This window comes from Bacillus sp. MUM 116 (assembly GCF_001866655.1).
GTDB lineage: Bacteria > Bacillota > Bacilli > Bacillales > Cytobacillaceae > Neobacillus.
Genome location: NZ_MLYR01000083.1, coordinates 57,672 through 114,786, shown reverse-complemented (window position 1 = coordinate 114,786; position 57,115 = coordinate 57,672). Strand labels below are relative to the sequence as shown.

Annotated in this window: 49 protein-coding genes and 1 riboswitch (1 of these 50 running past the window's edge); of the genes, 47 read left to right on the top strand and 2 right to left on the bottom strand. The window is 39.4% G+C overall.

Features of this window, described 5'->3' with window-relative positions; genetic code table 11:
- Positions 1-214: 214 nt before the first annotated feature.
- From BIV60_RS19280 to BIV60_RS19150, 27 genes are all read left to right on the top strand, one after another.
- Positions 215-1,882, top strand: a complete 1,668-nt coding sequence (locus BIV60_RS19280; RefSeq protein WP_071357337.1) for a ribonuclease J — start codon at positions 215-217, stop codon at positions 1,880-1,882.
- A 112-nt stretch (positions 1,883-1,994) separates the two neighbouring features.
- The gene (locus BIV60_RS19275; protein WP_071357326.1) at positions 1,995-2,753 is read left to right on the top strand and encodes a ClpP family protease; all 759 of its coding nucleotides are present in this window, start codon (positions 1,995-1,997) and stop codon (positions 2,751-2,753) included.
- A complete protein-coding gene (locus tag BIV60_RS19270) occupies positions 2,750-2,986 on the top strand; it encodes a YlzJ-like family protein (RefSeq protein ID WP_071357325.1) in 237 nt (78 codons plus the stop codon). Before BIV60_RS19275 ends, BIV60_RS19270 begins: the two co-directional genes overlap by 4 nt.
- 125 nt (positions 2,987-3,111) lie before the next feature.
- Positions 3,112-5,463: a DNA translocase FtsK gene (locus BIV60_RS19265; RefSeq protein WP_071357324.1), complete on the top strand. Its 2,352-nt coding sequence runs from the start codon at positions 3,112-3,114 to the stop codon at positions 5,461-5,463.
- Positions 5,464-5,820: 357 nt separating this feature from the next.
- A complete protein-coding gene (locus BIV60_RS19260) occupies positions 5,821-6,546 on the top strand; it encodes a GntR family transcriptional regulator (RefSeq protein ID WP_071357323.1) in 726 nt (241 codons plus the stop codon).
- An 89-nt stretch (positions 6,547-6,635) separates the two neighbouring features.
- Positions 6,636-7,721 (top strand): BMP family lipoprotein, encoded by a 1,086-nt coding sequence (locus BIV60_RS19255; RefSeq protein WP_071357322.1) that lies wholly within the window; start codon positions 6,636-6,638, stop codon positions 7,719-7,721.
- Positions 7,722-7,922: 201 nt separating this feature from the next.
- Positions 7,923-9,458: an ABC transporter ATP-binding protein gene (locus BIV60_RS19250; protein ID WP_071357336.1), complete on the top strand. Its 1,536-nt coding sequence runs from the start codon at positions 7,923-7,925 to the stop codon at positions 9,456-9,458.
- Complete coding sequence (locus BIV60_RS19245; protein WP_071357321.1) at positions 9,451-10,497, top strand: ABC transporter permease; 1,047 nt, start codon at positions 9,451-9,453, stop codon at positions 10,495-10,497. The genes BIV60_RS19250 and BIV60_RS19245 overlap by 8 nt, the downstream gene beginning before the upstream one ends.
- Complete coding sequence (locus BIV60_RS19240) at positions 10,498-11,457, top strand: ABC transporter permease (protein WP_071357320.1); 960 nt, start codon at positions 10,498-10,500, stop codon at positions 11,455-11,457.
- Between the two features lie 185 nt (positions 11,458-11,642).
- Complete coding sequence (yfmF, locus tag BIV60_RS19235) at positions 11,643-12,923, top strand: EF-P 5-aminopentanol modification-associated protein YfmF (RefSeq protein WP_071357319.1); 1,281 nt, start codon at positions 11,643-11,645, stop codon at positions 12,921-12,923.
- Entirely contained in the window at positions 12,923-14,215 is a 1,293-nt protein-coding gene (yfmH, locus tag BIV60_RS19230) for an EF-P 5-aminopentanol modification-associated protein YfmH (RefSeq protein ID WP_071357318.1), read from the top strand. The genes yfmF and yfmH overlap by 1 nt, the downstream gene beginning before the upstream one ends.
- A 59-nt stretch (positions 14,216-14,274) precedes the next feature.
- The gene (gene ymfI / locus BIV60_RS19225; protein ID WP_071357335.1) at positions 14,275-14,997 is read left to right on the top strand and encodes an elongation factor P 5-aminopentanone reductase; all 723 of its coding nucleotides are present in this window, start codon (positions 14,275-14,277) and stop codon (positions 14,995-14,997) included.
- Between the two features lie 78 nt (positions 14,998-15,075).
- A complete protein-coding gene (locus tag BIV60_RS19220; protein ID WP_071357317.1) occupies positions 15,076-15,333 on the top strand; it encodes a DUF3243 domain-containing protein in 258 nt (85 codons plus the stop codon).
- Positions 15,334-15,457: 124 nt separating this feature from the next.
- Positions 15,458-16,249 carry a DUF3388 domain-containing protein gene (locus tag BIV60_RS19215; protein WP_071357316.1) on the top strand — a complete coding sequence of 264 codons (792 nt, stop codon included), beginning with the start codon at positions 15,458-15,460 and terminating at the stop codon, positions 16,247-16,249.
- Positions 16,250-16,269: 20 nt separating this feature from the next.
- Positions 16,270-17,175, top strand: coding sequence for a helix-turn-helix domain-containing protein (locus BIV60_RS19210; protein ID WP_071357315.1), 906 nt, complete (start codon positions 16,270-16,272; stop codon positions 17,173-17,175).
- A gap of 100 nt (positions 17,176-17,275) precedes the next feature.
- Positions 17,276-17,854, top strand: a complete 579-nt coding sequence (gene pgsA / locus BIV60_RS19205; RefSeq protein WP_071357314.1) for a CDP-diacylglycerol--glycerol-3-phosphate 3-phosphatidyltransferase — start codon at positions 17,276-17,278, stop codon at positions 17,852-17,854.
- Between the two features lie 16 nt (positions 17,855-17,870).
- Positions 17,871-19,121 carry a competence/damage-inducible protein A gene (locus BIV60_RS19200; protein WP_071357313.1) on the top strand — a complete coding sequence of 417 codons (1,251 nt, stop codon included), beginning with the start codon at positions 17,871-17,873 and terminating at the stop codon, positions 19,119-19,121.
- A gap of 331 nt (positions 19,122-19,452) precedes the next feature.
- Positions 19,453-20,493: a recombinase RecA gene (gene recA, locus BIV60_RS19195; RefSeq protein WP_071357312.1), complete on the top strand. Its 1,041-nt coding sequence runs from the start codon at positions 19,453-19,455 to the stop codon at positions 20,491-20,493.
- A 314-nt stretch (positions 20,494-20,807) separates the two neighbouring features.
- Positions 20,808-22,367 carry a ribonuclease Y gene (rny, locus tag BIV60_RS19190; RefSeq protein ID WP_071357311.1) on the top strand — a complete coding sequence of 520 codons (1,560 nt, stop codon included), beginning with the start codon at positions 20,808-20,810 and terminating at the stop codon, positions 22,365-22,367.
- A gap of 104 nt (positions 22,368-22,471) precedes the next feature.
- Entirely contained in the window at positions 22,472-23,269 is a 798-nt protein-coding gene (locus tag BIV60_RS19185) for a TIGR00282 family metallophosphoesterase (RefSeq protein WP_071357310.1), read from the top strand.
- Between the two features lie 164 nt (positions 23,270-23,433).
- Positions 23,434-23,694: a stage V sporulation protein SpoVS gene (spoVS, locus tag BIV60_RS19180; RefSeq protein ID WP_003211281.1), complete on the top strand. Its 261-nt coding sequence runs from the start codon at positions 23,434-23,436 to the stop codon at positions 23,692-23,694.
- 482 nt (positions 23,695-24,176) lie between these two features.
- A complete protein-coding gene (locus BIV60_RS19175; RefSeq protein ID WP_071357309.1) occupies positions 24,177-25,913 on the top strand; it encodes a 2-oxoacid:acceptor oxidoreductase subunit alpha in 1,737 nt (578 codons plus the stop codon).
- Positions 25,914-26,780, top strand: a complete 867-nt coding sequence (locus BIV60_RS19170; RefSeq protein WP_071357308.1) for a 2-oxoacid:ferredoxin oxidoreductase subunit beta — start codon at positions 25,914-25,916, stop codon at positions 26,778-26,780.
- A gap of 391 nt (positions 26,781-27,171) precedes the next feature.
- Positions 27,172-28,716 (top strand): tRNA (N6-isopentenyl adenosine(37)-C2)-methylthiotransferase MiaB, encoded by a 1,545-nt coding sequence (gene miaB / locus BIV60_RS19165; protein ID WP_071357307.1) that lies wholly within the window; start codon positions 27,172-27,174, stop codon positions 28,714-28,716.
- 1 nt (position 28,717) lies between these two features.
- Positions 28,718-29,173: a YlbF/YmcA family competence regulator gene (locus BIV60_RS19160; RefSeq protein ID WP_071357306.1), complete on the top strand. Its 456-nt coding sequence runs from the start codon at positions 28,718-28,720 to the stop codon at positions 29,171-29,173.
- Between the two features lie 245 nt (positions 29,174-29,418).
- The gene (locus BIV60_RS19155; RefSeq protein ID WP_071357305.1) at positions 29,419-29,964 is read left to right on the top strand and encodes an outer spore coat protein CotE; all 546 of its coding nucleotides are present in this window, start codon (positions 29,419-29,421) and stop codon (positions 29,962-29,964) included.
- A gap of 120 nt (positions 29,965-30,084) precedes the next feature.
- Positions 30,085-30,276, top strand: coding sequence for a hypothetical protein (locus tag BIV60_RS19150; RefSeq protein WP_071357304.1), 192 nt, complete (start codon positions 30,085-30,087; stop codon positions 30,274-30,276).
- Positions 30,277-30,288: 12 nt separating this feature from the next.
- On the opposite strand, the gene BIV60_RS19145 is transcribed toward BIV60_RS19150, so the two are convergent.
- Positions 30,289-30,846: a GNAT family N-acetyltransferase gene (locus BIV60_RS19145; RefSeq protein ID WP_071357303.1), complete on the bottom strand. Its 558-nt coding sequence runs from the start codon at positions 30,844-30,846 to the stop codon at positions 30,289-30,291.
- 113 nt (positions 30,847-30,959) lie between these two features.
- Between BIV60_RS19145 and BIV60_RS19140 the strand changes: the two genes are divergently transcribed.
- The 4 genes from BIV60_RS19140 (at position 30,960) to BIV60_RS19125 (ending at position 35,131) form a co-directional block, all read left to right on the top strand.
- Positions 30,960-31,610: a protein kinase family protein gene (locus BIV60_RS19140; RefSeq protein ID WP_371261563.1), complete on the top strand. Its 651-nt coding sequence runs from the start codon at positions 30,960-30,962 to the stop codon at positions 31,608-31,610.
- A 281-nt stretch (positions 31,611-31,891) separates the two neighbouring features.
- Positions 31,892-33,562: a formate--tetrahydrofolate ligase gene (locus tag BIV60_RS19135; protein WP_071357301.1), complete on the top strand. Its 1,671-nt coding sequence runs from the start codon at positions 31,892-31,894 to the stop codon at positions 33,560-33,562.
- Positions 33,563-33,575: 13 nt separating this feature from the next.
- Positions 33,576-34,442: a bifunctional 5,10-methylenetetrahydrofolate dehydrogenase/5,10-methenyltetrahydrofolate cyclohydrolase gene (locus tag BIV60_RS19130; protein ID WP_071357300.1), complete on the top strand. Its 867-nt coding sequence runs from the start codon at positions 33,576-33,578 to the stop codon at positions 34,440-34,442.
- Between the two features lie 65 nt (positions 34,443-34,507).
- Positions 34,508-35,131 (top strand): cyclodeaminase/cyclohydrolase family protein, encoded by a 624-nt coding sequence (locus tag BIV60_RS19125; protein ID WP_071357299.1) that lies wholly within the window; start codon positions 34,508-34,510, stop codon positions 35,129-35,131.
- A gap of 224 nt (positions 35,132-35,355) precedes the next feature.
- On the opposite strand, the gene BIV60_RS19120 is transcribed toward BIV60_RS19125, so the two are convergent.
- Positions 35,356-37,071, bottom strand: a complete 1,716-nt coding sequence (locus BIV60_RS19120) for a sigma-54 interaction domain-containing protein (RefSeq protein ID WP_083402330.1) — start codon at positions 37,069-37,071, stop codon at positions 35,356-35,358.
- Between the two features lie 340 nt (positions 37,072-37,411).
- On the opposite strand from BIV60_RS19120, the gene BIV60_RS19115 reads away from it, so the two are divergent.
- The 16 genes from BIV60_RS19115 to mgtE all read left to right on the top strand — a co-directional run.
- Positions 37,412-38,563, top strand: a complete 1,152-nt coding sequence (locus BIV60_RS19115; protein ID WP_071357298.1) for an ABC transporter substrate-binding protein — start codon at positions 37,412-37,414, stop codon at positions 38,561-38,563.
- Between the two features lie 445 nt (positions 38,564-39,008).
- Positions 39,009-39,890 carry a branched-chain amino acid ABC transporter permease gene (locus BIV60_RS19110; RefSeq protein WP_071357297.1) on the top strand — a complete coding sequence of 294 codons (882 nt, stop codon included), beginning with the start codon at positions 39,009-39,011 and terminating at the stop codon, positions 39,888-39,890.
- A 9-nt stretch (positions 39,891-39,899) separates the two neighbouring features.
- Complete coding sequence (locus tag BIV60_RS19105; protein WP_083402333.1) at positions 39,900-40,847, top strand: branched-chain amino acid ABC transporter permease; 948 nt, start codon at positions 39,900-39,902, stop codon at positions 40,845-40,847.
- Positions 40,837-41,625, top strand: coding sequence for an ABC transporter ATP-binding protein (locus tag BIV60_RS19100; protein WP_071357295.1), 789 nt, complete (start codon positions 40,837-40,839; stop codon positions 41,623-41,625). The genes BIV60_RS19105 and BIV60_RS19100 overlap by 11 nt, the downstream gene beginning before the upstream one ends.
- Positions 41,612-42,313, top strand: coding sequence for an ABC transporter ATP-binding protein (locus BIV60_RS19095; RefSeq protein ID WP_071357294.1), 702 nt, complete (start codon positions 41,612-41,614; stop codon positions 42,311-42,313). Before BIV60_RS19100 ends, BIV60_RS19095 begins: the two co-directional genes overlap by 14 nt.
- Positions 42,314-42,595: 282 nt before the next feature.
- Positions 42,596-44,317 carry a urocanate hydratase gene (hutU, locus tag BIV60_RS19090; protein ID WP_071357293.1) on the top strand — a complete coding sequence of 574 codons (1,722 nt, stop codon included), beginning with the start codon at positions 42,596-42,598 and terminating at the stop codon, positions 44,315-44,317.
- Positions 44,318-44,445: 128 nt separating this feature from the next.
- Positions 44,446-45,696, top strand: coding sequence for an imidazolonepropionase (gene hutI / locus BIV60_RS19085; RefSeq protein WP_083402329.1), 1,251 nt, complete (start codon positions 44,446-44,448; stop codon positions 45,694-45,696).
- A gap of 12 nt (positions 45,697-45,708) precedes the next feature.
- Positions 45,709-46,878 (top strand): M20/M25/M40 family metallo-hydrolase, encoded by a 1,170-nt coding sequence (locus BIV60_RS19080; RefSeq protein WP_071357292.1) that lies wholly within the window; start codon positions 45,709-45,711, stop codon positions 46,876-46,878.
- A 105-nt stretch (positions 46,879-46,983) separates the two neighbouring features.
- Entirely contained in the window at positions 46,984-48,504 is a 1,521-nt protein-coding gene (gene hutH, locus BIV60_RS19075; RefSeq protein WP_071357291.1) for a histidine ammonia-lyase, read from the top strand.
- 224 nt (positions 48,505-48,728) lie between these two features.
- Positions 48,729-49,538, top strand: coding sequence for a basic amino acid ABC transporter substrate-binding protein (locus BIV60_RS19070; RefSeq protein WP_177177342.1), 810 nt, complete (start codon positions 48,729-48,731; stop codon positions 49,536-49,538).
- A 106-nt stretch (positions 49,539-49,644) separates the two neighbouring features.
- On the top strand, positions 49,645-50,301 hold the full coding sequence (locus BIV60_RS19065; protein ID WP_071357289.1) for an amino acid ABC transporter permease: 657 nt from the start codon (positions 49,645-49,647) through the stop codon (positions 50,299-50,301).
- The gene (locus BIV60_RS19060) at positions 50,298-51,020 is read left to right on the top strand and encodes an amino acid ABC transporter ATP-binding protein (protein WP_071357288.1); all 723 of its coding nucleotides are present in this window, start codon (positions 50,298-50,300) and stop codon (positions 51,018-51,020) included. Before BIV60_RS19065 ends, BIV60_RS19060 begins: the two co-directional genes overlap by 4 nt.
- A gap of 390 nt (positions 51,021-51,410) precedes the next feature.
- A complete protein-coding gene (hutU, locus tag BIV60_RS19050) occupies positions 51,411-53,132 on the top strand; it encodes a urocanate hydratase (protein ID WP_071357286.1) in 1,722 nt (573 codons plus the stop codon).
- 163 nt (positions 53,133-53,295) lie between these two features.
- Positions 53,296-54,783 (top strand): amino acid permease, encoded by a 1,488-nt coding sequence (locus tag BIV60_RS19045; RefSeq protein WP_071357285.1) that lies wholly within the window; start codon positions 53,296-53,298, stop codon positions 54,781-54,783.
- Between the two features lie 135 nt (positions 54,784-54,918).
- Positions 54,919-55,085, top strand: a riboswitch (M-box (ykoK) riboswitch).
- A gap of 163 nt (positions 55,086-55,248) precedes the next feature.
- On the top strand, positions 55,249-56,400 hold the full coding sequence (gene ftsW / locus BIV60_RS19035) for a putative lipid II flippase FtsW (RefSeq protein ID WP_083402328.1): 1,152 nt from the start codon (positions 55,249-55,251) through the stop codon (positions 56,398-56,400).
- Positions 56,401-56,414: 14 nt separating this feature from the next.
- Positions 56,415-57,115: the 5' portion of a magnesium transporter gene (mgtE, locus tag BIV60_RS19030; RefSeq protein ID WP_071357332.1), read on the top strand. The gene runs 631 nt beyond the window's last position; 701 of the gene's 1,332 nt are visible here — the first part of the coding sequence; the start codon lies at positions 56,415-56,417; its stop codon lies beyond the right edge, outside the window.

The window sequence follows — 57,115 nt, the reverse complement described above, 5'->3', positions numbered from 1 at the left end:
GGTCCTGTCAATGAAGTCAAAGAACGACTTCACCGCCAGGACCTAAAGCCTTGCCGGGCCTGACCAAGGCGCTTGCGCTTTTCTTATGCGATGCTTTATCAGGTGTTTTGGAGCTTTTTCTCAGAATTTGGTTGTAAAGATTTTCAGATTTCAAGTATAATAATCATAACTGATTTCGGTCGGCACATATCAACGTAGGAGGATTCAAACATTGATCACAAGCAAAAAAAATAATTCCATTAAGATTATTTCTCTTGGTGGTATCGGAGAAATTGGAAAAAATATGTACCTTGTCGAAGTGGACAAGGATATATTTGTCATAGATGCCGGCTTAATGTTCCCCGAGGAAGAGATGCTGGGCATTGATATCGTTATCCCGGATATGACCTATTTGACAGAAAATAAAGACAGAGTAAAAGCCGTTTTCCTTACTCACGGTCATGAAGATCATATCGGTGCACTTTCCTATTTACTAAGACAGGTAAATGTTCCGGTTTACGGGATGAAATTAACACTTGCTCTTGCTAGCGCAAAACTGAAGGAACAAGAATTTATCGGAACACCAACTTTTATTGAGGTGGATTCAGATACGATTGTAAATATGAATTCCGTAGACGTCAGCTTTTTTAGAACGAATCATAGCATCCCGGATTCTATTGGTGTTTGTATTCATACTTCTGAAGGTATTATCGTTTATACGGGAGATTTTAAATTTGATCAGGCGGCAACGAAACTATATAAGCCTGAAATTGGGAAGATGGCTGCAATTGGGGAAAAAGGAGTCCTCTGTCTTCTTTCAGATAGTACTGAAGCAGAAAAGCCGGGATACACTACTTCAGAAGCAATTGTAGAACGAGAAATGTCCAATGCTTTTTATAATGCACCGGGAAGGATTATTGCTGCTTGTTTTGCTTCAGATATTAGCAGAATGCAGCATATTTTTGATGCTGCAAGAGAGAATCAAAGAAAAGTGGCAGTTGTGGGAAGAAGCCTTGAGCGAATCTATCATATTGCACTTGATTTAGGATATTTAGAGGTTGATGAAGATTTAATCATCCCAATTAATGAATTAAAAAACTATAAAGACAATGAAATTGTTGTTTTAATGACAGGCAATCAAGGGGAACCAATTGAAGCCTTGCAAAAAATGGCAAAACAAACAGCCAAATTGGTCAACATACAACCAGGGGATACGGTCTTAATCGCTGCTTCACCGCTAAGGGGCAGTGAAGTATTTTTATCGAAAACGGTTGATATGCTTTTTAGAGCTGGAGCAAATGTCATCGCCGGTAAACGGGCCATACATGTATCCAGTCATGGCAGCCAAGAAGAATTGAAATTTATGATTAATTTGATGAAGCCTAAATATTTTATTCCGGTTCATGGTGAATACCGCTTGCTCCAAGCTCATCGAAAACTGGCTCTGGAAATTGGACTCGCAAACGAACAGATTTTTATCCCTGACCGTGGTGAGATCGTTGAAATAAAGGAAGGGAAAATCGGTATTAGCGGTAAGGTACCGTCAGGGAATGTCCTGATTGATGGAATAGGTGTCGGTGATGTAGGGAATATTGTTCTACGTGACAGAAAACTTTTATCACAGGACGGGATTTTGATTGTTGTAGTAACCTTAACAAGACAAGATAAAAAAATTGCCGCCGGACCTGAAATTATTTCACGTGGATTTGTATACGTCCGGGAATCAGAAAGATTAATGGACGATTCGACAAAATTGGTTCGAGAAATTGTGGAAAAAAATATTGCAAAGGAAACATTTGATTGGTCCAGCCTTAAACAGGACATTCGCGATGAATTAAACAAATATTTATTTGAAAAAACAAAACGTAGACCGATGATTCTTCCGATCATTATGGAGATATAGATATGAGTACTTAGGCACTGGAATTTCCAGTGCTTTTTATAATTTGAAAAATTAGCATGAATTTCAAAGGTAGGTCAATACTAAACTCATCATGTGTGAAGGGAGTCTATGGATGGATATATTTAAAAACTTTCGTAATGAAACTGAAAATCCGGATGGAGGAGAGCCTCAAAAAGAGGAAAAACCTTCTTCCAACTTAATAGAAAAAATTCAGCAACTTGGTCAAACCAATGTTCCTCAATTATCGTCAGATTCGAGAATTCATTGTTTAACGATTGTTGGACAAATAGAAGGGCATTTAGCATTGCCGCCGCAGAATAAAACAACCAAATATGAACATCTGATCCCGCAATTAGTGGCAATTGAGCAGAACCCAAAAATTGAAGGGGTACTCATTATTTTGAATACAGTCGGTGGAGATGTTGAAGCTGGTCTTGCCATTTCCGAAATGCTGGCAACCATATCAAAACCGACAGTTTCTGTTGTATTGGGCGGTGGGCATTCAATTGGTGTACCGATTGCGGTTTCCTGTGATTATTCTTTTATTGTTGAAACAGCAACAATGACGATTCATCCAATTCGTTTAACTGGCCTTGTCATTGGTGTTCCCGCAACCTTTGAATATTTAGATAAAATGCAGGAGAGAGTCGTCAACTTTGTGACGAAACACTCAAAAATTACGGAGGAAACCTTTAAAGATTTAATGTTTGCAAAGGGGAATTTGACACGGGATATCGGGACAAATGTAATCGGTGCAGATGCAGTAAAATATAGGCTTATTGATGAAGTTGGCGGAATTGGTGCTGCCATGAAAAAATTGAATGAATTGATTGATTTACAAAAAGAAGAAAAAGAAGGGCTGATTCAATGATTCTTTATACGATGATGCCGAACGAACTGATTTTTCCAAGTGACACAGAAGCTTTTTCGAAACAGCAAATGATCACGTACCAAGGTGTTCCGTTGTTGGTAGATGTTACAGATCAGCAAAACGTTCAGGTAGTCCGTGTCCTAAGTAGTGATCCGCAGCATTTTCTTGACGAGCGGTTTTGTCCAGGGGCAAAAATTTCTTTTGCGACCACCGAAGGTTTGTCTGCATTCTAGCAGGATTATGGTATAATAAGGGGAAAGAGACAAGAGCAGCCATACAGGCTGCTTTCTTCCTTTTTACCCTTTAAATACTATTTCAAAATATTTTAAAGATACTTATACATGATTTAGGTGATGAGATGGCGAAAAAAAAGAGAAGGCAACCCAAAAAACGAGATAGCCAGTTGAAAAAGACGGTCCAATATGAATTAACAGCGCTCGCGTTATTAGCGCTTGCCATTATTTCTATGGCAAAGCTCGGAGCGGTTGGGAAAGCAACGGTCTTGTTCTTTCGCTTTTGGATGGGCGAATGGTATATGCTCTGTTTAATAGGATTAGTTGTCATGAGTGTATATTTGATGTGGAAGAGAACCGTCCCCTTTTTATTTAATCTTAAATTAGTGGGTTCCTATTTTATTATTTCATCGATTCTTCTTTTAAGCCATGTGACATTGTTTCGTTTACTTTCAAACGGTGGAAGATTTAAAAACCCAAGTGTAATCAATAATACCTGGGAATTGTTTATGATGGAAGTAAGAGGAGAAACCAGTACCCATGATCTCGGCGGTGGAATGATCGGAGCCGTGTTATTCGCTTTATTTCATTTCTTATTTGCGGAAACGGGAACCAAAATTATTGCTTTTATTTTTGTAATCATTGGGTTTATTTTAATAACGGGAAAATCATTTGGAGACTTTATTGGAAAAGTCCTCATGACCATCTTTGCCTTTGCAAAAAGTCAATGGAATGCGTTCCTTGCAGACATGGCTGAGTGGAAGCAAAAGCAGGAGGAACGCAAAGCGGAGAGAAGAAACCAGCAGCGGGAAGAACGGGGGAATCGCCGTTCAAGAGTCCAGTCTGAGGATGCCTCCCAGCAAGTGCAGGAACTAGAGGAAATCAGAACGCCTGAACCGATTATTTCTAGTTTTGCTGATAGAGCCTATTCAGATGATGCAAATTCAGAAAACGAACAACAAGAGGGTGTTCAGGCAAATGCAACGAATGCGGGTGTAGAAGAGGATGATCAAAGTCCTCCGATTACATTTACAGAAGTTGAAAATACTGCTTACGAACTTCCACCGTTAAAGTTGCTTAGGCTGCCTCGGAAAACAGACCAGAGCGGGGAATATGAATTAATCCATGCAAATGCCGCAAAACTTGAGCGAACTTTTCAAAGCTTTGGTGTCAAGGCGCGCGTAACTCAAGTTCATTTAGGCCCTGCTGTAACAAAGTATGAGGTTCATCCTGATGTAGGGGTAAAAGTAAGCAAAATAGTGAGCCTTAGTGATGATTTGGCATTGGCACTTGCTGCAAAAGATATTCGGATTGAAGCCCCTATCCCGGGTAAATCAGCGATCGGTATCGAAGTACCGAATTCAGAAGTTGCAATGGTTTCATTGCGGGAGGTACTGGAAGCCACACAAAACGATAAGCCTGACTCCAAGTTATTGATCGGCTTAGGCAGGGATATAACTGGAGAAGCTGTTCTGGCCGAACTGAACAAAATGCCGCACTTACTTGTTGCTGGTGCAACAGGAAGCGGAAAAAGTGTTTGTATAAATGGAATTATTTCCAGTGTATTAATGCGGGCAAAACCGCACGAAGTAAAATTAATGATGATTGACCCCAAAATGGTTGAATTGAATGTTTATAATGGAATTCCTCATTTATTGGCGCCGGTAGTGACGGATGCCAAAAAAGCATCGCAGGCATTAAAGAAAGTTGTCAGCGAAATGGAAAGACGGTATGAACTGTTCTCCTATACCGGAACTAGAAATATAGAAGGTTATAATGAGCATATGAAACGCCACAATTTGGAAACAGGTGAGAAACAGCCATTACTTCCATACATTGTGGTGATTGTCGATGAGTTGGCCGACTTGATGATGGTCGCTTCTTCAGATGTGGAAGATTCCATCACAAGACTGGCGCAAATGGCTCGTGCCGCAGGGATTCACTTAATTATTGCAACACAGCGTCCATCTGTTGATGTTATTACAGGGGTTATTAAAGCAAATATCCCATCAAGAATTGCTTTTGCTGTTTCAAGCTCAACAGACTCAAGAACGATTCTTGATATGGGCGGAGCAGAAAAGCTCCTTGGCAGGGGGGATATGTTGTTCCTCCCAGTGGGAGAATCGAAGCCAATCAGGGTTCAGGGGGCCTTCCTCTCAGATGATGAGGTTGAAGACACAGTAAACTTTGTCATAGGACAGCAAAAAGCTCAATATCAAGAAGAAATGATTCCCGATGATATTCCTGAAACCACTGGCGCGGTAGACGATGAGTTATATGACGAAGCGGTAAACTTAATAATCGAAATGCAAACCGCTTCCGTATCGATGCTGCAACGGAGATTTAGAATCGGGTATACAAGGGCAGCCCGGCTGATTGATGAAATGGAAGCACGCGGTATCGTTGGACCATACGAAGGCAGCAAGCCCCGGGCAGTGCTATTAACAAGTAAACCGAATGATGAGATTAGTTCCTAGGGTAAAAACAAAGACTATGTTAATCGGAGTGTCTGAAGCGCAAATCAATAGGAAAGTTACAAAAAAGAGCCGGCATCCGGCTCTTTTTTCATATAATTTCATTAAATATACATATAATAATAGAGAAATATGCTGGGTCTAAAAGTCCTATATGATATAGTTGAAGGAAAAGTATAACACATTTGCAGGTTTGGAACATGAGAAAATTCGACAAATTTCCTCAATTATAGCTTTTTTACGACAAAATGAATAATTTCTATTTATTTATCCCCGAAAAAATGTTATATTATTTTCGATTAGTAGGAATGATTATACATCAGATGTCTGATGTCTTAGGAAAAGGCTGGAGGAACCTGCATGTCTATTAGGTCAGATAATCGGCACTTGTATTTACAAGTAATCGATCGGTTAAAGCAAGATATCGAAGAAGGGGTGTATAAAGAAAAAGAAAAGCTGCCTTCGGAATTTGATCTTGCAAAACATCTAGGTGTAAGCAGGGCTACTCTTCGGGAGGCACTTCGCATCTTAGAGGAGGAAAATGTAATTATAAGGCGCCACGGAGTGGGAACCTTTGTAAATTCAAAGCCATTGTTTACGTCTGGGATTGAACAACTTAATAGTGTCACTGACATGATTAAGCAAGTGGGGATGAAACCGGGGACAATATTCCTAAGTTCATCTACCCAAAGACCAACCGAAGAAGATATTCGCCGTTTTTCATGTTCTGCAAATGAGGAAATAGTTGTCATGGAACGGGTTAGGACTGCAAATGGGGAACCGGTTGTCTATTGTATTGACAAGGTACCTGAAAACATTTTGCCTGAAACTTTTTCCCACGGGAAAGAGTCTATCTTCAAGATTTTAGAAGAAGAGGCAAACCGCAAAATAACTTATGCAGTAGCCCGAATAGAACCAATTGGTTACCATGAGAAAATTTCCCCAATTCTGGAATGTGATCCCGAAACTGCATTGCTTGTCCTAAAGCAAATGCATTTTGATGAAATGGATGAACCTATTCTATTTTCGGTAAACTATTTTAAAGCAGATAAGTTTAGTTTTCGTGTGTTGCGGAAAAGATTCTAAATTTTTTTCTAACTTAATGAAAACGGAACCATTTCTGCTTTATTCCATTTCTACTAAATCAAAACAACAATCTTTAGGGGGTCAATATCTTGAAAAAGCGTAAAATTGGTATGGCGCTATCACTTGTTCTTGCTGCCGGAACACTTTTAGGTGCATGTGGAAAAAGCAATGACAACACAAGCGATACAGCTAAAAATGGCGGCAAGAATGAGAAAGCCTTTACTGTAGCAATGGTTACAGATGTCGGGGGTGTTGACGACAAATCATTTAACCAATCAGCTTGGAAAGGTCTCCAAGATTATGGTAATGAAAATGGATTGAAAAAAGGTAAAGCAGGATATGATTACCTTCAATCCACTTCAGATGCTGACTATTCAACAAACTTGAATACGCTTGCCCGTCAAGACTTTAATTTAGTATTCGGAATTGGCTTCCTTATGCACAATGCTGTGGATGAAATTGCAAAACAACAACCTAAAAACAATTTTGCCATCATTGATGATGAAGTAAAAGAACCAAATGTCGCTAGTGTTCTATTTAAAGAGCAAGAAGCTGCATTCCTTGCTGGTGTAGCAGCGGCTCTACAAACAAAAACAAACAAAATCGGCTTTATCGGTGGTATGAAAATCCCTGTAATCGAACGTTTTGAAGCTGGTTTCTTAGCTGGTGTTCAAGCTGCTAAACCTGATGCAAAAGTTGATGTTCAATATTCAGGTGCATTTGACAAAGCTGAACTAGGTCAAGCAATCGCTTCTAAAATGTATGCTTCAGGTGATGACGTAGTATTCCACGCTGCCGGTGCAACTGGTAACGGTTTATTTAAGGAAGCGTCTGACCTTAAAAAGAAAAATCCTAGCAAAGAAATCTGGGCAATTGGTGTAGACCAAGACCAAAGCTTCATGGGTCCTGATGTAGTTCTGACATCTGCTATGAAACGTGTTGACCTTGCAGTTAAAGATATTGCTACCAAAGCAAAAGATGGCAAGTTCCCTGGAGGCCAAACAACGGTTTACGGATTGCATGAAGATGGTGTTGGCTTAGCTCCAATTAACAGTAAAGCATCAAACAAAGCGGCAATTGAAAAAGCTGTTAAAGAATGGACAGACAAGATTAAATCAGGTGCTGTAAAAGTTCCTGGAACACTTAAAGAGTTAAAGACTTTTAAAGCTCAATAATTTGCAATTATAAAAAAGCGGGTTTATTTACCGGCCCGCTTATTTTTTTGAACCTTAAATGAAGCGTAGAATTACGTATTCTACTTTTCAGTTAGAGTTTGACTTAGGGAAGATTCCCTATTTTTTTAATAAAAATAAAGGTCTGACCTCTTACTACTAATGTATAAATTTCAAAAACCTGTTAAAAGGAAGTGAGAAATGATGGAATATGTTATTGAAATGCTCAATATTCGAAAGGAATTTGGCAGCTTTGTTGCAAATGATAACATTACCCTTCAATTGAAAAAGGGAGAAATCCATGCGTTGCTCGGAGAAAATGGTGCCGGGAAAACTACGTTAATGAACGTCCTTTTCGGTTTATACCAACCAGAGCAAGGTGAGATTCGGGTTCATGGTAAACCTGTAAAAATATCAAACCCGAACATTGCCAATGACCTTGGAATTGGAATGGTGCATCAGCATTTTATGCTTGTTGATAAATTTACGGTTACAGAAAATATTATCCTTGGAAAAGAAATCACAACTGCCGGAAGAATTGATTTGAAAAAAGCAGAAAAAGAAGTCCGTGATATTTCGGAACGATATGGTTTAGCTGTTGACCCACAGGCTAAAATTTCGGATATCAGTGTAGGTATGCAGCAAAGGGTTGAAATTTTAAAAACGCTCTATCGCGGTGCGGAAATCTTAATATTTGATGAGCCTACAGCAGTTTTAACTCCGCAGGAAATCCATGAGCTTATTCAAATCATGAAAACATTAATTAAAGAAGGAAAATCCATCATTATCATCACTCATAAATTAAAAGAAATTATGGAGGTTGCTGACCGCTGTACGGTTATTCGTAAAGGAAAAGGGATTGGCACAGTCAATATCAGCGAGACAAATCCGAACGAATTGGCAAATTTAATGGTTGGACGTGAAGTTGTTTTTAAAACGGAAAAGAAACCCCCAAATCCAAAACAAGAGGTCCTAGAAGTCAAAGACCTGTTGGTAAAGGATTCACGTGGTGTAACGGTTGTAAATGGTTTAGAATTGACTGTTCGCGCTGGTGAAATTGTCGGGATTGCCGGTGTAGATGGTAATGGTCAGTCCGAATTTATCGAGGCAATAACCGGTTTAAGAAAGGCTGAAAGCGGCAGTATAAAAGTTAATGGAAAAGAACTTTTTGGACTTTCACCAAGAAAAGTTACGGAATCAGGTGTCGGGCATATTCCACAAGACAGACATAAGCACGGACTGGTTCTGAACTATCCAATTGCAGAAAATATGGTCCTGCAAACTTACTACAAAAAACCGTTTTCAAAGAATGGCATTTTAAATTTTAAAGAGATCTATAACAAAGCAAGAAAATTAATCACTGAATTTGACGTTCGAACTCCTAGTGAATATGCATTAGCACGTGCATTATCCGGTGGTAATCAGCAGAAAGCGATTATCGGCCGCGAAGTTGACAGGAACCCGGATTTACTAATTGCAGCACAGCCTACAAGAGGTTTGGATGTTGGAGCAATTGAGTTTATTCATAAACGTTTAATTGAACAACGTGATGGTGGTAAGGCGGTTTTACTTGTATCATTTGAGCTGGATGAAATTATGAATGTCAGTGACCGGATTGCCGTTATTTATGAGGGGAAAATTGTTGCAGTTGTAAATCCAAAGGAAACATCCGAACAAGAACTAGGACTCTTGATGGCCGGATCGAATCGAAAGGAAGCGGGGGAAGGAACGCATGTCTAAACGCTTACGCAATATTTTAACGCCCATTATTGCGGTCATTTTAGGGGTTATTGTGGGGACCATTATCATGTTAGCCAGTGGTTATGATCCTGTTGCCGCCTATACAGCATTGTGGGATGGTGCTTTTGGAGATATTTATTATATTGGTGAGGTAATCAGACAGGTAACACCATATATATTAGCAGGACTTGCCGTTGCTTTTGCCTTTAGAGTTGGTTTATTTAATATCGGGGTTGAAGGTCAATTTATTGTTGGCTGGCTTGCTGCTGTTTGGGTAGGAGTAAGCTTTGATTTACCAAAAATTATTCATTTACCGCTAGCAATCATCGCAGCCATGGTTGCCGGCGGTCTCTGGGCATTTATCCCGGGGCTATTAAAAGCGCGCTTCCGTGTGCATGAAGTAATTGTAACCATCATGATGAACTATATTGCTTTGCATACCGTTAACTACATTATTAATAATATATTAAATCAAGGTTCCTCAAAAACAGGAATGATTCATGACACTGCATCATTACGTTCACCTTTTCTAGAAGAACTAACAACCCATTCAACCATGCACTGGGGAATTGTGATTGCCATTATTTGTTGTATTATTATGTGGTTCCTCTTAGAGAAAACAACACGCGGATACGAGTTGCGTGCTGTTGGTTTTAACCAGGATGCAGCCCATTATGCGGGAATGAGTGTAAATAAAAATATTATTCTTTCCATGGTGATTTCAGGATGTTTTGCTGGAATAGCTGGTGCTATGGAAGGACTGGGTACCTTCGGATATATGGCGGTTCAAGGCGGTTTTACCGGTGTTGGCTTTAACGGGATTGCCGTAGCTTTATTAGGCGGCAATACAGCACTTGGGGTATTTTTCGCAGCTCTATTATTCGGTATCTTAAAAATTGGCGCATTGTCCATGCCACTTGAAGCAGGAGTACCGAAGGAATTAGTTGATATCATTATTGCTTTGATTGTATTCTTTGTTGCTTCAAGCTATATCATAAGAGTAGTTCTAGACCGATTCAGTAAAAAGGGGGTGAAGTAAGTGAGCTTTATGGAAATTTTAATGATTGTTGTTCCTTCCACATTATTGTGGGCAGCGCCACTTGTCTTCACTGCATTAGGCGGTGTGTTCTCTGAACGTTCCGGTGTTGTTAATATTGGACTTGAAGGTTTAATGGTTATTGGTGCATTCGCAGCCGTTGTTTTTAACTTAACATTTGCAGGAACATTTGGTGCTGCAACCCCTTGGGTTTCCTTATTGGTTGCGATGGCAGCGGGAGCTATTTTTGCAACTTTGCATGCAGTAGCCGCAATCACCTTCCGTGCAGACCATACGGTTTCCGGTGTGGCGATTAACTTGCTTGCAACGGGATTAACTTTATTCCTTGTGAAGTTAATCTATAACAAAGGTGAAACAGATATTATTAAACAAAGCTTTAGTAAAATCGATGTCCCAATTTTAAAAGATATCCCAATCATCGGAAAAATCTTTTTCCAAAATACGTACTGGACTTCATTTGTTGCCATTTTGGTTGCAATCCTTGCCTGGTATATTATTTATAAAACTCCATTTGGACTGCGGCTTCGCTCTGTTGGTGAACATCCAATGGCAGCTGATACAATGGGGATTAATGTTACAAAAATGCGTTATTTAGGTGTTATTATTTCCGGAGCTCTAGGAGGAATCGGCGGCGGAGTTTATGCGGAATCGATTTCCTCAAACTTCAGCCATTCCACAATCAGTGGTCAAGGGTTTATGGCCCTTGCCGCGATGATTTTTGGTAAGTGGCATCCGCTTGGAGCGATGGGAGCAGCATTATTCTTTGGTTTTGCTCAAAGTATCAGTATTATCGGATCAAGCTTACCGTTCTTGAAAAATATTCCGGACGTTTACTTATTAATCGCTCCATATGTATTGACCATTTTGGCGCTAGCAGGCTTTATCGGCCGTGCTGAGGCTCCAAAAGCAGATGGAGTGCATTATATTAAAGGCAGCCGTTAAGATTTTTACTACCCTTGGATGAATAAATCCAAGGGTTTTCTATGTTTATAACTTGTGTTGACCTAGTGTGGCAAATTATAGTAAAAGTATACGTATGTTTAACTAAGGAAAAGATAAAATAACTGCATGATTTTTTACATATGGTTAGATAAGGGATCTTTTTTAAATTTGAAGGAGGTTAACTAATGGAGGCTGCTGCAGAAAAAATGACAGAAATGAGCGGGCTTAAGCTCCATGTCATTGAAACAGATAAATATAAAACGAATACCTTTATATGGAAAATGAAAGCGCCATTATCAAAAGAGGATATCACTATAAGGGCGTTGCTTCCACATGTTTTGCAGAGCAGTTCAGCGAAATATCCGTCTACTACAACCCTTCGTTCATACTTAGATGAATTATATGGAGCCACTTTGTTTGTAGATTTGTCCAAAAAGGGAGAATATCATGTCATAAGTTTCACGATTGAAATTGCCAATGAAAAATTTCTAAGTGACTCTAGTCCTTTATTAAAAAAGGGTTTTGAACTATTAGCTGAAATTTTAACGAAACCAAATGCAACCAATCAAGCATTTGATAAAGAGACGGTTGAAAAAGAAAAGCGAACATTAAAGCAACGAATCCAATCAGTCTATGATGATAAAATGCGTTATTCCAATGTTCGTTTAGTTGAAGAAATGTGCAAAGGGGAGCTGTATGCTCTTGATGTAAACGGAAATTTGGAGGATGTTGATAATATCACACCTGAAAAATTATATGAATTTTATAAAAAATCATTTACAGAAGATGAAATGGATTTGTATGTGATTGGTGATGTAAAAGAAGAGGAAGTAAAATCCTTTGCCGATGAATTGCTTAAATTTGAATCACGGACCCCGAAAAAGCTCGAAGAAGCAAATCAAAAGAAGATTGAACAAGTTAATGAAGTAAAGGAAAAGCAGGATGTTAAACAGGGGAAATTAAATATCGGTTATCGTACTAATATTCGCTATGGGGATTCTGATTATTTCGCGCTTCAAGTTTTCAATGGGATTTTTGGTGGTTTCTCTCATTCCAAACTATTTATCAATGTTCGGGAAAAGGCGAGTCTTGCTTACTATGCAGCAAGCCGATTAGAGAGCCATAAAGGTCTGATGATTGTTGTTTCAGGAATTGATTTAAAGAACTATGATCAAGCAGTGGGAATTATCCATGATCAAATGGAGGCCATGAAAAAGGGGGATTTTACGGAAGAGGCATTAACCCAGACAAAAGCAGTGATTCAAAACCAAATGCTGGAAACAATTGATACTTCTAGGGGGCTAATTGAAGTATTGTACCATAATATAGTAGCCGATACGGGTATTCAATTAAATACTTGGCTAGAAGAAATGCAGAAGACTACAAAGGAAGAAATTGTGGCTGTTGCCGAAAAAATTCACCTTGATACGATTTATTTCTTAACGGGAACGGAGGCGGGCCAATAATGGAGAAAATTGTGTTTGACCAACTCCAAGAAGAAATGTTCCATGAACAAATGGACAATGGGCTAGAGGTTTATATTTTGCCGAAAAAAGGATTCAATAAAACATATGCAACCTTTACCACTAAGTATGGTTCTGTTGATAACTGCTTTGTTCCGCTTGGCAAAGACGAATATGTAAAGGTTCCCGACGGAATTGCCCACTTTTTAGAGCATAAATTATTTGAAAAAGAAGACGGTGATGTATTCCAGCAATTTAGCCGTCAAGGTGCTTCTGCCAATGCCTTTACTTCGTTTACTCGGACTGCTTATTTATTTTCCAGCACATCCGATGTCGAAAAAAACTTGGAAACACTGATTGATTTTGTCCAGGAACCATACTTTTCGGAAAAAACAGTTGAAAAGGAAAAAGGAATCATTGGTCAGGAAATTACGATGTATGACGATAACCCTGACTGGCGCCTATATTTTGGCTTAATTGAAAATTTATATAAAAACCATCCAGTTAAAATCGATATTGCCGGCACGATTGAGTCGATTTCCCATATTACAAAGGATTGGCTTTATGAATGCTACAATACTTTTTATCATCCAAGCAATATGTTATTGTTCATTGTCGGTCCAGTTGACCCGAAAGCGATAATGGATCAAGTAAGAACCAACCAGGCGAAAAAACCGTTTAAAGATCAGCCTGAAATTAAACGTAAATTTGATGAGGAGCCGTCAGAGACAGCGGAAAAGAAGCAAGTGCTGGAAATGAATGTCCAAACTCCGAAGTGTTTAGTCGGCATCAAAGCACTTCATGTTGATCAAAAAGGTGATGTGTTGTTAATGAACGAATTAACAATGAATATCCTGCTTGAATTATTATTTGGCAAGAGTTCAGAAAACTTTGACCAGCTCTATAAAGAGGGGCTGATTGATGACTCGTTTTCTTTTGATTATACACAAGAGCAGGGGTTTGGGTTTGCGATGGTCGGTGGAGATACGAGAGATGCGGAGCAACTGGCAGAAAGGCTTGAAAAAATGCTGCTGGATGCAAAATATGGCAGTATTTTTACAGAAGAGCAGTTGGAGCGGACGAAAAAGAAAAAAATCGGTTCGTTTTTACGTGCAGTAAATTCTCCTGAATATATTGCTAATCAATTTACACGATATGCATTTAATGATATGAATTTATTTGATGTTGTTCCAACGCTTGAAAAAATCAGCTTAAAGGATGTCAAGCAATTGGCATCCGAAGTGATCTCAGAAGAACGATTTTCTGTATGCCAAGTGATTCCAAAGAAAAAGTAGTTAGGGAAAGCGTCGAGATTCGACGCTTTTTAAATTTATTATTAGAGAGAGTGAGACTTTTGAAAAAATATACACTCATTACAGGAGCAAGCGGAGGAATCGGGCAAGCAGTTGCTTTAACATTGGCAGCAAAAGGCCACAACTTATATTTACATTACAATCGAAATGAACAATCTATGAGGGAGTTAATGGAAAAATTGAAATCATACGGCGGGGAGTATTTCCCCATTCATGCCGACCTATCCGATCCACAGGGTTACAAACAGGTTTGTTCGCAAATTTTTTCGCTAGATGCAATAATTCATTGCAGTGGCAACAGCCATTATGGTCTGCTTGTTGATTTAGCGGAGGAAGAAGCTTCCGCACTTATGAACATACATGTTCTAAATCCATTAATGATGACAAAAGAATTACTGCCGAAATTATATCGAAAGGGTGCTGGTAGCATTGTGGTTATCGCATCGATTTGGGGTCAAACCGGTGCTGCATGTGAAGTTGCCTATTCCACGGCAAAAGGAGCTCAAATTGCTTTTGTTAAAGCACTTAGCAAGGAGGTCGCTTTAAATGGCATCCGGGTAAATGCGATTGCTCCCGGGGCGGTAGCAACTCCAATGATGGATGGTTTTACAAAGGAAGAATTGGTAACCATTCATGAAGAAATTCCAATGGGAAGGCTTGGATTACCAGAAGAAGTAGCAAAGGGTGTAGCTTTTTTAGTATCGGAAGAATCGTCGTATATAACTGGACAAATTCTTGCGATGAACGGTGGCTGGTACACGTAAATTATTACTTTAAGTATGAATAATATCATCTATAGAGTTGCACAATAACTTTGTACTATTCTAAAGGAGGGTTTTAATATGTCTGTTTTAGAAAACTGGAAACAGTGGGAAGACTTTTTAGCTGAACGACTTCATCATGCGCAAAATGAGGGAATGAGTGAGGGAGCTGTCAACAACCTTGCCTTTCAAATTGGTGATTACTTGGCTAATCAGGTAGAACCAAAAAATGAACAGCAAAGAGTTCTTTCAGATCTTTGGTCTGTAGCGGATAAACAAGAACAACAGGCTATTGCCAATTTGATGGTAAAACTTATTTCAAATAATGGTGCTCGTTAAGAGAGAGGCTGGTCCTCTCTTTTTTTGTTTTTTCTTTCATCTTCAATCAAAATCATTTATTATAAGGTTTAGATAATGAAATGTGAAAAATTGTCGAATACTCACGCCTGAGGAGGTTTTGATTGTGGAGAAAAAAGAATGGTATTTAGAATATGAGATTCAAAAAAACCGTCCCGGTTTGTTGGGCGACATTTCATCGCTATTAGGTATGCTTGCTATTAATATTGTAACGATTAATGGTGTAGATGAAGGCCGTCGGGGTCTCTTAATTAAAGCAAAAGATGATGATCAAATTAAACGATTAGAGTCAATTCTTAATACAATGGATACAATAAAATTAATCAAGCTTAGAGAGCCTAAACTGCGGGATCGTCTTGCTGTCAGACATGGGCGTTATATCCAGAGGGATGCGGATGATAAAAAAACTTTCCGCTTTGTAAGGGATGAACTTGGATTATTAGTTGATTTTATGGCAGAATTGTTTAAGCAGGAGGGTCATAAGTTAATAGGGATTCGCGGGATGCCTCGTGTTGGAAAAACAGAATCTCTTGTCGCAGCAAGTGTTTGTGCGAATAAACGATGGCTGTTTGTTTCTTCTACTCTTTTAAAACAAACCATCCGAAATCAGCTGATTCAAGATGAGTATAATGAAAATAATTTATATATTTTGGATGGAATTGTTTCAACGCGACGTGCAAGTGAACGTCATTGGCAGCTTGTTCGTGAGATTATGCGTATGCCTGCCGTTAAAGTAATTGAACATCCTGACGTTTTCGTTCAAAATTCAGAGTACACACTAGATGATTTTGATTACATTATCGAATTAAGAAATGATGCGGACGAAGAGATTACATACGAGGTAGTAGAACAGAATAACATACTCTCCGGCTCTGATTTTGGGGATTTTGATTTTTGAAAATTGGAAGGTGTTAAAAGTTGACTGAATTAGGTAATCGACTAAAAGAAGCCCGATTAGCCAAAAACTTGAGTTTGGACGATGTACAGTCCATGACGAAAATCCAAAAGCGTTACTTAATTGGTATTGAAGAAGGAAATTACTCTAGTATGCCAGGGAATTTTTATGTCCGAGCTTTTATTAAGCAGTATGCAGAGGCACTTCAGCTAAATCCAGATGAAATTTTTGAGACATATAAAAATGATATACCTATTACCCATAATGAAGAAATAACGGACCAATTATCCAGAGTAAAAAGCCGAAAAGCAATTTCAGAAGGAAATTCGAAGTTTTTTGATGTCCTCCCGAAAATACTTATTGGTGTATTTGTTATTGGGGTTGCAGGATTAGTCTATTATTTACTCTATAGTCACGCAAGCAGCAATTCGAATGATTCCATTAACAAGGTAAATAATCAGGCGAAAATTGAAAAGTCACAAAATCTTGAACAAGCCAAAGCAACCGAAGCAAAAAATTCAAAAACGACAAAAGCTAATAACAATTCGAATGATAGTATGAGTAGTGGGGCTCCTTCTGGTGATACAAAACCTAAGCAGGATTTGAAAATGGTTCAAACCAGCGGTTCAAATTCGACATATACATTAAGTAATACGGATAAGTTTGAAGTGAAATTGGTCTCTAATGGTCAAACATGGGTGAATATTAAGAATGGTAAAGGCTATTCTTTCTTTCAGGGAATGTTAACTACAAATGGTACGAAAAGTAAAACGGTAGATTTATCGAAAGAAAATCAGGCTGTTCTTATTGTGGGTAAAACCTTGGATACGGATATCTATGTAAATGACCAAAAGCTTGAGTATGCAGTAGCACCGAGTAAAATGGTTACACAAAGAATTACGATACAATATGTTCCGAAGAACAAATAGTCATCGTATTGATGGCTATTTTTCGGTTTTTATTTACAAAATAAATTGATATATCTGTTTTTTTGATTGCGTTCTTGTTTTTAATTAGGAGGAAATTTTAATGAATATACCAAATAGGATAACGGTATCGAGAATTTTACTAATTCCATTATTCTTGGTCATTATGCTTGTTCCCTTTAAATGGGGAAATTTACATTTGCTCGGAGTAGAATTGCCTGTAACCCACTTTGCTGGTGCACTTATCTTTATTATTGCTGCTGCTACTGACTGGGTGGACGGATATTACGCCCGCAAATATAATCTTGTGACAAATATGGGGAAATTCCTTGATCCTCTTGCCGATAAATTGCTCGTTTCTGCAGCCCTGATTGTATTAGTAGAACTGGGGTATGCTGCCTCATGGATTGTCATCATTATCATAAGCAGGGAGTTTGCCGTGACCGGTCTTCGCCTTCTGCTTGCAGGCGAAGGAGAAGTCGTTGCTGCCAATATGCTTGGAAAAATTAAAACCTGGACGCAGATTATTGCGATTTCCGCTCTACTTTTACATAATATTTTATTTGCCATGTTCTCTTTCCCGTTTGCTGATATTGCTTTATGGGTGGCATTGATTTTTACCATCTGGTCAGGCTGGGATTATTTTGCAAAAAACAGCCATGTGCTAAAGAATTCTAAATAATGGGAAGTGATAAAGAATGAACGCTGAGATTATTGCGGTTGGCTCGGAGCTGCTCCTTGGTCAAATTGTCAATACAAATGCCCGGTTTATCTCCCAGCATTTAGCAGATGCTGGCATTAATGTTTATTATCATACGGTTGTCGGCGACAATCCTTCCCGATTAAAAGCGGTGATTGAGGTTGCTGAAAGCCGATCTGATTTGATTATTTTTACTGGCGGTCTTGGACCGACGAAGGATGATTTGACGAAAGAAACGATTGCAAAGCATATTGGCAAGGAACTAATATTTGACGAAACGGCTCTTGAGTCAATTGAGGCTTATTTCAAAAAAACAAATCGGCAGATGACCGAAAATAACCGAAAACAGGCATTGGTGTTAGAAGGCTCACATGTTTTGACGAATGACCATGGGATGGCACCAGGGATGGTGGTTAAGACCAGCGGACATATTTACATGCTTTTACCTGGACCGCCAAAGGAAATGGAACCGATGTTTATTGAATACGGTCTTTCAGCGTTGTCACTACAAGTGAATAACAAGGAACAGATTGTTTCGCGAGTGTTGCGCTTTTTCGGAATTGGGGAAGCGGCATTGGAAACCGAGATAATCGATTTGATTGATTCGCAAAGCAACCCTACGATTGCCCCATTAGCAGGTGATGGTGAGGTAACCTTAAGGCTAACAGCAAAGCATCAGGACCATGATACAGCCATTAAAATGCTGGATGAGGTAGAACAAAAGATAAGTTCCAGGGTCGGACAATTTTTATATGGCTATGACAAAACATCGCTTTTGGAAGAGTTAAGTAAAATCTTAAAAGCAAAGAATTTAACGATAGGGGCTGCGGAAAGTTTGACGGGTGGAATGTTTCAGAAAGAGTTAACTTCCATCCCCGGTGCAAGCTCGATTTTAAAAGGCGGAGTTGTTTGCTACACGAATGAAGTGAAACACCAGGTGTTGAATGTTAAACAGGAAACGATTGATACATATGGGGTTGTTAGTGAGCAATGTGCCTTGGAATTGGCTGAAAATGTTGCAAGCCTTGTGGGGGCGGATGTTGGCATCAGCTTTACGGGCGTTGCGGGGCCGGATGAACAGGAAGGAAAGCCGGTTGGTACTGTTTTTATTGGGTTGGCTATTAAAGGAAGGCCGACTGCTGTAGAAGAGCTCATCCTAGCGGGTACAAGGGAAGCGAATCGAACCCGCACGGTGAAATTCGGGTGTTATTCCTTACTAAAACATTTAAAAGGGTCACAGAATGCTTAGCGGTGTTCTGTGATTTTTTTATTGTTGAGGCGTTTTGGGTGTGGCAAATAAAATGAAATTGGCGGAATGAAGAATCGATTTCAAAAATATAATAGGCGTAATTTTCAGCTAATAAGTGAAATCCTTTATTTAATCGGAATAAACCATTTGAAAAATTATATTTCTCCTGCGGATTTACCTGGTTTTACATGTAAAATCCTTTTAAAAGAGTCGAATGAATGTTCGATATTTTTCTCGACAAATAGCCTAAAAGAAGGTATATTATTAATAGGTTTTAAATGATAGATTTTGAATAAAATTTTATTTTTTATATATGAGGAGGAACTATTTAGTGAGCGATCGTAAAGCGGCTTTAGAGATGGCCCTAAAGCAAATAGAGAAGCAATTTGGTAAAGGCTCAATCATGAAAATGGGAGAGCAGACAGAAACAAAAATTTCAACAGTTCCAAGTGGATCACTAGCACTTGATACAGCTCTTGGAGTAGGGGGATACCCAAGAGGACGAATTATCGAAATATATGGACCAGAAAGCTCAGGTAAAACAACAGTAGCTTTACATGCAATCGCAGAGGTACAAGCAAAAGGCGGACAAGCAGCGTTTATTGATGCTGAGCATGCTCTGGATCCGGCTTACGCACAAAAACTAGGCGTTAACATTGATGAATTATTATTATCACAGCCAGATACAGGTGAACAAGCCCTTGAAATCGCTGAGGCACTTGTTCGAAGTGGTGCAGTTGATATGATCGTAATTGACTCCGTAGCAGCCTTAGTTCCAAAGGCAGAAATTGAAGGCGAAATGGGTGATACCCACGTAGGCTTACAAGCACGATTGATGTCACAAGCACTTCGTAAACTATCAGGTGCAATCAATAAATCAAAAACTATCGCAGTATTTATCAACCAAATTCGTGAAAAAGTCGGAGTTATGTTTGGAAACCCAGAAACAACACCAGGCGGTCGTGCCCTTAAATTCTATTCGACAATCCGCCTTGAAGTCCGCCGTGCAGAAACTTTAAAGCAAGGCAATGATATGGTCGGAAACAAAACAAAAATTAAAGTAGTTAAAAATAAAGTGGCACCTCCATTCCGTACAGCAGAAGTGGATATTATGTATGGTGAAGGGATTTCCAAAGAAGGCGAAATTATCGATATGGGCTCTGATTTGGATATCGTTCAAAAGAGCGGTTCTTGGTATTCATATAATGATGAAAGACTTGGCCAAGGACGTGAAAACGCGAAGCTCTTCTTAAAAGAAAACCCTGAAATTCGTCTTGATATCCAACAAAAAATCCGTGAGCATTACGGATTGGATGGAGATAAGGTTATCACAGAAACAGATGAACCAGATCAATTTGAATTAATTGATTAAAAGAAAAAGAGCAAAACCGGCACCGGCTTTGCTCTTTTTTTAAATGAATACAGATACATAAAGATGTATATTTATCCACTTTTAAATCTGATCTAACTTTGTTAATCATTGAACAAATTCAAAATATTGTAAACGAGTGACAGGACTTACTCTTGACAATAAATTTGCACACCTTTACAATTAAAATGTATATTTTACATTTTTGGAAATATTACATTGAAAAGCCATGGTGCTTGCTGTATGTTGAGTCTAAACAATGTACATGCCGACACTTAAAAATGTAACAAAAGTTCATAGCAAGAGGAGGTGTAACGATGGAACCAATTACACTCATCTCCATTTTGCTTGGCCTTATCGTCGGTGCCGTTGTTGGCTATTTTATTCGTAAATCCACTGCCGAAACCAAAATTGCAGGAGCAAAGAGTGCTGCAGAGCAAATCCTTGATGATGCAAAACGCGATGCGGAGGCATTGAAAAAGGAAGCTTTGCTAGAGGCAAAGGATGAAATTCACAAGCTTCGTACTGAAGCTGAACGTGAGGTTCGTGAACGAAGAAATGAACTGCAAAAACAAGAAAACCGTTTACTGCAAAGAGAAGAGAATTTAGATCGAAAAGATGAATCGTTAAATAAGCGTGAAACTCTTTTAGAAAAGAAGGATGATTCTCTAAACCAAAGACAACAGCATATTGAAGAGATGGAAAGCAAAGTGGACGAGTTGGTAAGAACACAACAAAGTGAACTCGAACGAATTTCGAGCTTGACGCGCGAGGAAGCAAAAGCGATTATATTAGATCGTGTTGAGCAGGAACTTTCTTTTGATACAGCCGTTATGATTAGAGAAAGTGAAAACCGTGCGAAAGAAGAAGCCGACAAGAAAGCGAAAGAAATTTTATCGCTGGCAATCCAGCGTTGCGCTGCTGACCATGTTGCGGAAACAACTGTTTCTGTCGTCAACCTGCCGAATGATGAAATGAAGGGTCGTATTATTGGACGTGAAGGACGGAATATCCGTACTCTTGAAACATTGACAGGAATTGATTTAATTATCGATGATACGCCAGAAGCAGTCATCCTATCCGGATTTGATCCAATTCGTCGTGAAACAGCACGACTTGCACTGGAAAAATTAGTTCAAGATGGACGAATACATCCTGCACGTATTGAGGAAATGGTGGAAAAATCCCGTCGAGAAGTAGATGAGTATATTCGTGAGGTTGGAGAACAAACGACATTTGAAGTTGGTGTTCACGGATTGCATCCGGATCTTATCAAAATTCTAGGCCGTTTGAAGTTCCGCACCAGCTACGGGCAAAATGTTCTTAAGCATTCAATGGAGGTTGCACAGCTTTCGGGGCTGCTTGCTGCTGAACTTGGAGAAGATGAAACATTAGCACGCAGAGCCGGTTTGCTACACGATATCGGAAAAGCGATTGACCATGAAGTGGAAGGAAGCCATGTTGAAATCGGGGTAGAGCTTGCAACGAAGTATAAAGAGCACCCTGTTGTGATTAACAGCATTGCCTCTCACCATGGTGATACAGAGCCAACTTCTATTATCGCTGTACTAGTAGCTGCAGCCGATGCATTATCTGCTGCCAGACCAGGTGCACGTAGTGAGACGCTTGAAAACTATATCCGCCGACTTGAAAAACTCGAAGAAATTTCAGAGTCATATGAAGGTGTTGAAAAGTCATATGCGATTCAAGCTGGTCGTGAGGTTCGTATCATTGTTAGACCAGATGCAATAGATGATTTGGCTGCACATCGCTTGGCGCGGGATATTCGTAAACAGATTGAAGAAGAACTTGATTACCCAGGACATATAAAAGTGACAGTCATCCGTGAAACACGGGCTGTAGAATACGCAAAATAAAGCGGTGCAAGTGCACCGCTTTATTTTTTGCTCAGATTAAAGGCTTGAATAATGTGTTACAATTTAATAATAGAAGTTATTTTTTAGATAGAAAGGGTAAAAAAATGAATATATTATTTATCGGCGATGTTGTCGGTTCGCCTGGCCGGGATATGGTCAAAGAATATTTACCTAAATTAAAAGAAAAGTACCGCCCTAATTTTACGATTATCAATGGGGAGAATGCTGCCTCAGGAAAAGGGATTACCGAGAAAATTTACCGTGAATTTTTAGGCAGTGGAGCACAAGCTATAACACTTGGAAATCATGCATGGGATAATAGAGAAATCTTTGAATTTATTGATAAAGCCAAAAATATGGTCCGTCCTGCAAATTTTCCGGAAGGGACTCCCGGCCAAGGAATCGCTTTTTTTAAAGTGAATGATGTTGAAATTGCCGTAATCAATTTACAGGGGCGCACGTTTATGGCCCCAATCGATTGCCCTTTTAGAAAAGCAGATGAATTGGTAGAAATCGCACGGGAACGAACCCCTTTTATCTTTGTTGATTTTCATGCAGAGGTTACAAGCGAAAAACAAGCGATGGGATGGTATCTGAACGGAAGGGTTTCAGCAGTGGTTGGAACGCATACACATGTTCAGACAGCTGATAACCGTATTCTCCCTGGAGGGACCGGCTATTTAACGGACGTTGGGATGACCGGTCCATATGATGGAATTCTTGGGGTAGAAAGAGACGCGGTTTTGAAAAAGTTTCTTACCAGCCTCCCAGTTCGTTTCGAGGTATCTAAATCGGGTCGAACACAGTTAAGTGCTGTAATAATGGAATTGGATCGGAAGACCGGTCAATGTAAAAAGATTGAACGGATTCTAATAAATGATGAGCATCCATGGTATTCGTAAACCTTCCTAAATGGAGGGTTTTTTCTTTTTTCAGTCACTTTTTTTTGTCCAAGCCGGAATATGTCATTTGCCGCCTGAATATAGTAGCAGTGGAGTATTATATATACCTGATTGGTTCATGAACTGCTCATGCGGGATCGGGATTAAACAAGGAGGAGCTAGGAATGGAAATATTAAAAGTTTCAGCAAAGTCTAATCCTAATTCTGTAGCTGGTGCGCTTGCCGGAGTTCTTCGTGAAAGAGGGGCAGCGGAGATACAGGCAATTGGTGCGGGTGCATTAAATCAAGCCGTTAAGGCAGTAGCGATCGCTCGAGGATTTGTAGCACCTAGCGGAGTTGATCTGATATGCATCCCTGCGTTTACCGATATTTTAATCGACGGGGAAGAACGCACAGCTATAAAGCTCATTGTGGAGCCGAGATAAACACAGGGGAATTTTCTAAAAAGGGAAAATAATAAGCCTTTACCTGCTGGTTTGATACCATGCAGGTATTTTTATGTTTTTGGATGTGTTAATCAATAACCAAGTTTATCAGAGCCGTGTTTTATAAAATATTATTTTAGTATAAAAGAGTTGAAGAATACTGGATAAAGATCTAGACCAACAAAGGGCCAATGAAAAACAGGTGGATTCAGCAGTTATCAATGAAACATTTTACTAGGTAAAACATTACTAAAACAGGTAAAATTTTAATAATAAAAAAATATTCATATTTTAGCCAATATTTTTATTTAAAGGGTTGCAATTTTCAATACATAGGTCTATTATTGTAAGCGTTTAGTACGTATCAAATTAACATACTTTGTGACTTTAAAGTGTAAAAGTCTAGTGGGTTACTTGGAAATGTGCTATAGTATTAGATGATTAGTTTACCTATTTTTTACATATCCAAAGGGGTGTAAGTCATGATCAATCAACTTTCATGGAAAGTTGGAGGACAACAAGGGGAAGGTATTGAAAGTACAGGAGAAATCTTTGCAATCGCATTGAATCGTCTGGGGTATTACTTGTATGGTTATCGTCACTTTTCTTCACGTATTAAAGGTGGTCATACAAACAACAAGATCAGAGTAAGTACTACAGATGTTCGTTCGATTTCTGATGATCTTGATATTCTTGTCGCATTTGACCAAGAAACTATTGATGTTAACTACAAGGAACTTCCTAGCAGCGGCGTAATTCTTGCAGATGCAAAGTTTAATCCAAAGAAACCGGAAGATACGCAAAGCTCGTTGTATGCGGTTCCATTTACGGAAATGGCTACTGAATTAGGTACTTCTTTAATGAAAAACATGGTGGCAATTGGTGCTACTTCTGCGGTATTAGATTTAGACATTCATGTTTTTGAAGAAGTAGTTCGTGAAATTTTCGGTAAAAAAGGTGAGCAAGTAGTTGCGAAGAACATGGATGCAATCAAAGCCGGCTTTGAGTATATGAAGGAAAAAATGGATGCTAACGTTCCAACTATGGAACTTGAAAAAGCTGATGGTAAAAAACGGATGTATATGATTGGAAACGATGCAATTGCTTTAGGAGCTATTGCTGGTGGATGTCGTTTTATGGCTGCCTATCCAATTACGCCTGCATCAGATATTATGGAGTATTTAATTAAAAAATTACCTGCACTTGGCGGATCTGTAATTCAAACTGAAGATGAAATTGCTGCCTGTACAATGACAATTGGTGCAAACTATGGCGGCGTTCGTGCTCTTACTGCATCATCTGGACCTGGATTATCATTGAAGATGGAAGCAATTGGTCTTGCAGGTATCACTGAAACTCCAATTGTAATTGTTGATACACAACGTGGAGGTCCATCAACAGGACTACCAACAAAGCAAGAACAATCAGACTTAATGGCGATGATTTATGGTACACACGGAGAAATTCCAAAAATCGTTATGGCTCCAAGTACTGTTGAAGAGGCTTTCTATGATACAGCAGAAGCTTTTAACCTTGCTGAAGAATATCAATGCCCGGTTATCGTTTTATCTGACCTTCAATTATCATTAGGTAAACAAACAGTTGAACCGCTTGATGCTTCTAAAGTTGAAATTAGACGCGGTAAGCTTGTAACAGAAGAACTTCCTGAAATTGAAAACAAAGGTTATTTCAAGCGTTATGAAGTAACGGAAGATGGTGTTTCACCGCGTACAATTCCGGGGATGAAAAATGGTATTCACCACGTTACAGGTGTTGAACACGCTGAAACTGGTAAACCATCTGAATCAGCTGCAAATCGTATTGCACAAATGGATAAACGTTTCCGTAAAGTTGAAAATATTCGTTTTGATACACCTGTTTATAAAAATGCACCACATGAAGATGCAGATCTTCTAGTTGTTGGTTTCAACTCAACTCGCGGTGCGATAGAAGAAGCAATGGGTCGCTTGGATAAGGACGGCATGAAAGTGAACCACGCACAAGTTCGTTTAATTCATCCGTTCCCATCGGACGAAATTCTTCCGCTTATTCGTTCTGCGAAAAAAGTGTTGGTTGTTGAAAATAATGCAACTGGTCAGCTTGCAAATATTATGAAAATGAATGTTGGTCATGCTGAAAAAATCACAAAATTTGTTAAATATGATGGAAATCCGTTTTTACCACATGAAGTTTATTCAAAATGTAAGGAGTTGTTCTAAGTGGCCACTTTTAAGGACTTTAGAAATGATGTAAAACCTAACTGGTGCCCTGGCTGTGGCGACTTCTCTGTACAAGCTGCAATGCAACGTGCAGCAGCAAATGTTGGATTAGAACCTCAAAATCTTGCAGTTATTTCAGGGATTGGCTGTTCAGGTCGTATCTCTGGTTATATTAATGCTTATGGATTCCATGGTATTCATGGTCGTTCACTTCCAATTGCACAAGGTGTTAAAATGGCAAACCGTGATTTAACAGTTATCGCATCCGGCGGTGACGGTGATGGTTATGCAATTGGTATGGCACACACTATTCATGCGATTCGCCGTAATTTAGACGTTACTTATATCGTTATGGATAACCAAATTTATGGTTTAACAAAAGGTCAAACATCACCACGTTCTGCAGAAGGCTTTAAAACCAAGTCTACTCCAGGCGGATCCATTGAGCAGGCAATTTCTCCAATGGAAATGGCTTTAACAGTCGGTGGTACTTTTGTAGCACAAAGCTTCTCAACTGATTTGAAAGACTTAACTGCTTTAATTGAAGCAGGAATTAAACATAAAGGTTTCTCTTTAATTAACGTTTTCAGTCCTTGTGTTACCTATAATAAAGTAAACACATATGACTGGTTTAAAGAAAACCTAACGAAGTTAAGTGACATTGAAGGATATGATCCTTCAAGCCGTGAAATGGCAATGCAAACATTAATGAAGCATAACGGTCTTGTAACTGGTCTTATTTACCAAAATAATAATCGTCCTTCATATCAAGAATTAATTCAAGGCTACTCTGAGAAACCATTAGTGGATGCTGATCTTAATCTTGATCAAGCACACTTTGATAAATTAGCAGCTGAGTTTATGTAATATAATATTATGAAAATACCCGTGGTCACCATGCCATGGGTTTTTTTGATACTCTATGTATTTCCAAATGATGCCTTTCAAAGGTTTAATCCCAAACTGCTTTGTCTACAATTTATGTATATCGTGATGATTTTCACATTTTTTTGAAAAAACAAGTTACAATTAGTCACTGTCCGGTGATTTTTAAATTTACATATATTTTGATTGCCTTTTTCGTCAAGGAGTTGACAGGGATTTTCTATTGTTTTCATTCGTAAAAACCTTTATACTATAATAATGTGCAGATTAGCCGGCACTCTTTCCAAACTGCAAGGGAATGGTAAGAAATAGCTTTTTTTATTTTCATAGAGGAATTTTTTATGACTAAAATTAAGAAAGGAGATTTTTCCTGATGAATGAACAACAACGTATAGAAAGTAAACAAGTAAAGAATGCTAATTCTTCGGACAAAAAATCCGCCAAGGATTACAGCAAGTATTTTGAACAAGTGATCACGGCCCCTTCATTAAAGGATGCGAAAAAACGCGGAAAAGAAGAAGTTAAGTATCATAATGATTTTTCTATTCCAGAACAATTCCGTGGAATGGGCGAAGGTCGCAAATTCTATATTCGCACTTATGGATGCCAAATGAATGAACACGATACAGAGGTAATGGCTGGAATCTTCTTAGCCTTGGGCTATGAGCCGACAGATAATACCGAAGATGCAAATGTGATTCTCTTAAACACATGTGCCATCCGTGAGAATGCGGAGAACAAAGTATTTGGTGAATTAGGTCACTTAAAAGCATTGAAAATGGAAAAGCCGGACCTGCTTCTAGGGGTTTGCGGCTGTATGTCTCAAGAAGAATCAGTTGTCAATAAAATCCTAAAAACATATCAGCAAGTGGATATGATTTTTGGTACACATAATATTCACCGTCTCCCAAATATTTTGCATGAAGCCTATATGTCAAAAGAAATGGTTGTTGAAGTATGGTCTAAAGAAGGGGACGTAATTGAGAACCTTCCAAAAGTCCGCCGTGGAAAAATTAAGGCATGGGTAAACATTATGTATGGCTGTGATAAATTCTGTACGTATTGTATTGTCCCATATACAAGAGGAAAAGAACGGAGCCGCCGACCGGAAGAAATTATCCAGGAAGTCCGCCATTTAGCAGCCCAAGGGTACCAAGAAATTACGCTCCTTGGTCAAAACGTAAATGCTTACGGGAAAGACATAGAAGACATGAAATACGGTCTTGGTGACTTAATGGATGAGTTACGTAAAATTGATATTCCAAGAATCCGCTTTACAACAAGTCATCCTCGTGATTTCGATGATCACTTAATTGAAATACTGGCTAAACGAGGCAATTTAATGGATCATATCCATTTGCCAGTACAATCCGGTTCTACAGAAGTATTAAAAATTATGGCTCGTAAATATACAAGAGAACAATATTTAGAACTTGTACGTAAAATTAAAGCTGCTATTCCAGATGTTGCATTATCTACCGATATCATTGTCGGCTATCCTAATGAAACAGATGAGCAGTTTGAAGAAACTTTATCCCTTTACCGTGAAGTTGGTTTTGAAATTGCCTATACGTTCATTTATTCGCCACGTGAAGGTACTCCTGCTGCAAAAATGCAGGATAATGTTCCGATGGAAGTAAAGAAAGAGCGTTTGCAGCGTCTAAACAATCTTGTGAACGAGCTTTCTGCTGAAGCAATGAAAAAATATGTAGGTCAAGTTGTTGATGTGCTTGTTGAAGGGGAAAGCAAAAACAACCCAGATGTCCTTGCCGGATATACTTCAAAAAACAAGCTTGTAAACTTTATGGCTCCAAAATCTGCAATTGGTAAGATTGTAAAAGTAAAGATTACAGATGCAAAAACATGGTCATTAAACGGAGAAATGATTGAAGAATTAGAAGCGGCAGAGGTGAAGTAAGGTGGCGAAGTATACAAAAGATGATATCGTCGCTCGTGCAACAGAGCTAGCACGCATGATTGCAGAAACAAATGAAGTTGATTTCTTTAAGAAAGCAGAAGCACAAATCCACGAAAATCCAAAAGTTAAAACCTTAATTTCGGATATTAAAGGTTTACAAAAACAAGCTGTGAATCTTCAGCATTACGGAAAGCCTGAAGCATTGAAGAAAGTGGAAGATAAAATTGCTTCGATTGAACAGGAATTGGATGGGGTTCCTGTTGTTCAAGAGTTTAAACAGTCACAGCTTGAAGTGAATGAATTGCTTCAGTTGATTGCTTCAACCATTTCCAATACAGTTACCGATGAAATCATTATTTCAACCGGTGGCGATGTATTAATGGGCGAAACGGGTGCCAGCATGAAACATGGCGGCGGTGCGTGTGATGGTCACGATGATTGTGATCACGAACATTAATATGAAGCCAGGCTTATGAACTAAGCCTGGCTTTTCTTTTGTTTCCATATCTTCTAAGTCCTTCATGCCCCTCATAAAAATGGGATGAGACCTCAAAATCAGGATTACTTCGGAACATACATAAATATCCCGCATAAAATGAATCATGACTAAACTTTTAACCAGTGTTCATCAAAATATATCGCACACTAGTCTAATTATTAGCATAGGATGAAATGAAACTGAATGAGGAGGGTTCGCGCGAGATGGGAGAATACAGAGAGATATTTGCGAAAGCCGTAGTCGCGAAAGGACGTAAATTCACCCAGTCCAATCATACGATTAGCCCGGCGCATAGTCCAACAAGTATTCTTGGCTGTTGGATCATCAACCATAAATATAACGCGAAAAAAGTCGGCAAGACAGTAGAGATACATGGCTCCTATGATATCAACGTTTGGTACTCATATAGTGATAATACTAAAACTGAAGTAGTGACCGAACGTGTTCAATATTGCGATGTCATAAAGTTAAAGTATCGTGACCATGACTGCCTTGATGACAATGAAATTGTTGCACGGGTGCTGCAACAGCCAAATTGTTGTGAAGCAGTCATTTCCCCTAATGGAAATCGAGTTATTGTCCATGTTGAAAGGGAATTCCTTGTCGAGGTGATTGGCGAGACAAAGGTTTGTGTTGTGATCAACCCGGAAGGTTTCCAGGATGATGAGGAAGAATGGGGAATGGATGTAGACGACGAAGAATTCGAAGAACTTAATCCGGATTTCTTGGTCGGCTCTGAGGAAGAATAAACCTACTAGGGAGTTTTTACTTCCTAGTTTTTTTCTTTTGACGATGAATTCTGGGGGATTAAAAAGTTTTGAATGGTTTGGCAGTGTTTTAAGCACCCTATTATTAGGGGGTGCACATATATGGAGCCAAAACAGCCCGGAAATAAAAAGCTGCCTGATTTTGACCGATTAAATGATCGGATGATTGCTGAAACTCCGTCTCAACCGTTTTTAGTGATTAAAACCAATCTCGATTCGAAAAATATAACGGATGAAAATCCGTATTATCGAGGGAAAAATACAGAAGAATTTACGGAATTTTTCGAAGAATAAAAAGCCAGGTGATTATTCCTGGCTTTTTTGGGCATACCACTCTGGCTTTAATAACGAAAGAACGTATGTATCATGGGATTGATTATTTTGTTTAATGTAGCCACGCAGCAATCCTTCCTCTACAAATCCAATCTTTTTAAGAAGATTTATGGATGCCACGTTTTCAGGATAGACAACAGCACCGATACGATATAAATCTAATGTTTCAAAACTAAAACGTAATATCTCTTGAATTGCCTCAGTCGTATATCCGTTTTGCCAATATTTAGGATGGGTTTCGTAGCCAATTTCCGCCCGTTTATTTTTAAGCTGCAATCCATTCAGTCCGATGGTACCAATAAATTTTTGATTTTCCAATAATACAATTCCCCAACGGATTCCCCGTTTTTCAATAAAATTCCTTTGAAACATATCGATTAATCTTGAAGCTTCTGCCGGGAATGTTAAACGGTCGGTTCCATAGTAACGCATGACTTCTTCTAATGATAAAATTTCAAATAGGCTGTTAACATGCTGGTGGGTGATTTCAGTTAATCTTAATCTTTTCGTTCTTAATATGGGGAAAGTCACGGTAATCCCTCGCTTCCTTGATCCATTTTTCCATTTATATTCATCATTTTGCTGTATACTCAGTGTATAACGTTGAATCTAAAAAAGGAAGGAAAAAGGAGTGAGTGGGGGAAATGAGCATGGATTATTATATAAGACTAATAGAAAATGAATTACTTCCTTATATACAATTAAACTCGAACCATCCATTTGACCCCATACAGGTTCGAAATCAGTCTAAGTCATGGAAGACGATTGGAAATGGGAATTATGCCGGTGTTTTTTTACATGGATCGAATCCCGGCTGTGTTGTTAAAGTGTATGGAAGAAATCCTGAGGAATTAAAAAATGAAATTCATGTATATAAACAATTAGGCAAACATGAAACATTCTCGAAACTGATTGCCTATGGAGAGAATTATTTAGTATTAAAAAAGCTTGAGGGAATCACCTTATATGATGCCATCATTAAGGGGATTCCGATACCTGAATCGGTGATTAAAGATATTGATCGGGGATTGGAATACGCCAGATCAGTGGGATTAAACCCATATGATGTTCATGGAAAAAATGTCGTAATGTTTGAGGGTAAAGGCTATATCGTAGATGTATCGGATTTTTATAAAGATGGTTATTGCAGTAAGTGGGATGATTTAAAACAAGCATATAATAAAATTTACAAACCATTTTTATTAAAACTTCATCCGCCCATTCCTTTTTTTATTTTAGATGGAGTTCGAAAAGGATACCGGGTATATAGAAGATTAATAAAACGAAGGATATGATTCAAATCATTTTCTTTTTTTGCCTTTTGTGAAAAAACCCTGAAAATGGATGATCATGATCCCCCTCTCATATTGGGATAAATATTTTTCAACGATTAGAAGCGCAATGACTTTTTGAAAGAGAAGAGAAGTAAATGGAATTGGATAATGTAAAAATTGTTCATTCTTTTTGTGTTATTTTACAATGTATAAAGAATCCACCAATGTTAAAATTTGAATGTAAACGGATTCAAAAGATTTTATATTGATTGTTGTCACAAACTGCTAAGGGAGAGATTGTTTTGAAGACAGATGTTCAAATTGCACAGGGAGCACAAATGAAGAACATTCATGAGATTGCCGATTACCTTGGAATTGGCGAGCATGAATTGGAACCATACGGAAGATATAAAGCGAAGGTTTCATTAGATGTTCTAAACCGATTAGACAACAAGTCTAATGGTAAGCTTGTTTTAGTTACAGCTATTAATCCTACCCCTGCTGGAGAGGGAAAAACGACGATAAATGTTGGACTTTCAATGGCATTAAATAAAATTGGAAAGAAAACCATCACAGCTTTAAGAGAGCCATCTCTTGGGCCATGTTTCGGAATAAAGGGTGGTGCGGCTGGTGGCGGTTACGCTCAAGTCGTCCCAATGGATGACATCAACCTTCATTTTACCGGAGATTTTCACGCAATCACTTCTGCCCATAATTTACTTGCGGCACTAATAGATAACCATATTCATCAAGGAAATGCCCTTGATATTGATCCGAAGAGAATTGTTTGGAAACGGGTACTTGACATGAATGACCGGGCCCTTAGAAATATTATTATCGGCCTTGGCGGCAAAGCAGATGGTTTTGTTAGACAAAGTGGCTTCGATATTACGGTAGCCTCAGAAATTATGGCTATATTATGTCTATCAACCAGTTTAGCTGACCTAAAAGAAAGACTTTCAAGAATGGTCGTAGCCTATGCTAGAGATGGAAAAGCGGTTACAGCGGGAGAGTTGCAAGCAACCGGAGCAATGGCATTATTACTGAAAGATGCTATAATGCCCAATCTGGTGCAAACCCTTGAAAACACTCCTGCTTTCATTCATGGCGGTCCCTTCGCAAACATTGCCCATGGATGTAACTCGGTAATGGCAACAACCGTTGCTTTAAAACTGGCGGATTATGTTGTAACTGAAGCCGGATTTGGTGCAGACCTTGGGGCGGAGAAGTTCTTTGATATTAAATGCCGATTCGCAGGACTTAAACCGGATGCAACGGTAATTGTTGCGACAATAAGGGCGCTAAAAATGAATGGCGGCGTTTCGAAGAATGAACTTGGCTATGAAAATCTTCCTGGTCTTGAAGCCGGTATTGCAAATCTGGAAAGACATTTTGAAAATGTGAGCAAATTTGGTGTTCCAGCCGTTGTTGCCATTAATAAATTCCCAACAGACACGGATGCAGAGATTGAGTTATTACGTGAAAAATGTGCAGTAAAAGGTGTGGATGTCGTTCTTGCTGAAGTCTTTACAAAGGGCGGAGACGGCGGAATCGAATTAGCACAAAAAGTGGTAGAGATTTGTGAAACAAAAGAATCACATTATGCGCCGCTTTATGATGTTGATGGAACGATTGAAGAAAAAATTACAACGATTGCAACAAAAATTTATCGCGCCGAACGTGTCGAATTCACTTCTGCTGCGAAAAAGCAAATTGCTGAAATTGCGGCGCTTAGCCTCGATAAAATGCCGATTTGTATGGCTAAAACTCAGTACTCTTTTTCTGACAACCCTTCATTACTAGGGGCTCCAACCGGATTTACATTAACCGTTAGAGAAGTAAAAGTTTCGGCAGGAGCTGGATTTATTGTTGCCCTTACTGGCGATATCATGACAATGCCGGGTCTGCCAAAGGTTCCAGCTGCAAACGGAATGGATATTACAGAAGCTGGAGAGATAATAGGTCTTTCGTAATTGGAGGTGCGATATGGGAACAAGACTTGAAGGAAAACCGGTTGTACAGTTTTTACAAGATCATATTAAATCACGTGTTAATCTATTAAAAGAGGCCCATATTTTTCCCACGCTTTTATTGATTCGTGTTGGGGAACGTGGGGATGATATCTTCTATGAAAAAAGCATTTTAAAGAATTGCGAACTTTTAAGAATTAAATGTACAGTTAAACAACTTCCTTCTTCGATATCAATGGATCAACTTAAGAAGGTGTTTGTGGAAGCCAATAACAACCCGGCCATACATGGAATCATGATATTCAGACCTCTTCCGGATCACCTAGATTTAGATATCATTCGGAATTTAATCGACCCTGTTAAAGATATTGATGGTATGTCACCTGTAAACCTTGAAAAGGTTTTTGAAGGGGATAGCACTGGTTTTGCTCCATGTACTGCAAAAGCCGTGATTGAAATCTTGAAGTACTATGATATTCCATTAAAAGGGGCAAATATTGTTGTAGCCGGCAGAAGTCTTGTTGTCGGAAAGCCGCTTGCAATGCTTTTATTAAATGAAAATGCAACAGTGTCCATTTGTCATTCCAGAACAAGGGAGATGCCAGCTGTTACAGCAAATGCGGAAATTGTAGTATCAGCAATTGGGAAAGCTAAGTTCATGACGGAGGAATATTTTAGTGAAAATTCGATTGTGGTCGATGTGGGCATTAATGATGATGGAACCGGACAAATTTGCGGGGACGTCGATTTTGATGGAGTTTTTGAAAAAGTCCAAGCAATCACTCCGGCAATAGGTGGAGTTGGTATCATCACAACAACGATTTTGTTGGATCATGTGGTAAAGGCATGTGAAAAAATAATGGGTTACGATTGTGTAAAGTAAAAAGGTAGAAGGCAGATTATATTTTTCTGCCTTATTTAACCCTTACATAAAAGGAGGGAATTCCTTTGTTAGAAAAAAGCTGCAATGTTTTTATTGAGGAGCTTTCGTCGAAATCACCGGTGCCGGGAGGGGGTGGTGCTTCCGCGTATGTGGGAGCACTTGGAATGGCATTGGGCAGTATGGTCGGAAACCTCACTGTTGGGAAAAAGAAGTATAAAGATGTAGAGAAGGATATCATCGAGCTTTTGAAGAGGTCGGAGGAAATAATTAATCAACTAAAAGCATTGGTTAAAAAGGATGCTGAAGTGTTTTACCCTTTGTCACAGGCTTATGGCCTGCCATCATTGACGGAAGAGGAAAAGCAGCATAAGGAATCGGTCCTACAGGAAGCTCTTGTTGAAGCATCGATGGTGCCTTTGGAAATTGCGAAAAACTGTTTAGAAGCCATTCGCTTACATGAAGAATATGCAAAAAAAGGAACGAGGATTGCGATTAGTGATGTCGGAGTTGGGGTTGCCTTTTGTAAAGCAGCACTTCAAGGTGCGAAGCTTAACGTACTTATTAATACGAAAATCATGAAGGATCTGGAAATGAAAAAGAAGATTGAGAGTGAATTATTTGAAATTGAGAGAGTAGGAGTGGCTAAGGCAGACCAAATCTTTCAAGAGGTTGAAAAAATGTTGGTTTGACGTTGAGGAGACTGGAAATTATCCAGTCTTCTTTTTAATTTTGAAGTAAAGAATCGGTTATTTTCCAGTTTGATGAATATATTTTCCGATTGAGTCAAAATACTTTCCACTTTAGGTTATTTATTTTCCACTTTCACACAAATCCCTTCCACAGCAACAAGGAAAATTTTTTCACAAAAGTGCCAGGCACCGTGTGAAATTTTCACATATGCCTGGCACTTATTTTAATTGCTGTTCGGTCTGACCAACCCATGTTTTTTGATATGGTACTGCAAACTTTGCCGTGTGATTCCGAGTGACTTGGCTGCTTTGGAGATGTTCCAGTCCATTTCATCCAGCGTCTTTAGGATGTAATGTTCTTGTGAGTTCGAAAATATCGATTTAAATGGATTATTTTTTAATTCTTTTTCCTTTTCCACTTTAATGGATGGTGAAGTAAAGATTTTTTTCTTCATGTAGGCAGGAAGATGGTCAATCCCGATTTCCTTATCATTTTCACTCACTCGTATGATTAAATTTTCTACTAAATGCTCTAATTCTCTTGTGTTACCTGGCCAATGATATTGAAGCATCATGGAAAGTAATGCACTAGACAGCTTAGGTACCTCTTTGTTAAATTTCTTTTTATATTTTTCAATGAAAAATTGAATGAAAAAGTGAATATCTTCTGTTCGCTCGCGCAGAGGGGTGATGTAAAGACTTGTGTGCGCAAGCCTGTAAAATAAATCAAGTCGCATTTTGCCATCATCAATTAATTTTTCCGGATCTTCGTTAGAAGCACTAATGACAGTACAGTCTACCGGAGTGACCTCATTGGAACCAACTCTGCGGACCAATCTCTCTTGAAGGACTCGAATTAGTTTAGATTGTAAGGTCATCGGCATCGAGTTAATTTCATCAAGAAAAAGTGTGCCATTTTTGGCATATTCAAAAAGTCCAATTTGGTTGGTTGCCCCCGTAAATGCCCCTTTAACTGTTCCGAATAGGGTACTTTCTAACAGGGTTTCCGGAATAGCTGCACAGTTGATCGCAACAAAAGGGCTTTCCGCTCTTGGACTGTGATTATGCATACTCTGAGCAAATAATTCTTTACCTGTTCCCGTTTCCCCGACAATTAAAATATCCGTATTATGGACAGCGATATTTTGGGCTTCATGAATTAAATTTTTTAGGGACATGCTTTTTCCTTTAATATCATTAAAGGAAAAAGTTGTTCCATTTTTGTAGGGACGATCATTAGCATCAGAGTTGACAATTTGTCTTCTCAGTTCAATCGTTTGATGGAGCTGGTTTTTCAAATGGGATTCGTTCGTACTGATTGAAAAAACAGCAACCGTTTCCCCATCCTTTTGGATTGGATACGTACTATAGTTCACATATTTAGGTACACCATTTACCATGGAGTGTGCCCGGTATCTGGAGAATATTGGTTTACCAGTTTTAAAGGTATGTTTATGTTCTGAATACTGCGGGTTATAATTATAGGCCTCCCAAAGATGTTTCCCAAGAATTTCCCTGCTATCCAAACCTTCTAATTTTTCCTGAGCACTGTTATACAGAACAATTTTGCCATCCGAATCACTCATCATTACGCCTTCATTCAAGGATTCAATCACTTTTTCCAGGCAGTACAACTGAGCTTCCTGATTGGTCGATAGGTTTGTAGTATCTTTTATACAAAGAACGAGATACTCTTTATCCGCTGAGAAGTTTTTTACTTCAATTGCCAGCTTTTTTTCATTTATGGTAATTTGATAGATTTCATTCTCTAATAAAGTTTCTTGGTTACATGACAGAAAAAGAAAGATATTCTTCCCTACTGACAGATTCAATTGAAGGTTGTCGTTCACATCATAATATAAAATATCATTGCGATTGTCTAAAACGATGACACCGTCCACAAAACTTCTAATTAGTGAACCGATTGATGCTGGATTCATTACAATACCTCCTTCTAAATACCTTATCTAATTCAGAATATATCATGTTAAAAAAATATTTTAAATAGTCTGCATGCAAGAACCATCTGCAGTAGAGAAAAGTTTGTTTTTACAAGTGTAGAAACACGTTTGCTTTTGTCATTTCTTGTAATCAGTGCAAAGGTCATCTGCGTTATTTTAGTGAATTAGCAATGAAAATGTCCGATAGAAAATAATCCAGCCTTTATAATTTCACACTTTTCTGAAAATGTAAAGCCCTTGGCATGTTTCTTGCAATTGATAGAATGATGGGAATTTTACTAGATTTCATTTTATAAAAAAAGAAAGTGAGTGATGTGCAGTGAAAAAACGCAGTTTCATTCTTTCCGGTTTGTTAGGAATCTCGTTGTTCGTAACAGGCTGCGCAAGCAACCAATCATCAGGATCCACCTCAAGTAAGGATGCAATCAAAATCGGCTGGGTAGGTCCATTGACAGGTCCAACTTCTACAGATGGAACCCTTAGCCGGAATGCCGCACAGCTAGCCATTGAGCAGTTTAACAAAGAGGGCGGTGTAAACGGGAAAAAAGTAGAGCTTGTTGCAGAAGATGATCAAGGAAAACCGGAAGAAGCGTTAAAAGCCGTACAGAAGCTAATTAATAGTGATAAAGTTTCAGGAATCGTTGGAGGTGGCTACAGCGGCCCAATGAAAACGATTACGCCAAAGCTTCAGGCAGCAAAAGTCCCGACGGTGGTGGCGTACGCCGTTCACCCTGACATCACAAAAGGCGGCGATTATGTTAATCGGGTTATTTATACAGCCGATGTTCAAGGAAAAGCAATGGCGGATTATGCTGTTAATGATTTGAAAAAGAAAAATATTGCCGTTTTGTACGTGGATATCGATTATGGAATTTCCATCTATAACGCATTTAAAGAAGAAGCCAAAAAACTTGGTGCCAATATTGCAATTGAGAAACCGTTTAAAATGGGAGATAAAGATTTTAGCTCTGTCTTGACTGCCGTTAAAGAGGCGAAACCAGATGCATTGTATGTTGTAGGTTATTACAATGAGGCCGCAGGAATTGTTACTCAATCAAAGGAATTGGGGATTGATGCACAGTTTTTAGGCGTGGATGGTTTTGATTCACCAAAATTCCTTGAATTGGGCAAGGAAAATACACAAGGTGCAACGTTCACAACTTCATTCTATGCTACAGATACAAGGGAAGCGGTACAAAATTTTGTTAAAGCATGGCATGACAAATATAAAGATAGTGAACCGGACATGCTTTCATCCCAAAGCTTTGATGCTACAGAGGTTATTTTGGAGGCCATGAAAAAGGCTGGAACAGATAGGGAAAAATTAGCCAAAGCAATCAATGAAACAAAAGATTTTGAAGGAACTTCCGGAAAAATTTCCTTTAACGCCCAACATGAAGTTGTAAAACCAGTCATCTTTATGACAGTGAAAGATGGAAAATTCCAATATGTTAAATCATTGAATTTCTAAGGTTCATGAGGACTTGAGAGGGGGAGGAGGCCTTTGGCCACCTCTTTGCTTTTTTATAATCATATATCAATGACGCTGATTGGAGACAAAGTCTAGTAGTTAACGAGTCAAAGTGTCGCCAATAAGTTTGTTAGGCGACAAAAATAAGAGGAATCTGGTTCAAAGTGTCGCCAATAAGCCGTATAGGCGACAAAAATAAGAGGAATCTGGATCAAAGTGTCGGCAATAAGCCGTATAGGCGACAAAAATGAGAGGAATCTGGATCAAAGTGTCGCCAATAAGCCGTATAGGCGACAAAATGAGAGGAATCTGGATCAAAGTGTCGCCAATAAGCCGTATAGGCGACAAAAATGAGAGAGCTCTGGATTAAAGTGTCGCCAATAGCTGCCCAATTACACAAAACAATAAAATCAAAAATTTTAAATAGAAAGGAATGATGTGAAAAATGCTAGCACAACAGCTTGTAAACGGGTTGGCCATTGGTTTTGTCTACATTCTTGTCTCTGTTGGCTTAACAATGGTGTATGGAGTCCTGAAATTATTACATTTTGCCCATGGCGTTATTTACATGGTCGGGGCATTTGCGGCCATGATCGGAATCATGTATTTGCATTTACCATTTCTTGTCACTTTAATTTTTGCAATGGTTGTTTCCGCTTTCCTAGGGATGGCGATTGAACGCTTTGCCTATCGTCCACTTCGCGGGGGGCACCCCATCACGACGTTAATCAGCGGTGTCGGAATTGCTATCTTTCTTGAAAACTTATTCCAAGTTATTTTTTCTTCCGATACCCAGCCGTTTCCGGAAACAGGGACAACCAATACTATCTATCATCTCAGTCAATCTGTTTCCCTCACGAATTATAAATTTTATATTGTCCTTGCTGGAGTCATTGGACTTGGACTTTTATTCGCCTTCCTAAAATTTACGAAAATGGGCTTAGCGATTCAGGCTGTTGCTCAAGACATGCGCGCGGCTTCCTTGATGGGGGTCAATTCCAATCGGGTAGTATCCGTAACGTTTATGCTAGGTTCTGCCCTGGCTGCAGCTGCCGGTGTTTTAGTTGCATTAAATTACAATTCCCTATTTCCGAGCATGGGTTCCATTCCCGGATTAAAAGCGTTTTGTGTCGTGGTCCTCGGGGGGCTGGGTTCCATTGGGGGAACGATTGTCGGCGGATTAATCTTAGGACTTGTGGAAACGATGAGCGATGGATATCTTTCAGGAATGGTCATTGATAAAGATGCGATCGCCTTTGTTATTTTAATTGTCATCCTATTAATTAAACCATCAGGATTGTTTGGCAAAAAAGTCGAGAAAGTGTAGGTGATGGTGGTGGATACCTTGTTTAATCCTTATTACGTTGATATTGTTGTTTTCTTAATTATCTATATCTTGCTAGGGTTAGGACTAAATTTGATTACCGGTTATGCGGGCCAAGTATCCCTTGGACATGCAGCCTTTTTTGGTATTGGCGCCTATTCATCAGCGATACTGTCAACGAAGGCTGATTTAAACCCGTGGCTTGCCATTCTCCTTGCGATTCTAATTACCTTTGTCATTAGCGCTATTTTAGGTTTGCCATCTCTCAGGGTTCGTGAAGATTTTTTAGCGATTACCACTTTGGGAATGGGTCTAATCATCCAATCCTTTTTTAAAAACGCCAACATAACCGGCGGTGCGTACGGCATCGATATGATTCCCACCCCCTCGTTATTTGGAATGAAGCTTGAAAATGTAAGTTATTTAATTTTCCTGCTTATTGTCCTGCTAATTGGGATATATGCAGTTAGAAAAATGACCCAGTCACGAATTGGCCGTGCCTGGATGGTTATCCGTGAAGATGACATTGTCGCCCAATCAATGGGAATCAATACCACCTATTACAAGGTATTGGTGTTTGCGATCGGCGGTGCGTATGCCGGGGCGGCTGGGGCCTTGTTTGCACATAAAGTTAGCTATATCAGCTCGGATTCCTTTGGTTTTTCGATTTCTGCGACAATCTTAAGTATGGTGGTAATTGGGGGCCTGGGCAGTATCCGTGGAACCCTCTTTGGCGTTGGTGTTCTCTATTTACTGCCTGAGATGTTCCGTTTATTCCAATTTACCTTTATCGATATGAAATATCTGGATATGTATAAGATGATGCTTTACGGATTGTTGATGGTCGTGATGATGCGTTATCGGCCAAATGGAATATTTGGCAAAAATAATACGAAAAAGGTATTGTTCAAATCACCTCGCAAAAAGAAGCCAGAAAAGGGTGGTGAATATGTTGCTTAAAATTGAAGGAATCACGAAACGATTTGGTGGTTTAGTGGCGGTAAGCGATGTAAGTCTTCAAGTAAATCAAGGTGAAATTTATGGTTTAATCGGTCCTAATGGTGCAGGAAAAACAACATTTTTTAACATGTTAACAGGGATCTACAAGCCAAATGAAGGGAAAATTCTTTTTGAAAATCAACCGGTTCAGGGATTAAAACCTTTTCGAATTGCACAACTAGGGATTTCGCGAACCTTTCAAAATATCCGTTTGCTAAAAGATGAAACAGTCCTTGAAAATGTCATGGTCGGGATGTTTGGCAAGACGCACACGGGACTTTGGTCTGCGATTTTGGGCTTTCGGTCTGCTAAAAAAGAAGAAGAGATGGTTAGGGAAGAGAGCCGAAAAATTTTGGAGCTTGTCGGATTAAATGGATATGAGGACGAACTTGCCGGCAGTCTTTCATATGGAAATCAGCGCAGAGTAGAGATTGCCAGGGCATTGGTTTCGAAGCCGAAACTTCTACTACTCGATGAACCGACTGCGGGAATGAACGATGAAGAAACAGAGGAGATTGGAGAGCTAATTTTAAAAATAAGAGAGAATGGAACAACGGTTATCCTGATAGAACATAATGTCGGCTGGGTTATGGGGCTATGCAATCGTATTGCCGTTTTTGATCATGGTGAAAAAATTGCCGATAACGTGCCCGATGCGATTATTTCCGATCCATTGGTGATTGAGGCCTATATCGGTAAAGAGGATGAGGAAAGGGAGAGCGAATATGCTGCAAATTGATAAACTTAATGTGTCATATGGAAGTATCCACGCGGTCAGAAGCCTCTCCCTGGAAGTCCAAAAAGGAGAGGCGGTTGCGCTAATCGGGGCAAATGGGGCCGGGAAAACCACGACCGTTAATGCGATTTCTGGTGTCATCCCTTCAAAGGGTTCGATTCGTTATGAAGGGAAAGAGATCAATGGGATGGCTCCCCATAAGGTTGTAAAAGAAGGAATTATCATGGTACCGGAAGGCAGGCGGATTTTTCCAAAATTATCGGTGGTAAACAATCTAATTATGGGAGCATATGCGAGAAAAGTGTCGAAAAAAGATTTGCATCAGGAAATTGAGAAGATTTATGAATTGTTTCCGCGTTTGGCAGAGCGGCGCCAGCAAATGGCTGGTACATTAAGCGGCGGGGAACAGCAAATGCTGGCAATTGGCCGTGCGCTTATGGGTAAACCCAAGCTGCTTATATTAGATGAACCCTCCATGGGACTGGCCCCAATTGTTGTAAAAAGCATTTTTTCTACCATTAATCAAATTAAGCAAGAAGGCTTAACGATTCTCTTAATTGAACAGAATGCAACAATGGCTTTATCGGTAGCAGACCGCGGCTATATTTTAGAGAACGGCGAAATCCATTTTCAAGATAGCGCAACAAATCTGCGTGAAAAAGATGTGGTCAAAAAAGCATACCTTGGATAATATCTGCATGCAAATTTTATCTGCAGGATAAAAATGAAAAGGTTTACATGGATTAATCGCATGTTGAACAAAACAGAGGTAATGGATGCAAAAAACATCTGCGTTTTTGGGGTAAGATTGTTCATTCTTAAAAAGATGAATAGGAAACGGATTCAAGAAAAATAGGTTTATTTAGCAGCTTTTTGGATGAAATGACGGGAAATTTAATCAATTCAACCAATTTGGCACGGTACTTGCATTGTATAAAAACGAGAACAACATATAATCGAGGAGGAATTATGAATGTCAAAACCAGAAATCTTATATTCAGTTAAAGCACAAAGAGGACCTGAGCTTCGTTGTAAGGGCTGGAGACAAGAATCAATCCTTAGGATGCTTGAAAACAACATGGAGAATGCAGAGAAGCCGGAAGAACTAGTCATTTACGGTGGAATCGGTAAAGCTGCGCGGAACTGGGAGTCCTATCATGCGATTGTTAAATCATTAAAAGAACTCGAAGATGATGAAACACTTGTTGTTCAATCCGGAATGCCAGTTGCGATTTTCAAAACACATAAATATGCTCCAACCGTTGTTATGGCTACGACCAATATTATGAAAGCTGACTGGCCAACATTCTATGATCTTCAAGATAAAAACTTAACCATGTATGCAAACTATACAGCAGCACCATGGGAATATATCGGAACACAAGGCGTTATCCAAGGAACTTTTGAAACACTTTCCGCGATTGCTCGTCTTCATTATAATGACTCACTTGTTGGGAAAATCTTATTAACAGCAGGTGCAGGCGGCATGGGTGGTAACCAAACAAGAGCAATGACCATGCATGGCGGAGTAGCCATCCTTTGTGACTCCAACGTAGACATTATTAATCGCCGGATTGAAAAGAAATTTATTGATGTTTTAGTAGATTCATTGGATGAAGCTATTGTGTTGGCAAAAGAATATGCTGCAGCGAAAAAGCCTTTAGGTATTGCGGTTGTCGGGAATGCTGCTGATATTTTTGAGCAAGTACTTCAATCTGGATGGTTACCAGACATTACTACATCCATGACACCTGCGCATGATCCAATTTCTTATCTGCCATCTGGTTACACAGTTGCTGAAGCGGAAGAACTACGTGACATAAACCGTGAGCTTTATTTAGAAAAAGCCCGCGCGACCATGATTCGTGAGTTGAAGGCGCTAATCAAATTCTTAGACCTGGGTGTTAAATCTTTCGAATATGGTACTAGCATCCGTAAAGAGTGTATCGATGCAGGTATGGATGAAAAAGAAGCAAAACGTCTTCCAGGATTCGTTGCAGAATACATTCGTCCATTATTCTGTGAAGGTCGTGGACCTTTCCGCTGGGTATGTCTATCTGGTGAAGCAGAAGACTTACGCAAAATCGATGAAATGATTCTTGAAGAGTTCTCCGACGATCTGCTTGTAACGCGCTGGATCAAGCTTGCGATGAAGCATATTCCAATCGAAGCCTTACCTGCACGTATTTGTTACATGGGCTTTGGTCAGCGTAAGAAGTTCGCATTAAAAGTAAATGACATGATTCGAAAAGGCGAACTTGCCGGACCGGTTGCGTTCTCGCGTGACAACTTAGACTCCGGTTCCATCGTGAACCCAACATTTGAATCTGAAAACATGAAGGACGGCGGTGATTTAATCTCTGACTGGCCGGTATTGAACGGGCTATTAAACGCTGTTGGCATGTGTGATTTGATTGCCCTTCAAGCGAACTATTCCATGGGTGAAGCAGTTCATACCGGTGTTACGATGATTGCTGACGGAACGGCAGAATCTGATATGAGACTAGAAGTGGCAATGACGGTCGACTCCGGAATCGGGGTTATCCGACACGCTCAGGCAGGCTATGAAACTGCACGCGATGTTGCGAACGGAAAAGGAAAACTTACCGAAGAAAGCATCAAAGTACCATTATGGTGGTCACCTAAAGCAACATTCGGCCCAAAAGATTTAGAAAAAGAAGATGTAAAGGCTTAATAGTGGAATAAAACTGGATAGTAGGGATCGACACTCTTGCAGGTCTCTACTATTCTTTTGCTATTTTAAGAGAGTTACATAACAATTTGCAGCCATTGGAAAGACAGAAAATGTTTGGAGGTTTAAAAATGTCTGGGACAAAAATGAAAACAAAGGTAGATTTATTAATCACGAATGCAGCAGAAGTTATTACATGTGCTGGGGAAGGCATGAGTGATATTAGTGTTCTACAAAATGGATGGGTTGCTATCAAGGATGAAAAAATTGCCGGTGTCGGGACAGAAACGGAACTAAAAGAAAGCTTTGAAGTAGAAGATTCTGAGGTTATTGATGCAAAAGGGAAAGTGGTAGCTCCAGGATTTATCGATTCTCACACCCATTTGGTTTTTTATGGAACAAGGGTTGAGGAATACGCAGCTAAGGTGGCTGGATATACCCCAGAAAAATTAAAAGAACTTGGGATATCAATGGGGCCGAATCGTACGGTTGAATTAACAAGGAACAGACCTTCAGAAGAGTTGTTTGAACAATCGAAAAAACGGCTTATGACCATGCTGGAATATGGGATTACGACTGTCGAAAGTAAGAGCGGTTACGGATTAACGACAGAAAGTGAAATCAAAATTTTAGAGGTCAGCAGAAGGCTAAATGAAGAAACACCACTTGATGTATTAAATACTTTTTTAGGTGCCCATGGATTTCCTGAAAATTTAACGAAAGAAGAATACTTGGATGTCATTATCAATGAGATGATTCCACTAGTAGGGGAACGGGGACTTGCGGAATTTTGCGATGTTTGGTGTGATGACGGTTATTTTACGGCAGATGAATCAGAATTAATTCTAAAAGCAGGTTTGAAATATGGGATGAAACCAAAAATTCATGCGGATGCCTACTCCTATATTGGTGGAACAGACCTTGCAGCCGAGATGAAAATGGTATCAGTCGACCATCTGAATTATACACCTGTTGAAGTGATGGAAAAACTTGCGGAAGCAAAGGTTACAGGAGTTTTAATGCCATCTCTTGATTTTGCGGTAGGGCATAAACGTCCGTTTGATGCACGAAAAATGCTGGATTTGGGCATGCAGGTGGCGCTGGCAACCGATCTTTGTCCGGCAAGTTATACGCAATCGATGCAATTTGTGATAAACCTTGCCTGCAGACTCTATCAATTCTCTGTGGAGGAAGCAATTAAAGCCGCAACCTATGGCGGGGCAAAGGCACTTGAACTCGATGATAGGGGTACGATTGAAGAAGGAAAATTAGCTGATTTACAGATTTGGGATGTCCCAACCTATAAGCATATTGCATATGAGCTTGGAACAAACATTGTAGAAACAGTAATCAAAAACGGCAAAGTTGTCCTAAGCCGTTAGGAGGGGTTTTTTATGAAAACAAATCAAGTATCAAAAGCATCGGAACATGTAAATTCAGAACGATTACAAGAATTATTTTTAGAACTGGCAAAAATCAATGCACCGAGCGGAAAAGAAAGCCTTGTGGCAGATTATTTAAAAAAGGCGCTTCCAGAGCTCGGCTTTAGCTTGGAATTTGATGAGGCTCACAAAAACTTTAATGGTGAAGTAGGGAACTTGGTTGCATGGCGTGAAGGTACTGACCCGTCAATCCCGCCGTTATTTTTCTCAACTCATATGGATACGGTATTACCAACTGAAGGATTGAAACCTGTTATTAAAGATGGTGTGATTTACTCTGATGGTACGACAATTTTGGGAGCAGATGACAGAGCAGCATTAGCAGCTTATTTAGAAGCGATTCGCGCCATTATTGATAGCGGAGTTCCGCATGGGCCAATTGAATTTATTCTAACTGTAAATGAGCAGCCGGGGCTTGTTGGTGCGACTTATATGGACTATAGCAAGGCGAAGAGTAAAACGGGTTATATTTTTGACAGCAGCGGTGATGTTGGCCAAACGATCTTAAAAGGTCCTTATAGCAGCCGGATCTGGATGGAAGTACACGGGAATGCCGCACATATCGCTTTGAATGCAGAAGAAGGGAATAGTGCGTTTCTTATCGCAGCCGAAGGATTAACGAACATGAAGCTCGGCGCTATCGATGAAGATACACTTGCAAATATCGGAATTATTAATGGAGGAGAATTGACTTCGATTATCCCTGGTAGTGTAACGGTCGCTGGTGAAGTACGCAGTTTTTCCAAAGAAAAATTAGATGCCCAGCTGAAACATATGGAAGAAATCATGAAGCAGGCAGCCGAGAAAAAAGGCGGAAACGTGGATGTCCGAATTGAGAAAAAATATCTAGGGTTTGATATTCCGGAAGACCATATTCTTGTGAAAAATACTTTGGAAGCAGCACAAAATATTAACGTTAAGCCGTATTTAACAGAAACATTGGGCGGTGCTGATACAAACGTGTTAAATGAAAATGGGCTAACAACCATCACCCTTGGTTTAGGATTTCAAAACATTCATTCATTCAGGGAATGTATCAGTATTGAAAACCTTATTAATACGGGCAGATTAACAGCAGCATTGATTGAACAATGGTATGTGAATCATAAAAATGAAGGTTAATATTTCAAGAGAATGTCATTTTAATAAGGAATTTGCCGATAGATTAATTTATAATATTTGATAAAGTCAAAATATTTCTGCGGAACTTAATAGGAGATGGAATCGATGAGCAGCAAAGAATTAGTAGAATTAAAAACAGTAGACTTAGATGGATTTACCCTTGACCGCTATAAAATACAAAGCGTGGTTGATGGCAATGCGAAGGTAGAAATACCAGAAGCGAACTGGCAGAGAGTTCGAGAAAGCCGCAAACGTGTGGAAAAGGCCATTAATGACGGCAAGGTAGTTTACGGTGTAAATACTGGATTCGGAAAACTAAGTGATATCGAAATAAATCCTGAAGATAATGCCAAATTACAATTGAATTTATTGCGTGCTGATGCTGTCGGTGTGGGCGATCCATTGCCTATTCCGGTAGTAAGAGCCATGATGATATTGAGAGCGAACTCTCTTTCAAAAGGTTATTCCGGAATTAGAGAAGAAACACTTCAGCTTTTACTTGATATGATTAACAATGGTGTTCATCCTGTTGTTCCGTGTAAGGGTTCCGTTGGTGCAAGCGGTGACCTTGCTCCCCTTTCCCATATTGCGATTGTGTTAGTAGGTGAAGGTAAAGCCGAATACAAGGGTGAAATCCTCACTGGTGGGGAAGCGTTAAAACGAGCAGGATTAGAACCCGTCTCTCTTGAAGCAAAGGAAGGCTTAGCCTTAATCAATGGAACCCAAGCCATGTCGGCGGTTGGAACAATTGCACTTAATGAAGCAGAACGTGTTGGTTTAGCTGCTGACATGGCAGCATGTTTAACGATGGAAGCACTGAATGGAATCATTTCTGCATTTGACAGCGAGCTATTAGCAGTTCGTCCGCATCCGGAGCTTGAATTTGTTGCGTCACGAATGAGAAACTGGCTAGACGGAAGCAAACGCGTTACCCGTCAAGGAGAAATCCGCATCCAGGATTCCTATTCGATTCGTTGTATTCCACAGGTTCATGGTGCATCATGGCAGGCATTTAATTATGTGAATGAACGCCTAAGTGTTGAAATGAACTCCACAACCGATAACCCGATTGTGCTTGAGAGTGGTGAAATTCTTTCTGGCGGACATTTCCATGGTCAGCCGATTGCCTTATCGATGGACTTCTTAAAGGTAGCAGCAGCAGAATGGGCCAATATTTCTGAGCGAAGAACGGAACGTCTTGTTAACCCGCAATTAAGCGGTTTATCTCCATTTTTGGCAACGGACCCAGGGTTAGAATGTGGATTAATGGTTGCACAATATGCAGCAGCCTCACTTGTATCTGAAAATAAAGTTCTTGCCCATCCGGCAAGTGTTGATTCAATCCCAACTTCGGCCAACCAAGAGGATCACGTCAGCATGGGAACAATCGCTTCTCGTCAAGCTCGGGAGATTATTCACAATTCTGCAAGAGTCATAGCCATTGAAATGATTTGTGCATCCCAAGCGATTTATCTGGAAAATGCAGAAAAGGAATTGGCGCCGGCAACAAGAACTTACTTAGAAAAAATCCGTGCAATCTGCCCGCCGCTTGAAAGCGACCGTGCGATTTCGGATCAAATGGAAGAACTGGCACAATTTATTTTAAAGGATAATTCTTTAGTTTAAGACCAACATGGAGGCCGTCCAATTATTTAATTATAAGGTGGATGGGCCTTCTTTCTTAACAAGTATTAGTAAACACCTCATTGAAAAAATACCTTATGAATACCACAATTTACTCCAAGATTATTTTAAAGGTTTCACTGCGTTTTTTTAGTTATATAGGCATAATCCGTCAATAGGAGTCTGAATTTTCAGTTGCAAGGAAATAAAAATATAAGGGGGCAATTATGAAAGCGCTTAAATTTCTATCCATTGTTTTAGTTTTAATGGTTATTTTATCTGCCTGTGGGACAAGTCAAACGAGCAGCGGCGGGGAAAAAACAAAGGAAACCGAAAAGAAAACATTAAAGGTTGTGACCAATGCCGAGTATGCTCCATTTGAATTTCTCGATAAAGGCCAGATCAAAGGTTTTGACCTTGATTTCATCAAAGTCGTTGCAAAGGAAGCGGGCTATAACATTAATGTTGTGAATACCGGCTGGGATCCATTATTCGTTGAGGTAAAGGGGAAAACTGCTGATTTTGGTATTTCGGCGATAACGATTAACGATGAACGGAAACAAACCTATGATTTCTCTACCCCATACTTTTTATCTACAAATGAAATTCTCGTACCAAAAGACAGCCCGATTAAAAGCGCCGCGGATTTGAAAGGTAAAAAAGTGGCCGTACAAAATGGGACAACAGGTCAAGAGGCAGTAGAAGCTTTAATTGGAAAAAATAATCAAAATCTTAAAAAATTTAAAAGTAACAATCTAGCGATTATGGAATTGAAAAGCGGCGGTGCAGATGCTGTTGTCGCAGATAATACGGTTGTAGAAGAATACGTAAAAAATAACCCGAATGAAAACTTGGTCGTGATAAAAGACGATGCTGCATTCGAAAAAGAATTTTATGGCTTAATGTTTCCAATAGGCAGCCAGCTAAAAGCAGACTTTGACAAGGCAATTACAAAAGTGCTTGAAAATGGTGACTATGCGAAGATTTATCAACAGTGGTTTAAGTCAGATCCTGATGTCAATGCATTAAAGCAATAACAAAAACGGAGAAAATTGCGTAACTCATATACCTATGGCTGTTACGCAATTTTTAGTGTTTAAAATATAAGACTTTCATACTGGATAATATTAGGAGGATTTGCCTATGGATTTTCGTTTTGACTTATTATCTGAATACAGTTCATTTTTCGTAAAAGGAACAATGCTGACCATTGGGCTATCGCTAGCGGGTATTTTGCTAGGAACGATTTTTGGTTTATTGATTGGATTAGGAAAAATGATGCAAAATAAATTATTAGCCCAGCCCTTTAACTGGTATATTAACTTTTTTCGCGGTACTCCTTTTATGGTTCAAATTCTATTAATCCATTTCGCAGTGGTTCCGTTATTTCTAGGCGAAACCAATGCGATTGTGGCGGCAATTGTTGCGCTTTCGCTCAATTCTGCTGCCTATATCGCTGAAATTTTTCGTGCCGGCATTCAATCCATTGACAAGGGGCAGATGGAGGCTGCGCGTTCGCTAGGGATGAATCATTTTCAAGCGATGCGCTATGTGATTTTGCCCCAGGCAATCAAACGAATGATTCCGCCATTAGGAAATGAATTTATAGTATTAATAAAAGATTCCTCCCTGGCAGCGTTAATCGCGGCACCGGAGCTTATGTACTGGGGACAAGCTATGCAGGGACAATATTATCGTGTTTGGGAACCATATCTTACAGCAGCCGCGATTTATTTGGTGTTAACCCTTACGTTAAGCTTCCTATTATCTAGACTTGAAAGGAGGCTGGCGACTACATGATTACGGTGAAAAGTCTAAAAAAATCTTTTGGAAATCACGAGGTTTTAAAGGATATTAATGTTTCTGTAAAGCCTCAAGAGGTAGTCGTAGTCATTGGGCCATCCGGGTCGGGGAAGTCAACCTTCTTACGATGCATCAATTTATTGGAAACGATTACAGACGGTCATATATATATTGAAGGAATCGACCTATCCGATAAAAAAACGGATATTAATATGATCCGGACTGAAGTAGGCATGGTTTTTCAGCAGTTTAATCTTTTTCCACATAAAACAGTAATTGAAAATATTATGCTGGCACCGATGAAAGTGAGGAAAGTTTCTGCTGAAAAAGCAAAGCAGAAAGGGTTAGAGCTTTTAAGTAAAGTTGGATTAAGGGAAAAGGCGGAGGCCTATCCGGATTCGCTTTCAGGCGGACAAAAACAGCGTGTTGCCATCGCAAGAGCTTTGGCAATGGAGCCAAAAATCATGCTGTTTGACGAACCAACCTCTGCGCTTGATCCGGAGATGGTCGGCGAAGTATTAGAGGTGATGAAACAGCTCGCAAAAGAAGGAATGACCATGGTCGTCGTGACCCACGAAATGGGTTTTGCTAGGGAAGTGGGCGACCGTGTCATTTTTATGGACGGCGGCTTCATTGTAGAAGAAAACGAGCCAAGAGAGTTATTTGAAAACCCACAAGAAGAACGGACAAAATCGTTTTTGAGTAAAGTTTTGTAGAGTTATGTGAATATGTAGGTGAAATGGGATGGTTTGGACGACTATCCCTTTTGGTATTCTAGTAGATGACGCCGTAAAAGCAATAAAAACTAATTATTTCGCAAAGGGATTTGCATGCAAATTTTATCTGCATGATGGAATTTGTAATCGTTTACATCAATCAAACAACTTGTCGATTTATGTGGTGTTTTGCGTGCAAAATACATCTGCGGTTATGAATAGATTACTTGTTTGTAAATAAGAATTGAGAATAGGTTTTTTGCGAAATTTCCTGATAAAAGCGCCATTTTTAAAGAAAAAATAAAAATTCCCCCTATTCAACAAATTTGGCACAAGACTTGCAATATATAAATACGAGTAAAGCGAATTACATACTAGGAGGAATTAATCATGTCAAAACCAGAAATTTTATATTCAGTTAAAGCACAAAGAGGACCTGAGCTTCGTTGTAAGGGCTGGAGACAGGAATCAATTTTAAGAATGCTAGAAAACAATATGGAGACCGCTGAGAAGCCGGAAGAGTTAGTGATTTACGGTGGTATCGGTAAAGCTGCACGTAACTGGGAATCCTACCATGCAATTGTAAAATCATTAAAAGAACTTGAAGATGATGAAACATTGGTTGTTCAATCTGGTATGCCTGTTGCCGTCTTCAAAACACATAAATATGCTCCAACTGTTGTTATGGCTACAACTAATATCATGAAAGCTGACTGGCCAACATTCTATGATCTTCAAGATAAGAACTTAACCATGTATGCAAATTACACAGCAGCACCATGGGAATATATCGGAACTCAAGGCGTTATCCAAGGTACATTTGAAACACTTTCTGCTATAGCCCGTTTACACTATAATGACTCACTTGTTGGTAAAATTCTTTTAACTGCTGGTGCTGGAGGTATGGGTGGTAACCAAACAAGAGCAATGACGATGCACGGCGGTGTAGCAATCCTTTGTGACTCAAACGTTGACATCATTAATCGCCGGATTGAAAAGAAATTCATTGATGTATTAGTAGATTCATTGGATGAGGCAATTTCTCTTGCTCAAGAATACGCTGCTGCTGGTAAGCCGCTAGGTATCGGTGTTGTTGGAAATGCCGCGGATGTATTTGAAGCAGTATTGGAAAGCGGATTCCTTCCTGATATTACAACATCGATGACACCAGCACATGACCCAATCTCTTACTTGCCATCTGGTTACACAGTAGAAGAAGCTGAGCATCTTCGTGATACAAACCGTGATCTTTATTTAGAAAAAGCCCGTGTGACCATGATCCGTGAGCTTAAAGCTCTAATTAAATTCCTAGATCTAGGCGTTAAGTCTTTCGAATACGGTACAAGTATCCGTAAAGAGTGTATTGATGCCGGTATGGATGAAAAAGAAGCGAAGCGTTTACCAGGATTCGTTGCAGAATACATTCGTCCGCTCTTCTGTGAAGGCCGTGGACCATTCCGCTGGATCTGTCTATCTGGTGAAGCAGAAGACTTACGTAAAATCGATGAAATGATTCTTGAAGAGTTCAGCGATGACTTGCTTGTAACCCGCTGGATCAAGCTTGCAATGAAACATATTCCAATCGAAGCACTTCCAGCACGTATTTGTTACATGGGCTTCGGACAGCGTAAAAAATTCGCATTAAAAGTAAATGAGATGATTCGAAATGGCGAACTTGCCGGCCCTGTTGCATTCTCTCGTGACAACTTAGACTCCGGTTCGATCGTGAACCCAACATTTGAATCAGAAAATATGAAAGACGGAGGCGATTTAATCTCTGACTGGCCAGTATTGAACGGTTTATTAAACGCAGTTGGTATGTGTGATTTGATTGCCCTTCAAGCGAACTACTCCATGGGTGAAGCTGTTCATACTGGTGTAACAATGATCGCTGACGGAACGGCTGAGTCTGATATGAGACTAGAAGTTGCCATGACAGTTGACTCTGGTATTGGGGTTATCCGCCATGCACAAGCAGGTTATGAAATTGCGCGTGACGTTGCCAACGGAAAAGGAAAACTTACAGAAGAAAGCATCAAGGTACCATTATGGTGGTCACCAAAAGCAACATTTGGACCAAAAGATTTAGAGAAGGAAGAAGTGAAGGCTTAATTTCTGCAAAATTGGAAGAGGTCCCCTATGGACCTCTTCCAGCCTTTTTGTAATTTATCAGTTTTAAGATATTGAAAGAATTACTTTTTTCATCGTATCCCTTATACAGTTCTCGCATTGAATCTATCTATATATGTTTTATTCATATTAAGGGGGTATTCTTTTGGAAAACAGACAGCTGCAAGTTTCTTCTGAAAACGAACAAACTGAGCCATCTGGTAATCTTCAGAAAAAATTAAAATCACGTCATGTGTCGATGATCGCCTTAGGCGGAACAATTGGTACGGGTGTTTTTCTTGGGAGCGGACCAGCCATTCACACGGCAGGGCCGGGTGGTGTATTAGTTGCCTATGGTATTATTGGAATTATGGTATATTTTGTCATGACTGGCCTTGGAGAACTGGCAACCTTTATGCCGACAAGCGGTTCAATCAGTACATATGCCACACGTTTTATTGACCCGGCATTGGGATTTGCATTTGGCTGGAACTACTGGCTGTCATGGGCAATGACCCTTGCTGCCGAATTGTCAGCTTCTGTTCTGATAATGAAATATTGGTTTCCCGATAGTCCGTCGCTATTATGGAGCGGTATATTTTTAGCTTTTCTTTTCTTTTTAAATGTCTTATCGGTTAAGGGATTTGGGGAAGGAGAGTATTGGTTTTCGTTTATTAAAGTAGCAACGATCATCATCTTCATTGTTGTTGGCATTTTGATGATTTTTGGAATTATGAATGGCCATCAACCTGCAGGATTTCAAAATTTCACCGTTGGAGATGCACCATTTGTCGGTGGTTTTCTCGGAACATTAGGAATCTTTCTTGTTGCGGGCTTTTCCTTTTCAGGAACTGAATGCATTGGTGTTGCAGCAGGGGAGAGTGAGGATCCGGTAAAAAATATCCCACGAGCCATTCGCAGTGTATTTTGGCGAATTCTCCTGTTTTACATTTTAGCTCTTCTCGTAATCTCGTTTCTGGTACCTTACACAAATGAAAGCCTTCAAAGCTCAACGGTTATGGCCAGTCCATTTACCATCGTGTTTAAAAGAGCCGGGCTTGCTTTCGCCGCTTCTGTAATGAATGCAGTCATATTAACATCTGTTTTATCTGCTGGTAATGGCTGTCTTTATGTGACGAGCAGAATTATGTATGCGATGGCACAGGAAGGGCAAGCCCCACGAATTTTTGCAAAAGTCAACAAACGTGGTGTCCCGGTCGCGGCGCTTGTAGCAACAACGATTGTCGGAATGTCAACCTTTTTAGCATCGTTTGTTGGGGATGGCACCATTTATCTTTGGCTGATGAACTCCGTTGGTGTAACCACGTTTATTTTTTGGATCGGAATCGCAGCCAGTCATTACCGCTTCCGAAAAGCTTATGTGGCTCAAGGTTATTCGATAAAGGATCTTCCTTATCGTGCAAAATGGTATCCTTTTGGTCCGATTTTTGCTTTTGTTGTTTGTTTTGTCATCCTGATTGCACAGGACTATCAAGGGTTCACATCAGGACATATCGATTGGCTGGGTGTGATTGCAGCTTACCTTGGAATCCCCGTGTTTTTTGCATTTTGGCTTGGTTATAAATTTATTAACAAAACGAAAGTTATTCCTTTGGAAGAATGTAAGATTGATATGAAAGAATTTCATAACTAAAAAGGAATGCCACGGTTATTAAATAACTGTGGCATTTTTTATGTTTGAAGTTGAAAAAATGTTGAAAAATAATCAATATTTTATTGACAAAATAACAACAAAAAACATATATTGTTATTAATTAAATGCTTACTTAAGGGATTCTGTTAGGTGAGGCTCCTGAATAGAGAAATGCTGCTGCCCAAAAATGTCGAGAGACGCCAATGGGTCAACAAGAAAGATCGGAAGAAGGTCTTTTTTAACGTAGCTGGTTATTTAGAACCTATGCTATTCAGTGCTAAAGCTCAACGAGGGAAACCGGCTAGTGTTATTTTGGCTGTGAATAATTTCGTTAGTGATTTTATTTTGAAATTTACAGAGTCCACAAAAAGCCTTTTTTCTCCTTGTTGAGAATTAAGGCTTTTTTGCTTTTTCAAGGTGTATATTCGTTTATTCAATCAAATGGCAGTTACGGGAGTGGAGAAAATGTTTCTTAACTACATCAAAAAGGTTGATAAATTATTGATCATCGCAATCCTTTTCTTATCACTATTTGGGTTAGTAATGGTTTTTAGTGCAAGTTTTCCTCTTAGTTTAGTTGATTATAATAATCCTAGAATTTTTTTCGCTAAACAACTAAAATCCTTTGTCATCGGCATGGTTCTTTTTATCATCACAGCCATTATTCCGTATCGTATCTATGGGAAATTCAGTCCTTTTTTCGTAATGATATCGATTTTCTTTTTAATCATTATATTAATTCCCGGCATAGGAGTTGAAAGGAATAATTCACAAAGATGGCTGCAATTAGGACCCTTAGTTATTCAGCCAACAGAAGCAGTAAAGCTTGTAATGATTCTATATTTTTCCTATATTTATGCGAAAAAGCAAGAATATATCAATGATTTTTGGAAAGGTGTAATGCCGCCGCTTCTCCTTTTAGCCATTGTCTTTTTGCTTGTACTTAAGCAGCCAGATTTAGGAACTGCCACCGCTATATTGCTGCCTTGCGGGTTCATCCTATTATGTTCAGGCGCCCGTGCAATTCATTTAATTTTGTTGGGTAGTATAACAGTTGGAGGGATTAGTTTTTTTGCCATTACAGCTCCATATCGCTTAGAAAGAATTACTTCCTTCCTAAACCCTTTCGCAGACCCTAACGGAAACGGTTATCAATTAATTCAGTCCTATTTTGGAATAGCATCAGGCGGTATATGGGGCCAAGGGCTGGGAAAAGGAATTCAAAAACTTGGGTATCTTCCTGAAGCACATACCGATTTTATTATGTCGGTTATTTCCGAAGAGCTTGGGGTATTTGGAGTGTTGATTGTAATAATTTCATATTTATTTATCATGTACCGCGGCGTACGTATTTCCCTTAAATCGAGGGAACCATTTGCGAAGCTGTTAGCAATCGGTCTCACTTTTCAAATAATGGTGCAAGCAGTGTTTAATCTCGGAGCGGTTAGCGGACTTCTTCCTATTACAGGAGTACCTCTTCCTTTCATCAGTTATGGGGGCTCTTCGTTAATTATTTTGTTGATTTCATCCGGAATCTTGGTGAATTTGTCCTTTCATTCGAATAAAGGATTCAAACAAAAAAGAGCTTTAGCTTTTGGTGTAAATAAGGAGGGTTGAAAATGGAACAAAGCATCAAAAATAGTCTAAAACAAATATTAATGGAGCAGAATCAATTTGAGTTAATTGAATTTTTAACACATTATCAGCCTTTTGATATTGCAGAGATGTTTGGGGGATTAGAACCAGAAGAACAATTAATGCTTATCTCCAGTGTTCCCAAACTATTAGGTGCAGAGATTATAGAGTACCTTGAGCCCGAATTACAATATCAAATTTTACATCGAATTAAAGATAGTTTTACCTCAGAACTGCTTAATGAAATGTCTAGTGATACGATTGTAAATTTACTTTTATCCGTTCACCCAAATCAGGCCAAAAAATTATTGGCCTTCCTGCCGGATGATTATCGCTTGAAAATCAATACACTAATGAGTTTTGAACCGAACACAGCGGGCAGATTAGCAACAGTTGACTATATTGCTGCACGTACTAATTGGACTGTTGACCAAACTTTGCAGCATATTCGAAGAGTAGGTGAAGAGGCAGAAATTGTATCCTATATTTATGTTTTAGGAATCCGGGGTGAACTTGTTGGGGTTGTCTCATTAAAGGAAATTATTTTGGCGAAACCAGGGTCGAAACTCGAAGAAATGATTCAGGGGGACCCCATATCTGTACCTGTTGACATGCATAAGGAAGATGCAGCATCAGTCTTATCGAAATATGACCTTGTGGCTATACCGGTCGTATCTAAGGAATCGCGAATGATTGG

What these genes read in the sequence shown, in the direction of transcription:
- BIV60_RS19275 (WP_071357326.1), top strand. Translation starts at nt 1,995, where the DNA reads ATGGATATATTTAAAAACTTTCGTAATGAAACTGAAAATCCGGATGGA.
- BIV60_RS19270 (WP_071357325.1), top strand. Translation starts at nt 2,750, where the DNA reads ATGATTCTTTATACGATGATGCCGAACGAACTGATTTTTCCAAGTGAC.
- BIV60_RS19265 (WP_071357324.1), top strand. Translation starts at nt 3,112, where the DNA reads ATGGCGAAAAAAAAGAGAAGGCAACCCAAAAAACGAGATAGCCAGTTG.
- BIV60_RS19260 (WP_071357323.1), top strand. Translation starts at nt 5,821, where the DNA reads ATGTCTATTAGGTCAGATAATCGGCACTTGTATTTACAAGTAATCGAT.
- BIV60_RS19250 (WP_071357336.1), top strand. Translation starts at nt 7,923, where the DNA reads ATGGAATATGTTATTGAAATGCTCAATATTCGAAAGGAATTTGGCAGC.
- BIV60_RS19245 (WP_071357321.1), top strand. Translation starts at nt 9,451, where the DNA reads ATGTCTAAACGCTTACGCAATATTTTAACGCCCATTATTGCGGTCATT.
- yfmF (WP_071357319.1), top strand. Translation starts at nt 11,643, where the DNA reads ATGGAGGCTGCTGCAGAAAAAATGACAGAAATGAGCGGGCTTAAGCTC.
- yfmH (WP_071357318.1), top strand. Translation starts at nt 12,923, where the DNA reads ATGGAGAAAATTGTGTTTGACCAACTCCAAGAAGAAATGTTCCATGAA.
- BIV60_RS19220 (WP_071357317.1), top strand. Translation starts at nt 15,076, where the DNA reads ATGTCTGTTTTAGAAAACTGGAAACAGTGGGAAGACTTTTTAGCTGAA.
- pgsA (WP_071357314.1), top strand. Translation starts at nt 17,276, where the DNA reads ATGAATATACCAAATAGGATAACGGTATCGAGAATTTTACTAATTCCA.
- BIV60_RS19200 (WP_071357313.1), top strand. Translation starts at nt 17,871, where the DNA reads ATGAACGCTGAGATTATTGCGGTTGGCTCGGAGCTGCTCCTTGGTCAA.
- rny (WP_071357311.1), top strand. Translation starts at nt 20,808, where the DNA reads ATGGAACCAATTACACTCATCTCCATTTTGCTTGGCCTTATCGTCGGT.
- BIV60_RS19185 (WP_071357310.1), top strand. Translation starts at nt 22,472, where the DNA reads ATGAATATATTATTTATCGGCGATGTTGTCGGTTCGCCTGGCCGGGAT.
- spoVS (WP_003211281.1), top strand. Translation starts at nt 23,434, where the DNA reads ATGGAAATATTAAAAGTTTCAGCAAAGTCTAATCCTAATTCTGTAGCT.
- BIV60_RS19175 (WP_071357309.1), top strand. Translation starts at nt 24,177, where the DNA reads ATGATCAATCAACTTTCATGGAAAGTTGGAGGACAACAAGGGGAAGGT.
- miaB (WP_071357307.1), top strand. Translation starts at nt 27,172, where the DNA reads ATGAATGAACAACAACGTATAGAAAGTAAACAAGTAAAGAATGCTAAT.
- BIV60_RS19155 (WP_071357305.1), top strand. Translation starts at nt 29,419, where the DNA reads ATGGGAGAATACAGAGAGATATTTGCGAAAGCCGTAGTCGCGAAAGGA.
- BIV60_RS19150 (WP_071357304.1), top strand. Translation starts at nt 30,085, where the DNA reads ATGGAGCCAAAACAGCCCGGAAATAAAAAGCTGCCTGATTTTGACCGA.
- BIV60_RS19140 (WP_371261563.1), top strand. Translation starts at nt 30,960, where the DNA reads ATGAGCATGGATTATTATATAAGACTAATAGAAAATGAATTACTTCCT.
- BIV60_RS19130 (WP_071357300.1), top strand. Translation starts at nt 33,576, where the DNA reads ATGGGAACAAGACTTGAAGGAAAACCGGTTGTACAGTTTTTACAAGAT.
- BIV60_RS19120 (WP_083402330.1), bottom strand. Translation starts at nt 37,071, where the DNA reads ATGAATCCAGCATCAATCGGTTCACTAATTAGAAGTTTTGTGGACGGT.
- BIV60_RS19110 (WP_071357297.1), top strand. Translation starts at nt 39,009, where the DNA reads ATGCTAGCACAACAGCTTGTAAACGGGTTGGCCATTGGTTTTGTCTAC.
- BIV60_RS19100 (WP_071357295.1), top strand. Translation starts at nt 40,837, where the DNA reads ATGTTGCTTAAAATTGAAGGAATCACGAAACGATTTGGTGGTTTAGTG.
- BIV60_RS19095 (WP_071357294.1), top strand. Translation starts at nt 41,612, where the DNA reads ATGCTGCAAATTGATAAACTTAATGTGTCATATGGAAGTATCCACGCG.
- hutU (WP_071357293.1), top strand. Translation starts at nt 42,596, where the DNA reads ATGTCAAAACCAGAAATCTTATATTCAGTTAAAGCACAAAGAGGACCT.
- hutI (WP_083402329.1), top strand. Translation starts at nt 44,446, where the DNA reads ATGTCTGGGACAAAAATGAAAACAAAGGTAGATTTATTAATCACGAAT.
- BIV60_RS19080 (WP_071357292.1), top strand. Translation starts at nt 45,709, where the DNA reads ATGAAAACAAATCAAGTATCAAAAGCATCGGAACATGTAAATTCAGAA.
- hutH (WP_071357291.1), top strand. Translation starts at nt 46,984, where the DNA reads ATGAGCAGCAAAGAATTAGTAGAATTAAAAACAGTAGACTTAGATGGA.
- BIV60_RS19070 (WP_177177342.1), top strand. Translation starts at nt 48,729, where the DNA reads ATGAAAGCGCTTAAATTTCTATCCATTGTTTTAGTTTTAATGGTTATT.
- BIV60_RS19065 (WP_071357289.1), top strand. Translation starts at nt 49,645, where the DNA reads ATGGATTTTCGTTTTGACTTATTATCTGAATACAGTTCATTTTTCGTA.
- BIV60_RS19060 (WP_071357288.1), top strand. Translation starts at nt 50,298, where the DNA reads ATGATTACGGTGAAAAGTCTAAAAAAATCTTTTGGAAATCACGAGGTT.
- hutU (WP_071357286.1), top strand. Translation starts at nt 51,411, where the DNA reads ATGTCAAAACCAGAAATTTTATATTCAGTTAAAGCACAAAGAGGACCT.
- ftsW (WP_083402328.1), top strand. Translation starts at nt 55,249, where the DNA reads ATGTTTCTTAACTACATCAAAAAGGTTGATAAATTATTGATCATCGCA.